The sequence below is a fragment of the Kribbella sp. NPDC050459 genome (assembly GCF_040655315.1).
In the GTDB taxonomy this organism is placed as follows: Bacteria; Actinomycetota; Actinomycetes; order Propionibacteriales; family Kribbellaceae; genus Kribbella.
This window is the reverse complement of the sequence record NZ_JBFAJQ010000007.1, coordinates 57,672-115,342: the sequence shown is the minus strand read 5'-3', so window position 1 is coordinate 115,342 and position 57,671 is coordinate 57,672. Positions and strand designations below refer to the sequence as shown.

The window sequence follows — 57,671 nt, the reverse complement described above, 5'->3', positions numbered from 1 at the left end:
CCTGGCGAGCCTGCTGAGCACCCGGTTCGGTGTGCTCAGTGGTGGCCAGAAGCAACGACTGTTCATCGCGCTCGCGCTGATCGGGAATCCGCGCGTCGTCGTGCTGGACGAGCTGACCACCGGGCTCGATCCGCGCGCCCGCCGGGAGACGTGGGAGATCGTCGAGGACGTCCGCGAGCGTGGCGTCACGGTCCTGCTGGTCACGCACTTCATGGAGGAGGCCCAGCGCCTCTGCGACCGGATCGCGCTGATCGACAAGGGCCGGATCACCGCGCTCGACACCCCGCAGGGACTGATCAGCCGGACGGCGGGGGCCACGATCATCTCGTTCACGCCGTCGGCGCCGCTCGACGACGAGGATCTCACCGCGCTGCCCGCGGTCGCGAGCATCGAGCACAAGGACGCCCGCATCACCCTCGCCGGCTCCGACGAGACCGTGACCGCGCTGCTGTCCCTGCTCGCCCGCCGCCGCATCACCGCCCACCAGCTCCGCGTCACCGACGCGACGCTCGACGACGCCTTCCTCGACCTGACAGGAGCCCCCCGGTGACCACTAGCACAATCGCCCCGGTCCGCCGTCCGTCGCCACGGACCGCCGTACTGCGGGCCGAGGCGCGGCTGTTCCGCCGGGAGGCCGGCGCGCTGTTCTGGACACTCGGCTTCCCGCCGCTGCTGCTGGTGATCCTCGGGTCGATCCGCAGCTTCCGGAGGTTCGACCCCGGTCTCGGGATGCGGGTCATCGACGTGTATGTGCCGACCCTCGTCCTGGTCGCGCTGATCGTCACCGGCCTGCAGGCGATGCCGCCGGTGCTCACCGGCTACCGCGAACGCGGCATCCTGCGCCGGATGTCCTTGACGCCGGTCCGCCCGTCCGAGCTGCTGATCGCGCAGATGGGGCTGAACGGCGCGGCGGGTGTGCTGTCGGCGTTGGTCTGCCTGACGATCGGCCGGCTGGCGTTCGACGTCCAGCTGCCGAAGCAGACCTTCGGGTATGCGCTGGCGTTCCTGCTCACCGTCACCACCGCGCTGGCGCTCGGCGCGTTGATCTCGGCGCTCGCTCCGACCGCGCGGCTCGCGACCGGTATCGGCACGTTGGTGTTCTTCCCGAGCCTCTTCTCCGCGGGTCTGTGGGCCCCGGTCCAGTCGATGCCACACACGTTGCGCGAGATCGTCGTCCTGCTGCCGTTCGGTGCCGCGTCCCAGGCGCTCGAGCAGGCCGCGGCCGGGCACTGGCCGGACTGGTCCCACCTGGGCGTGCTGATCGTGTGGGCGGCGGTCCTGTCCGCGGCGGCCGTCCGCTGGTTCCGCTGGGAGTAGGGCCCGGGTCGTGCACACTGGATCCGTGACAACGACGGACAGCGACCTCGACCGGCACGAGGCGGCGTTCCACCGTTGGGCTCCGTACTTCCTGCTCGGCCTCAGCTTCCTGCTGGCGCTGGCGACGGCGGGCGAGATCATGCCGTCGGGCCGGGACCAGATCGCGGCGTACGCGCTGGTCGGCGCCGCGCTGGTCCTGCAGTTGTGGTGGAGCTGGAGCCACCGCCTGCACCGCGGCCCGAATGCCGTGTCCGTGACGTACTACGTGCTCCGCTGGGCGATCGCCGCCGCGTTGACGACCCTGAGCGGCTTCTTCGCGTTCTACGTGGCGGCGGGCTACTACGACACGACGAAGTGATCCCGGGCCGGAGGCGGAAACGGCTCGCACTGTTCGTCACCACGATCCCGATCGCCAGTGCGCAGACCGGGCGCTTCCCGCCGGAAGGACGCACGGGCTGGCTCGCCTTCGCCGGCCTGCTGGTCGCGAACAACGCGCTGCTCACCGTCGTGAAGCACTTCGCCGACCGCCAGGAGGCGCGGTCCCGGGCCCGCGCCGACACGATCGAGCAGCTCCAGCAGGCGCATGAGGAGAACGCCGCGCTGCAGGCCCAGCTGCTCGTCCAGGCCCGCGAGGCGGGGATCGCCGACGAGCGCCGGCGGCTGGCCGCGGAGATCCACGACACCATCGCGCAGGGCCTGACCGGCATCATCGCCCAGCTCCAGGTGGTCGCGAACACCACCGATCCGGCCACCGTCACCGAGCACGTCGGCCGCGCGACCGAGCTGGCCCGGCACAGCCTCGGCGAGGCCCGTCGTTCGGTGCAGAACCTGGCGCCCGCCGGCCTGTCGTACGACGGTCTCCCCGAGGCGCTCCGCAAGGCGGTCGACCAGTGGGCCGAGCGGACCGGCGTACCTGCGGAGCTCACGGTGACCGGTGCGGCGCAGCATCTGCACGGGGAGGTCTCCGCGACCATCCTGCGCATCACCCAGGAAGCCCTCGCGAACGTGGCCAAGCACGCCGCCGCGCTCCGCGTCGGGGTCACGCTCAGTTTCATGGACAACGAGGTGACAGTGGACATTCGTGACGACGGCAACGGATTCGACCCGCTGGCGCTGACCCCCCGGACGGGCACCGGCGGCTTCGGCCTCGACGGCATGCGGGCCCGCGCTGAACGCATCGCGGGCTCGCTGACGGTCGAGTCCGAGCCCGGCTTCGGTACGGCGGTCTCGGCGCGTCTCCCGCTGGTGCTCCATGGCTGACATCTCGCTGCTCCTCGTCGACGACCACCCCGTCGTGCGAAACGGGCTGCGCGGCATGTTCGAGTCGGCGCCCGGCTTCACCGTGCTCGCCGAGGCCGCCAACGGCGTCGAGGCGGTCGACCTGGCCGCGGAGCTGGACCCGGACGTCGTCCTGATGGACCTGCGGATGCCGGGCGGCAGTGGGCTCGACGCGATCACCGAGCTGACCCGCCGCGGCATCCGCGCCAAGGTGCTCGTCCTGACGACCTGGGACACCGACACCGACACGCTGCCCGCGATCGAGGCCGGCGCGACCGGGTACCTGCTCAAGGACGCGCCGCAGGACGAGCTGTTCAACGCCGTGCGACAGGCCGCGGCCGGTCGCACGGTGCTCTCCCCCGCCGTCGCCTCCCGGCTGGTCTCGGCCGTCCGGTCGCCGGCGCCGAGCCCGCTGGCCGCCCGTGAACGGCAGGTCCTGGAGCTGGTCGCGAAGGGCACGTCGAACCGCGACATCGCGCGCGAACTGTTCATCAGCGAGGCCACGGTCAAGACCCACCTCAGCCACGTCTTCACCAAACTCGGGGTCGCCGACCGCGCCGCGGCCGTGGCCAAGGGCTACGAACAAGGCATTCTCGGTCGCGACTGAGAATGCGCCGAAGTCTGGCCCGGGAAGGAATCTGGGCTTAACCTCGGGCACAGGCAGGCGCCGCGGGGGTGCCGGCCGTACGCCGGTCCCGGGGGGGTTCGGTCACAGGGGTGAGGGCCTGATTCGTTCGTCGGGGGTCTCCTGACGCTGCCTCCTGCCGTGACGGCGTTCTTCCGTCTCACTGGAGGCCCACGTATGAGGTCACCGTTCCACCGACGAAGTCCGCGAACTGTCATGGCCGGAGTGTCCGCCGGTCTGCTCGTCGCCGCCTTGCTGCCCGCGATGACCGCGGCGGCCGACCCGTCCCCGACCGCGCCGAACGGCCGGCCCTGGAAGGCCACGCCGCTGACCGTCGCGAGCATCGTCAACGGCGCGAAGTCGCCCAGCGGGCAGCTCGCGAAGAGCGATCCCGCGCTGGTGAACAGCACGTCCGCCAAGCAGGTCCGCGTGGTCGTCAAGCTCGACTACGACTCGCTGGCGGCGTACCGCGGCGGGATCAAGGGCCTGCCCGGCACCAGCCCGTCGGTCACCGGCAAGCGCCTCGACGTGAAGAGCGCGAACGCGACCAAGTACCTGAAGCACGTGTCCACGATGGAGAACGACTTCCTCGCCGCGATGCAGACACGGGTGCCGACCGCGAAGGCCGGCCAGCGGCTGCGCACGGTGTACGGCGGGATGTCGGTCAGCGTGCCGGCGAACCGGGCCCGCGACCTGCTGAAGCTGCCCGGCGTGGCCGCGGTCCAGCAGGACAACCCGCAGGAGATGCTCACCGACTCCAGCGGCTCGTTCATCGGCGCCCCGACGATCTACAACCAGCTCGGCGGCTCGGCCAACTCCGGCAAGGGCATCATCGTCGGCGTCCTGGACAGTGGCGCCTGGCCGGAACACCCGTCGTTCGCCGACCCGGGCACCCTGCCCGCGCCGCCGCCGAAGGCCGACGGCACGCCCCGCACCTGCAACTTCGGGGACAACCCGCTGACGCCCGCGACCGACGTGTTCGTCTGCAACAACAAGCTGATCGGCGGCCGGCCGTTCCTCGACACCTACAACGCGGTGATCGGCGGGGACGTCTATCCCAGCAGCGCGCGTGACTCCAACGGCCACGGCACGCACACGGCCTCGACGTCGGCCGGCGGCCCCGTCGCGAACGCCAACCCGCTTGGGATCGACCGCGGCGCACTCGCCGGCATCGCACCGGCCGCGGCCGTGTCGGTCTACAAGGTCTGCGGCGCCGAGGGCTGCTTCCCGTCCGACTCCGTGCAGGCCGTCGCCCAGGCGATCCTGGACGGCGTCCGGGTGATCAACTTCTCGATCTCCGGCGGCAGCGACCCGTACAGCGACCCGGTCGAACTCGCGTTCCTGGACGCGTACGCGGCCGGCGTCTTCGTCTCCGCATCAGCCGGCAACTCCGGTCCGGGCGCGAACACCACCGACCACCGCGGCCCGTGGGTCACCACGGTCGCGGCGTCGACGCAAAGCCGCACGTTCCGCTCGACCGTCACGCTGACGGGCGGCGGCGCGACCGCCACGGTGTCCGGCGCGTCGATCACGTCCGGCGTCAGCACGCCGGCACCGGTCGTCCTCGCGTCCGCTCCGCCGTACAACGACGCGCTGTGCACCACTCCGGCTCCGCCGGGCCTGTTCTCCGGCAAGATCGTTGTCTGCGAGCGCGGCCCGAACCGGGTCCTCAAGGGCTTCAACGTCAGGCAAGGCGGCGCCGTCGGCATGCTGCTGTACAACTCGTTCCCGTTCGATGTGTTCACCGACAACCACTGGCTGCCGACCGTCGCGCTCGAGAAGCCGGACGGCGACGCGCTGCTGGCGTTCCTCGGGGCGCACCCGGGCAGCACGGCGTCGTTCACCCAAGGCGCCAAGACCGCCTGGCAGGGCGACGTGATGACGTACTTCTCGTCGCGCGGCCCCGGCGGCGACTTCCTCAAGCCCGACGTCACCGCGCCGGGTCTGCACATCATGGCCGGCCAGACACCGACTCCCGAGTCCCCGGCCGAAGGCCCGCCCGGCAACCTGTACCAGGTGATCGCCGGTACGTCGATGTCGTCACCGCACGTCGCCGGTTCCGCCGCACTGGTCCTCGCCCTGCACCCGTCGTGGACGCCCGGCCAGGTCAAGTCGGCGCTGGAGACCACGGCGAAGACGTCGGTCACCAAGCCGGACCGCACCACCCCGGCCGACCCGTTCGACTACGGCGGCGGGCGGATCGACCTCACCAAGGCCGGCGACCCCGGTCTGACGCTGAACGAGACCGCGGCGAACTATGCGCTCTCGGCCACCGACCCGCTGAACCGGATCGATCTCAACCTGCCGTCGGTGAACGCGCCGACGATGCCGGGGCTGATCACCGCCACGCGGACGGTCACCAACGTGACCAACCAGACGCTGACCTTCTCCGCCGGTGGTACGACGGTCAACGGTGCGAACATCAGCGTCCTGCCGCCGGCGTTCCAGGTGAAGCCGGGCAAGTCGCAGAAGCTGACGATCGCCATCACCGCGCCCGACGTACCCGACGGGCAGTACTTCGGTCAGGTCAACCTGAAGCAGGTCGGCGGCAGCCGTCAGCTGCACCTGCCGGTGGCGTTCTTCCGCCAGGAGGGCATCGTGCCGGTCGACCAGACCTGTACGCCGTCCACCATCGCGCGGAACACCGGGCGGTCGACGTGCACGGTCACCGTGCAGAACAACAGCCTGAAGAGCACCGACGTGACGGCGGTCAGCACGCTGAGTTCGCAACTGCGGCTGAACAGCGTCACCGGCGCGACCCAGGTCGGCACGCAGATCGCGACGAAGACCGCGACCCTGGCCGGGCGCCAGCCCGACAGTCCGGCCATCGCGCCCGGGTCCTTGTTCGGTTACATCCCACTCGACGCGTTCGGAACCGCGCCGACTCCGATCGGCGACGAACAGGCAGTGAACTTCAACGTCCCGGCGTTCGTGTACGCCGGCCAGACGTACACGAAGATCGGCGTCACCTCGAACGGCTATTCGGTCGTCGGCGGTACGTCGACCGGTGACGACGTCCAGTTCGTCCCGCAGACGCTGCCCGACCCGGCCCGGCCGAACAACGTGCTCGCGTCGTTCTGGACCGACCTCGACGGCACCGGAGCGCCAGGCGTCTACGCCACCGTCCTGACCGACGGGGTGAGCAGCTGGATCGTCCTCGAATGGCGGGTCAACCTGTTCGGCACCTCGAGTACCAAGGTGTTCCAGCAGTGGATCGGCATCAACGGCACCGAGGACATCACGTACGCCTACGACCCGGGCAACCTGCCGGGTGATCCCGGTCCGGCGTACGGGCTGACGGTCGGTGCGGAGAACTTCGAGGGCACGGCCGGCGGCCAGATCTCCGGTCCGCCGGTGACCGACTACCGGATCACGAGTACGCCGGGTGCGCCCGGCGGGTCGATGACGTACTCGATGAACATCAAGGGTGTGCAGAAGGGGACCGGCACGGTGACGACCGGCACCTCGACGCCACTCGTCAAGGGCGTCACGATCGAGGTCGACAAGATCATCGTCAACTGATCGTGAAGCGTCCGGGCCGGGCCGCACAGGTCCGGCCCGGGCGCTCCCGCCCGCGCGGGTTAGCCGTCGGGTACCGGTACGCATGAACAAACCCCGCGCGATCAGGTCCGCTCGCCGCCCGGCAGAGGTGAGCGGACCGTTTGTCTGCAGCTGGAGCTCTGTCGGCGACTGTGCGGTGGTCCGGGTGGCGGGCAGGGTCGACGTCTGCACCGTGACCACGTTCGCCGACGAGCTGCGGCACGTGATCACCACCAAGCTGCCGCGGCTCGTGGTCGACCTGCGGCGCGTCACCGCGATGGAGGCGAGCGCCCTCGAGGTCCTCGCCGACGCCCACGAACTGGCGGTCCGGCACGGCGGCTGGCTCCGGACGTCCGGCGCCGGCCAGTGGTTCGCCGACCTGACCCGGGCCGCCACCGCGGCCCGTCCCCTCGAGCACTTCCCGACCCTCGCGGACGCGCTGCCGTCGTACCGCCCGGCGATCGGCGGGATCACTTCCCGCCCGTGAACGTGATGCCGTTCGTGATCTGTTTCTGAGCGACGAAGAAGATCAGCAGGCAGGGCGCCGTGATCAGCACGGATGTTGCCATTAGCAACGGGGTGTCGGTGCCGTTGACGGACTGGAATCCGGCCAGGGCCAGCGGCAGGGTCTTCCAGTGGTCGGAGTTGATGTAGATCGCCGGGCCGAGGAAGTTGTTCCAGTAGCCCATGAACAGCAGGATCGACACCGCGACGACGGCCGGCCGCGCGAGCGGCAGGTAGACGAGCAGGAACATCTTGAACCAGCCGCAGCCGTCGACGACCGCGGCGTCGGCCAGTTCGGCCGGCATCCGGGCGAAGAACTGCCGGAACAGGAAGATGTAGAACGGCGACCCGAAGAACGCCGGCAGGATCAGCGGGTAGAGCGTGTCGACCATGCCGAAGTTGTTGAACAGCATGAACTGCGGCACCATCGTCACCTCCCCCGGCAGCAGCATGGTCGCCAGGACGACGGCGAACAGCACCCCGGCGAACCGCACCCGCAGCCGCGCGAACGCGAACCCGGCGAGCGAGCAGGAGAACACCGTGCCCACGATCGGGATCAGCGTGGTCAGCACCGAGTTCAGCGTGTACCGCCAGAACGGGAACGACGTGACCGCCCGCCGGTAGTTGTCCCACAGGAACTCGTGCGGTACGACGCTCGCGCCCGAGCTGCCGACGCCGGCGAGCGATCGCAACGAGGTCGCGATCATCCACAGGAACGGGTACACGAACACGAGCGAGCCGAGCACGAGGACGATGTACAGGGCGATCGTCGTGCCCAGGTTGCGGCGCCAGAACGGCCGGTCCGCGCGCAGTGCCAGAGTTTCTGCCATGGCGGTCATCCGCGCCTCCGCTTGCGCCGGTTCAGTTCGGTCTCGTAGTACACGGCGAACGCGCTGCCGCGCAGGGTGACCGCGGTCAGGGCGAGGATCACCGCGAACAGGATCCAGGCCAGCGCGGATGCGTACCCCATCCGGAAGTTCTGGAACGCGTTGTCGTACAGGTAGTAGACGAAGAACAGCAGCGAGTCCTTCGGGCCGCCGTTCGCGATGAAGCCCTGGGTGAAGATCTGCAGCGACCCGATGATCCCGGTCAGCGCGTTGAACAGGATGATCGGCGACATCTGCGGCAGCGTCACGTGCCAGAACTGCCGGACCGGTCCGGCGCCGTCGAGCGCGGCCGCCTCGTACAGGTTCGGCGGCACGTCCTTCAGGCCGGCCAGGTAGATCACCATCGCGCCGCCGACCGTCCACAGGCTCATCAGGATCACCGTCGGCAGCGCCCAGGACGCGTCGTTGAACCAGCCGGGTCCCTCGATCCCGAACCGCGCGAGGACGTCGTTCATCAGGCCGTACTGCGGGTTGAACACCCACAGGAACAGCACCATCTGAGCCACGCCGGACACCAGGCTCGGCAGGTACCAGACGGTCCGGAACACGCGCATCCCGGGCACGTCCGAGTTCAGCAGCAGCGCGACGAGGAACGCCAGCGCGGTCTGCAGCGGCACGCTGATCAGGGCGTACAGCAGGGTGACCTTCAGCGCCTGGCCGACCCGCGGGTCCTGAAGCGCCTCCGTGTAGTTGGCCAGGCCTACGAACTTCGGCGGGGTGATCAGGTCCCACGAGGTCAGGCTGACGTACACCGACGACGCCATCGGGCCGACCGTGAACAGGGCGAACCCGATCAGCCACGGCGAGACGAACAGCCAGAACGCGATCGTCCGGTCCGCCCGCGGCCAGCGCCGCCGGGCCCCGTACGCCGCCAGTCCGATGACGGCGTACAGGACGATCAGCAGCAGCAGGAACGGGACCAGCGGGACGAGTGCGGCGGGAACGCCCCAGGACGCCGCGAGGTCGCGGATCCAGCCGACGGTGGGATTCACTTGGTCAGGGCCTGCGTGCACTTGGACGCGAGCTGCGGCAGCACCTTCGCGACGTCGTCCTTACCGGTGCCGAGCGCGGTGTAGCTGGTCATGCCCTTCTCGGCGTCGCCGGACAGCTGCGCCTCCTTGGCGACCGAGACGCCGACCTCGCCGGTCTTCAGTGCGCCGGTGAAGGCGGCGAGGTTCCGCTCGGCCGGCAGCACCTTCTCCAGCGTCGGCGCGGACGCCGCGATGATCGGTACGCCGAGGGCGGTGTTGCCCTGGATCAGCTGGTCCTGGGCGACCTGCTGGGTGCTGGCGAACTCGACGAACTTCTTGGCGGTCTCGAGCTGCTTGCCGCTCGCGGTCTTCGCGATGCCGAGCCCGTCCACCTCCATCGGGAATCCCTTGCCGGGCACCGGGACGAGCGTCCAGTTCGGCTTGCTGATCTTGGCGAAGTCGGCGACCGTCCACGGCCCGAAGTCGCTGAACGTGGCGAGCCGCCCGGCCGCGAACCACTGCGCCTGGTCCTGCCCCTGGATATCGGTCGAGGTCGGCGCGTACCGGTTCTTCTGCATGTCGACGACGTACTGCGCGGTCTTCACACCGGTCTCGTCGCCGAAGGTGCACTCGGTCGCGTCGGCGTTGTAGTAGCCGCCGCCGGCCGCGGTCAGCCAGCCCCGGTACCAGAGGTTGCTCGAGCCGTAGACCCGTGCCTTGCCCTCGCCGTGGGACAGTTTGGCGGCGATCGTCCGGAACTCGTCGAGGCTCAACGGTGTCGTTGCGCTGGGCAACGGCACGCCGGCGGCCTTGAAGGCGTCGGTGTTGATCGCCATCACCTTCGGCTTGGCGGCGAACGGCATCGCGTAGTACTTGCCCTGCAACTGCAGTGCGGCCGAGATGTTCGGCTGTACGTAGGCGCTCGGGTCGACGGTCTGCTCGGCGAAGCTCGGCGCGAACCCGGCCAGGCTGGTGTTGCTGATCTCCATCACCGTCGACTGGGTGCCGGCCGCGATCGAGGTCTGCAGCTTCTGCTCGTAGTCGGACTGGATCCAGTTCGTGGTCACCTTGGCGCCGGGGTTGGCCTTCTCGAAGGCGGCGGCGATCGCCTTCAGCGACGCGGCCTCGGAGTTGGTGCCCCAGAACGAGAAGCTGATCTCGGCGGTGTCGGCCGCCTTGTCCGCGGCCTTGCTGGAGGCCGGTGCGTTGCCGGTCGCGCAGCCGGCGGCCAGCAGGACGGCGAGGGCGGCGGGGACGAGTTTCTTCATGCGTGGTCCTTGGGCTGAACGACCCGGGCGGTGCTGCCGGGTGCGGCGGAATGGGTCTCGGAGTCGGGGCCGACCGTCACGGTCAGCGGCCCGGGTCCGCTGTGCACGGTGACTTCGGTGGTGTGCTTGCCGATCTGATGGATGCGGAGATCCCACCCGCCGACCGGGAGATTGTCGACAATCAGCTCGCCGATCTCGGCGGGCAGGTGGGAGGTGATGGACAGAGCCGCGTTCGGGGCGTCCGGCCGGAGCCCGAGCAGCCCGGCGACCAGGTGCTCGACGACCGTGAACGAGATCTCCGGGTAGTCGTCGCGGCTGTCGATCAGGTGCTTGGTCCAGCGCCAGGCCGCCTCGTCGCGGCCGTGCCGGAACAGGAACTCGGGCCAGTAGCTGAACGACTCGATGTTGAGCGGCGGCTGCGACTCCAACTGTTTCTCGAGATAGTCGAGGAACAGTTCGTTGCGCTCCCCCGTCCCGCTCAACCCGAACAGCGGGACCAGCGTGTGCGACTCCAGTCCCCAGTCGAAGTCCAGGCCGTCCTTGGTCATGCCGCGGGCGAAATGGTCGCCGTTCCACCAGTCCTGGTACGTCGCCTGGATCCGGTCGGCCCGGTCGTGCAGACCGAGCTTGCGGAGGACGGCGTACTGCGTGGCGAGGCCGTCACCCGCGATCAGCAGGGGCGCCTCGCGCTCGTTGTACGTCGCGGTGCCGAGGAAGATGTCCGCGGTACCGCCGGCCTCGGGGATGCCGTCGCCGTCGGCGTCGTGTGCCGCGACGAAGTCGTCGACGCTGTGCCGGTAGTACGCCGCCAGGTCGGGATCGTCGATCCAGCGGCGGTCGCCGGTCCAGTCGTACTGTTCCAGCGCCCGGTAGGCGAGGTCGAACACCGCGGGGATCTCCCGGACGAAGTGCTCGTCGTCGTGGTAGTCGAGGGCCGCGATCCGCCCGTCGAAATGGAAGGCCCAGATCGGGAACCACTTGCGGGCCGGGGTGGCGGAGCGGGCGAAGTGCCGGAACATCGCGAAGTTCTCGGCGTCCAGGCCGAGCAGGTGCGCGCCGGCCGCCTGATGGCAGACGTCGCGGGAGTAGAACAGCGGCCGGGACGGGTAACCGGCCCAGTACGACGGCAGGTTGCCCGCGCCGGTGCACACCCAGGCGAGGGCCCGGTCGCGGGCCCAGGCGAAAGCCTCCCCGACGAAGGCCAGATCGGAGCTGACAGCCAGCACGGCGTCTCCTCGTGAATCGGATATTAGCGGTAAAACTAGAGACGCCCGGCAATTCCGTCAATACCTTCTGGGGATGCGATTTTACCGCTATAGTCCGGCATGTGACGACATTCGAGATCCGCTCCCCCGACGGTCGCACCGTGCGGACGGGCACCCTCGCCGGCCCCGGCAGCCTCACCTCGCGCCCGGCTGTCGAGCCGGGCGTCCTGCGGTACGACGTGCTCGCCGACGGGCCGGTGAAGCTCCGGTGGACGTGGCCGGCTGAGGACGCGGTGACGCTCTGGCAGGCGACCCAGGGCTCCCGGCGCAACCTGCCGACCGACTGGGGCTCGGCGCGCGACGTCCGCTCGGTCCGCTCGGCCCCGGTGGCATCGCTCGTCGACGCACAGGACAACGCCATCACCACGATCTCGCTGTCGTCCCACGTCCGTGGCTGTGACTTTGCCGTGGGGGTGAACGAGGAGACGGCGGAGCAGCTGATCGAGCTGACCGTGGCGGATGTGGAGGGCGACGGCTTCACGCTGCGGATCGATCTGCGGGCGCAGCACTTCTCCGATGCCTTGCGTGCCGTGACCGCGGAGTGGGCAGCCGAGTTGGGTGATCGGGTCGCCGCGGTGCCACCGGTTGCGCGTGCGGCGATGTACTCGACCTGGTACAGCGACCACCAGCACGTTTCCGCCGAGTCCGTCGAACGGCACGCTCGCGCGGGAGCGGCGTACGGGATGCAGGCGGTGATCGTCGACGACGGCTGGCAGACCGACGACACGCGGCGCGGGTACGCGTACTGCGGCGACTGGGAGCCGACCAGCAGCACGTTCCCCGACATGGCGGCGCACGTGCGGCGCGTGCACGAGCTCGGCCAGCGGTACGTGCTGTGGCTCGCGCCGCCGCTGATCGGCGTGCACTCGAAGGCCTGGGAGCGGTTGCGGGACCGGATCCTCGGCTTCGCGGACGCCGACGTCACCGCCGTGCTGGACCCGCGGTACCGCGAGGTCCGCGAGCACCTGCTCGAGTGCGCGATCCGCCCGGTCCGCGACTGGGGTGTCGACGGGCTGAAGATCGACTTCATCGACTCCTGGGCGTGGGACTCCCCGCCCGCGGCGCCGGACGCCGACTGCGAATCCGTCGACGAGGGTGTCGAGCTGCTGCTGCGGGCGATCACCGACGAGCTGCGGCGGTTGCGCCCGGACGTGCTGATCGAGTACCGGCAGGACTACGTGCACCCGCGGCTGTGGCAGTTCGGCACGTTCCTGCGCGCCGGCGACTGCGCGCTCGACCCGGTCGAGAACCGCGTGCGGACTGTCGATTGCCGACTGCTGGCAGGAGATCGCGCGGTGCACTCCGACATGCTGATGTGGAGCCCGTCGGCGTCGGTCGAGAACGTGGCGCGGCAGTTCATCGGCGCACTGTTCAGCACGCCGCAGGTCTCGATGGAACTGGACGCGTTGCCGCCCGATCACGAGCGCGTGGTCCGGCACTGGCTCGGGTTCATGCGCGACCACGCCGACGCCCTGCTGGGCGGCGTACTGCGGCCGTCGCGCCCCGATGCGCGCTACACGCAGGTGCGCGCGGTCGGGGCGACGGAAACGGTGATCGCCGTGTTCACGAACCCTGTGGTGCGGGTAGATGACCCGTGCACCGTCGTGGTCAACGGCAGCGCCGAGCCGCGGCTGTACGTCGAAGGTCCCGCCGGTCGACCGGTCGACCTCGTAGTGTCGGACTGTTCGGGGCACGAGCTGCACCGGGAGACGACGACCCCGCCCGCGGTCTGGGCGATCGACGTACCGGTCGGCGGAGCGGCCCGGATCGTGTACGAGTAAAGGGGGAACGACTTGGCTGCGGAGAAACCGCGCCGGACGACGGTCGCGGATGTCGCCCGGCTCGCCGGGGTGTCGGCGATGACGGTGTCGAACGTGCTGAACGCGCCGCACCGGGTCGCGCCGCCGACCGTGCAGACCGTCCGCGCGGCGATCCAGGAGCTCGGCTACATCCCGAACCACGCGGCGCGCGCGTTGTCGTCCGGGCGCAGCCAGGTGATCGGCCTGCCGCTGTACTTCGAGGAGGATCCCGAGGACGCCGAGAATCCGGGACTCGGCGGGTTCCTGCACGGCCTGCTCGGCGGCCTGGTGAAGGCGGCCGCGGCGTCCGGGTACGGCGTGCACGTCACGACACCGACCGAGGCCGGCAGCGAGATCGCCTTGTACGAGAAGCTGATCGCGGCCCGGCAGGTGGACGCGATCGTCGTCCTGGAGACGATGCCGCAGGACGCCCGCATCGAGTTCCTCAGCCGGCGGCGGTTCCCGTTCGTGGCCTTCGGCCGGACGGGACCGGAGCACCGGCAGTGCTGGGTGGACGTGGACAACGAGACGTCGATGGCCGGTATCGCGGCGCATCTGCGCTCGACCGGGCGGGAGCGCGCCGTGTACCTGGCGACCGACAGCCCGTTGCCGTGGGTGCATCAGCGGCAGGACGGCTTCGTCCGGGAGTTCCCGTCCGCGGTCGTGCGCTCGTTCGGTTCGCTCGACGCGGTGGCGGCGTACGTCGAGGAGACCGGGCCGCCGGACGCCTTCGTCGCGGACAACGACGCGTTCGCGGTGGTCGCGATGCGGACCCTGCAACAGCGCGGCATCACGGTCGGTCAGGACGTCGCGGTCACCGGCTTCAACGACTTCCCGTTCGCGAGCATGCTCGACACCCCGCTGACGACCGCACGGATCCCGCTGCGCGACATCGCCACTTCCCTGTTCGACCGCGCCCTGCGCGAGATCGCCGGCGAACCCGACGAGCCCGGCCGCCTGGTCACCGCACCCCTCGTGGTCCGCTCAAGCGCCTGACGCTACGGGCGGCCCGGCGGAGTACCTGACCGCCGCCTCGACGAACCGCGCCAACTCGGCCGACCGGCTGCCCGCCGGCCAGACGACGAACATCCGGTACGGCTCGATACCGGTCACCGGACGGTAGGTCACGTCCGGGCGGATGTTGCGCTCGGCCATGGACCGCGGCACCAGCGCGACCGCCTGCCCGAAGGCGACCACCTCGAGCAACTGCGACGAGTCCTGCACGACCGGCCCGTCCACCGCATCGTCCGGCCGCGCCGCCCAGTAGTTGCGCTCGGCAACATCAGCGCGGCTCCACCGCGGCGCCGGAATCCCGGCCAGGTCGTCGGCCGCCAGCACCTCCCGCCCGGCCAGCTCGTGCCCGGCAGGCAAGGCCGCCACCCGGGGCTCCTCGTACAACTCCTCGCACTCCAGTCCGAGGTCGTCGAACGGCCGACTGACCAGCGCCACATCGGCCCTCCCGTCCCGCACCATGCCGGCCTGCTCCCCGAACCCGCTCACCACCACCTCGATCCCCGGCAGTTCGGAGCGCAGCTCACCGACGAGCAGGTGCAGCAGCTCGGTGGCGACACCGGGTTTCGCTGTCACCACGAGCCCTTGCGAGGGCTGCCCGGCCCGCTGCGTCCGGCGTACGGCGGAGTCGAGGGCGTCGATGACCGGCCCGGACTCCTTGAACAACGTCTCCCCCGCGGCCGTCAGCGCAAGCCGCGGCCCGGAGCGGTCGAACAGGTCGACGCCGAGCCGGTGCTCGAGTTGGCGCATCGCGCGCGACAGCGGCGGCTGCGCGATGCCGAGCCGCTCGGCGGCGCGGGTGATGTTCAGGTCCTCGGCGACCGCGCGGAAGTACCGCAGCTCGCGGATCTCTGGCTCGGGCATACCTCCAGGGTATGGCGGGCCACCTGATCGGTGTTGGCCCGCGGAGGTGCGCCCGCGCTGCACTGGGGACATGAATCAGAACGAAGTCGCCCTGGTCACGGGCGGGAACAAAGGCATCGGCCGCGAGATCGTCAGGCAGCTCGCGCTGCGTGGGCTCACGGTGTACCTGGCGGCACGGAATCCCACGCTCGGGGAGAGCGCCGCAGAGCAGCTGGCCGGCGAGGGTCTCGACGTACGGTTCGTGCAGCTGGACGTCACCGACGGGGAATCGGTCGCGGCGGCCGCCAAGCATGTCGAGGCCGACTCCGGCCGGCTCGACGCGCTGGTCAACAACGCCGGCATCGTCTCCGAATGGGGTACGGCGGTCGCGGACATCACGGCCGAGCAGGTCCGCACGGCGTACGACGTGAACGTGTTCGGCGTGGTCGCGGTGATCAACGCGTTCGTACCGCTGCTGCGCCGGTCGCCGAACGCGCGGATCGTCAACATGTCGAGCGGGCTCGGCTCAACCACCCTGCTCTCCGAGCTGGACGGCCGCCTCGCGACGCAGGGCCTGCTCGCCTACAGCTCGTCGAAGGCCGCCCTCAACGCACTGACCCTGGTCTACGCGAGTGCGCTGCGCGCCGACAACATCAAGGTGAACGCGGCCACCCCAGGCCTCGTGCCGACCGACCTGAACACCCAAGCCTCGGTACCGCGCGGCGAGCGCACCGTGGCCGACGGTGCAGCCGTCCCGGTTGCCCTCGCGACACTGCCGGCGGAGGGCCCGACCGGCGCCTTCAGAGGACCTGAGTCGCTGTCCGACGTGGCTCCGTGGTGAGGGCCTGACGGGCGATCAGCAGGGTGATCGTCGTGCCGAGGACGCCGGCCAGCGCGATCGTGAGGCTGGGGGCGAGGAACGAACCGACGACGCCGCCGAGGGCGATGCTGACGCCCTGGATCGCCATCAGGCCGCTGGTCTGGACGGTGAACAACCGGCCGCGGTACGACGGGTCGGCGTGCTGCAGGATCAGCGGATCGACGCCCTGGTTGAAGGCGTACCCGGTGCCGGAGATCGCGAGCAGCAGCGCGGCGACCGGGATCGGCGGCACGGTGAGGAACGCGATCGCGGGCAGCTGGGTGACCAGCAGGAACGGGACGACGAGCCGTCGCCGCACGGAAGGGGTGAACCGTGCGACGACGAGCTCGCCGAGCACGCTGCCGACGGCGTACCCGGTGAACAGCGCACCGGCGGCCGCGGCGGCGACGCCGACCTGAGCGGTGTAGGCGACGGCAAGCCCGTCCGGGAGGGACGAGAACGCCGGCGCCACCCAGGTCAGCAGGATCAGGTTGCGGAGACTCCGGTTCGCGAACAACATCCGCAGCCCGGTCCACGAGTCGCGAACCGTGCCGCTCTTCCGCTCCCCCGGCGGCGTGGACGGCGTCCCGGTGCCGATCAGGATGGCCGACATGACGAACGCCGTCACTTCGACGACCAGCAACCACTTCGCGCCGATCGCCGCCACCGCGACGCCGCCGACCGCGAACCCGGTCAGGACGGCGGTCTGACCGATTGCCCGCAGCAACGACCTGCCGATCGGGAACAGGTCCTGCGGCAGCAGGTGCGCCAGGCTGGCGGCCCGCGCCCCGGCGAAGACGGGAGCGATCATCCCGGTGCCGACCAGCAGGCCGAGCAGCCCACCGACCGGCATCCCCGGCAGCAGCATGCAGGCCACGCAGGTCGCGCTCAGCAGGTCGCAGGCGACAAGCACCCGCCGCGCCGGGAAGCGGTCCGCGACCGAGGACAGGAGCAGGCCGCCCACGGCGTACGGAAGGAACGAACACACCAGTACGAGGGCCGACAGCAACGGGGAGCCGGTTCGCTCGAAGATCAGGATCGACAGCGCGACCTGCGCACCGACCGTGCCGAGCATGGTGACGGTGTGCGCGGCATAGACGGCACGCATGCCGGGCAGGCTGAGTACTGCTCCGTAGGACCTCACGCCGCGAGCGTGCCCGAGCCCGTGACGAGCGGCGTAGAGTTTTGGTTGTGGCCGAAAGTTCTGGTTCATGACCGTCCTGCGGTTCACGCAGGCGGACGCGCTGCGCTGCCGGTTCGGTGCGTCGCCGCTGTGGGAGACGATGTCGGCGGTGCGGGTCCTGAACGGATCGAAGCACCGGCCGCTGTACGGCGACTGGATCGCGGCGAAGCGGGACGCCGCACGCACCCTCGACCTGCGGCTGCTGAAGGCCGTGCAGCCACGCGTCGGGTTCACGCCGGACTTCCTGACTCCACCGCCCAAGGCGTCCCGCGCGAAGTTCGGCACCGAGATCGCCCGGGTGCGCAGCACGCCGCTCGACACGGTGCGGACCGAACTGATCCGGTCCCGCGACGAGTTGAAGAACCCTGCCGCGGCTGAGATCGACATGATGCTGGCGGACCTCAGCGGCAGCCGCGAACGTCTCGCCGACGAGATCGAAGCCGCGTGGGAGGCCCTGATCAGGCCGGACTGGCCGCTGATCAGCCGCGTCCTCGAGGACGACATCGCCTACCGCGGCCAGCAACTGACCGACGGCGGCCTGGCCGGCCTGTTCGACGACCTGCACCCGACCCTCGCCTGGGAGGACGACCGCCTGGTCGCCACCCGGTACCGCTCCGAGGACCGCGATCTCACCGGGCAGGGCCTGCTCCTGGTGCCCGGGGTCTTCGCCTGGCCGTATCTGGTGATCGTCGCCGACCCGGCCTACCACCCGACCCTCGTCTACCCCGCCCGCGGCGCCGCGCGACTCTGGTCCGATGCACCCGCTCCCCCGGATCCGCTGGCGCGCCTCCTCGGCCGCACGCGCGCCACGCTCCTCGTCGCGCTCGACCCGCCCGCCACGACCAGCGCCCTCGCCGCCCAGTACGGCCTGGCGCTCGCCACAGTCGCCGAACACCTGTCGGCGCTGTACGACGCGGGGCTCGCGACACGTCGCCGTACCGGGCACCAGGTGCACTACCGGCGTACCGAGGTGGGACAGGCCGTGGTCGACGCCTCCGTCGGCTGAGCGCTGATCGGCGTCAGAATGCTGGGGTGAAGAAGGCGTCGTATCCGCGCACCCGCCACACCCGGCGCTGGCCGGCCTCGCTGGCAGTGCTGGCCGTGCTCGTCCTGCAACTGCTGGTGCCGGCGCAGATCAACGCGTTGCCGCGCTGGCTGATGCCGGCTCTCGGCTTCCTCCTGCTGCTGCCGCTGGTCTGGATGAACCCGTTCCACCTGCGCCGGGACGAGCCCTGGCTGCGGTGGGTGGAGCTCACCCTGCTCGGCGTCCTGGTGGCCGTGAACGCGTTCTACCTGGCCGGGATGATCTTCTTCCTGAACAACGGCGACGCCAACGAGGGCAAGGTACTGGTGAAGAGCGCCGTCCTGATCTGGGTGACGAACGTGGTCGCGTTCGCGGTCTGGTACTGGGAGATCGACCGCGGCGGCCCGTTCGCGCGGGCGCCGGAGCACGAGCGCGAGACCGAGCGGGCGGATCTGCTGTTCCCGCAGATGACCGTCGACCTGCCCGGCTGGAAGGGCTGGCTGCCCGGCTTCACCGATTACCTGTTCGTCTCGTTCACCGCGGCGACCGCGTTCAGCCCGACCGACACGATGCCGCTGACGGCCCGGACCAAGATGCTGATGGGCGTCCAGTCGGCGATCTCCCTGCTGACCGTCGCCATCATCGCGGCCCGCGCCGTGAACGTCCTGTGAGATCCCACTCGACAGGCATGTAATGGGCGTGAGAGCGTTATGCCCATGTACAGCACGAAGTCGGTGGGGTTGGGGTTCGCGGTCTTCTCCGCGATCACGTTCGGCGGGTCGGGGCCGTTCGCCAAGGCCTTGATCGGGGCCGGCTTCACGCCGCAGCAGGCGGCCTGGTTACGGATCCTCGGCGCCGCCGCCGTACTCGTCCCGCTCGTGCTGATCTTCCGCGGCCGCGGCGGCCTGCGCGCCGCGCGGGCGTCCTGGAAGGCACTGGTGCTGTACGGCCTGACCGGGATCGCCGGATGCCAGACGCTGTTCTTCCTCGCCGCCAGCCGGCTGCCGGTGGGCGTGGCGCTGATGCTCGAGTTCTCCGGTCCGGTGCTGGTGGTCGCGTGGCTGAAGTTCGGCCAGAAGGTCGCCGTCCCGCGCTCGGCCGCGATCGGTGTCAGCATCGCGGTCGTCGGTCTCGCGACCGTGGCCGAGATCTGGTCCGGGTTGCGGATCGACCTGATCGGCCTGATCGCCGGTCTCGGCGCGGCCGCCTGTCAGGCGACGTACTTCATCCTGATCGACAAGCTCACCGGCGCCGCGGACCCGCTCGTGATGACGGCCGCGGGCAGCGTGGTCGGCGCCGTCGTCCTGACGCTGATCGCGGCGCCGTGGGCTACGCCGTGGCATGCGCTCGTGGACACGATCGCGATCGGCGACCGGCACGCGCCGGGCTGGGTGATGGCCGCCTGGCTGATCCTGGTCAGCACGGTCGTCGCCTACCTGGCCGGCGCGGCCGCGGTCCAGCGGCTGTCGGCGGCGATCGCGGGTGCGGTCGCGTACGTCGAGGTGGTCGCCGCCTGCATCTTCGCGCTGATCCTGCTCGGCGAGACGCTGCGGCCGAACCAGATCGCCGGCGGCGTGATCGTGCTGATCGGAGCGTTCGTGGCCCAGTCGTCGGTCGGGAAGGTCGCGTCTCCGGAGATTCCCGACGCTCCCCAGACCGACGTACTGGATCCGGCAGCCATCTAGCGCAACGAGTCGACGAGCTCACGGGGCAGCCCGTGGGTCTCGTGCAGGTACTCGTAGTCGGTGTCGTCGAGCGACTTGTGGAACCGCTCGTGGCTGAGGACCTTGCGGCCGCGGTCGAGCAGGTTGCTGAACCGGATCTCCTCGTCGATCAGGATCCGCCGGATCAGCGTCACCGTCTCGCCCTGGTGGAAGTGGTTCAGGGTGTGCTCGAACAGCTCGATCGGCAGGTCCGACAGCGAGCGCGACTCGTCGGTCTGCCAGAGGATGGTCAGCATCCGGCGGATCAGCCGGCGCAGCACGTACCCGCGGCCGGTGTTCGACGGGTGCACGCCGTCGCCGACGATCACGATGCTCGACCGCAGGTGGTCGATGACGATCCGCTGCGAGCGCTCGTCCAGCGTCCAGAGCTTCGGGACGATCCGCAGCCACGGCTCGAACAACGAGGTCTCGTACACCGAGGTCTTGCCCTCCAGCAGCATCGTCAGCCGCTCGAGCCCGAGGCCGGTGTCGATGTTCTGCTGCTTGAGCGGTTCGAGCGAACCGTCGTCGAGCCGGCGGTAGCGCATCATCACGTGGTTCCAGACCTCGACCCAGCGGTCGTCGGTGGTCGGCGTCCCCTCCGGCTCGCCCTCACCGGTCCAGACGAAGATCTCCGAGTCCGGGCCGCACGGACCGGTCGGGCCGTTCGACCACCAGTTGTCGTCCGTGGTCAGCTCGATCGGCAGGCCGAGCTGCTGCCAGGTGCGCAGCGATTCCTGGTCGAGCGGCACCTGGTCGTCGCCGCCGAAGACGGTCACGTACAGCTGCCGGGGGTCGAGCCCGTAGCCGGAGGTCAGCAGTTCGTACCCCCATTCCAGGGTCTGGCTGCTGCCGTAGTCGCCGAGCGACCACGAACCGAGCATCTCGAACACCGTCAGGTGGGTCGAATCCCCCACCTCGTCGAGATCGGTGGTGCGCAGGCATCGCTGGACGCCGGTGAGTCTGCGCCCCAGTGGATGTGGTTCGCCCTCCAGGTACGGCGTGAGCGGATGCATCCCCGAGGTCGTGAAGAGCACGGGATCGCCGAGCCGCGGGATGAGCGTGGACCCCGTCGTCGGGACGTGGTCGCGGTCGATGAAGAAGTCGATGAAGGTCCTGGTGATGCTCATGGTTCTCGTCCTTGTCGATTCAGGACCGGAACCGGACCACCGGGGCTACAGAAACAACAACACCGGCGAACCGTTTCCGGTCGCCGGTGGAAGTTTCAGGATGTCAGGCCGCGGCAGCCGGAGAGCGGAAAGCTCGTACGGCTGCGGCAAGTCGGAACATCCGGTGCATGCCGGCCAGAGTACACGACCCCCACCACACCCTGTCCACCGATTCCCCCGCCTCCGCGTGTCACACGGCCAGCAGCTCCCGCAGCACGGCGCCCGACCGCGACCACACCCACTCGTCCTCGACCCACTTCCGGCCCGCTGCGCCCAGAACCTCACAGTGCTGGGGGTTCGTCAGCAGTTCGCTCAGGCGCGCACCGACGGCGGCCGGGTTGTACGGATCGACCAAATACCCCGTCGTACCGTGCAGGACCGTGTCGGAAGCTCCACCGGAATCCCCCACCACCACCGGCTTGCCGGTCGCCGAAGCTTCCAGCGTGACGATCCCCAGCGCCTCCGGCTCCAGCCCGAACCGCCGTGTCCGGCACGGCATCGCGAACACGTCCGCCGCATCGACGTACGGCGGGACCTCGGCCCACGGAACCGGCCCCGTGAACACCACCGCGTCGGACACCCCGGTGCTCACCGCCAACTCCTCCAGATAATCCCGGTCCGGCCCACCGCCGACCAGCAGCAGCGTGGCCCCGGGCACCGACTCGCGAACACGCGGCCACGCCCGGATCAACGTGTCCTGGCCCTTGCGGCGAATCAACCGCGACACACACGCGACCACCGGAACGCCGTCAAGCCCGAGCCCCTTGCGGACCTGTTCGCCACCGCAGCCAGGAACGAACCGGGTGGAATCGACCCCCGGCGTCAGCCGTCGCACCCGCCGGGCGGCTGCCGGAGAAAGGGCAGGGACAATCTGCTCCTCACACCACGACGACACCGTCGTGACCGTGTCGGCGGCGTCCCCGATCCTGCGCAACGCCTGCCGGGTTCCTGGCACGCCGGCCCACCACGTCTCGTGCCCATGCGTCATCGCGACGATCTTCCGCGCGCCGGCCCGGCGCAGTGCCGTCCCCATCAACCCGAGCGGTGCGGCCGCCCCGAACAGAACCCGGTCGGCGCCGTACTCCCGCATCACCTGCACGGCCCGCTTCGTGACGCGGGCCGTCGGCAACAACATCGACGACCGGTCCCGAACGACCGGAAACGGCAGCGTGGAGTCGTACGCCGCGTCGCCCGGCTCGCGCGACGTGTAGACGACGACCTCGGGCAGCTCGTCGCACAGGGAGCGGACGAACGTCTCGATGCCGCCCTGCCGCGGCGGGAAGTCGTTGGTGACGACGAGAACCGTCATCGTTGCGCCAGCGGCGGGACCGTGCCGCCGTTCCCGGCCGCCCAGGCCCGGCCCATCGCGATCCGCTCCGGCGCGGTCGGATGGCTGGCGAACATCCAGTACCGCCAGCGGGCCGGGTCGAGCCCGGAGATGTTCCGCACCGCCAGGTCGTGCTGCATCGCGACGAAGTTCCGCGGGTCGTTCGTCAGCCGGAGCGAGTGGTAGTCGGCGCGCGCCTCGATCTTGCGGCTCACCAGGTTCTGCACCGGGCTCGCCAGCGTCGTAGCGGCCACGATCAGCGCGACCAGGACCGCCGTACGACGCGGGTCCGCCAGCCGGGGCCCGAGCAACAGGTACAGCAGCGTGATGCCGAACGCCGTACCGAGCACGCCGATCAGGGTGCCGTGCAGGACGTCGTCCTCCGCGGCGTGACCGAGCTCGTGCGCCACGACGAGCCGGACCTGCGCCGGCGGCGTGTCCTTCAGGAGCGTGTCGTAGACGACCAGCCGCCGGGTCGAACCGAAACCGGACACGTACGCGTTGAGCGCCGTGGTCCGCTTCGACGCGTCCGCGACCAGCACGTCCTTCACCGGTACGCCGTCCTCGGCCGCGAGCTTCAGGAAGTCGTTGCGCAGGGCACCGGCCGGCATCGACGTGAACGTGTTGAACCGCGGCTCGACCAGCACCGGATACGCGAACGACACGCCGAGCACGAGCAAGGCCGCGACGATTGCTCCGGGCAACCACCAGCCCTGCGGGCGGCGCTTCGCGAAGCCGATCAGGACGACCGCGAGCACCGCGACGCCGAGCGACGTGATCGCCCAGTTCACGCCGCGGTCCCACACCCACAGCCGCCAGTTCTCGACCGCCAGGCCGTACTTCAGGCTGACCCGCTGGCCGAGCACGTCGGTCGGAAGGGTGAGCAGGTTGGTGATGAGGGCGATCCCCGCGACCGTGACCGGTACGGCGAGGAACCACAGGCGGATCCGCAGCCCGTCGTACAGCCGGCGACCCAACGGACTGAAGCCGATCGCCAGCGGGACCACGACCGAGATGATCCAGGACGCCGTCGACCAGCGGAGGATCTCGTGGCGGAACGCGTTCTGGCGGGCGATCTCCGCGGACGTGAAGTCCAGCGCGGCGTCCGGTGCGGGCAGATCGATCAGGTGCCAGGGCGTGGTGACGGCGATCGTGAAGACCAGTGCGAGCGCGAGCAGACCGCCCGCGGCGCGAGGCGCCCACGGACGGGACGTTGCTCTAGGCACCGGCGAGCCGTTCGAGGTACTTCTGCCACTCGGCGACGAACTCGGCCTCGGTCATCCCCAGCACCGACTTGAACGCGTCCGCCAGCCCGGCCGACGTCTTCGACGCGTGCACGGCCCGGTAGAACCTGACCAGCTTGTCCTGCCCCTCACGCTCGGCGATCAGCCGACAGGCCAGCCACGCCGACTCGTACGCCTGCGGCAGCTCGGTCGCCGACGCTGCGAACGCCTCCGGGGACGGCAGCGAGGCCGGCACATGCCCCGCCCGCACCGCCTTGAACAGCTCCTTCGCCGCCGACTCGTCCTGCACCGGCACGGCGGTGAACGCGACGTAGTCGGCGAACCCCTCGGCCAGCCACAACGGCACCGGCGACGCCGTCGCGGTCGACGCGACGTGGGTGGTCTCGTGCGTGAGCACGATCCGCCGGCCCTGCTTGCCGAGCTCCACGAACAGCTTCGGATTCGCCACGATCCGCACCGGCGCGCCGATGGCCGGCGTGTCCAGCTCGGCCATCGTGACGGCCGCGATCTGGGTGTAGGTGTTCGGCTGCGCGCCGAGCACGTTCTCCATCTGGGCCTGTTTGGCCGGCAGGTAGACGACCACCTTCTGCCGCCAGCCCTTGCCCCACACCTTCGTCACCGACTCGACCGCCTTGTCGGCGACCGGCACGTAGCTGCGCGCCTCCGACTCCGAGTCGAGGCTGATCACCAGGCTGTGCTCGCCCTTGGCCAGCTCGATCGGGCCGAGCGCCCAGACCGGGCGGCGCTGTCCCGCTACGAACCGCTCCGAGAACGAGGCCGCGTACGTCTTGCCGTCGCGGGTCACGAAGGTCACCGGGAGCGTCTCGCGCGCGGGTTTGACGTCGTACCCGGCGAGTTGCCAGGAGACCTCGACCTGCGCGAGCCACGACTGCGTCCCGCCGAGCTCCGCCTGCCGGTCCGGCGTCAGCGCGGCCGCGTCGTCGCTCACGTAGCGCAACTGGAACGTGCCGAGCGGGAGCGTGGTGAGGTTGCTGTAGATCGTCCGCGCGCTGGTCCGGAACTGCGTAGCCTTGGGGTCGATCGTGTTCAGGAACTCGGTGCGGTCCTCGTTCTCGACCGCGTCGGTCATCTTCTGCAGGACCGCCTCGCCGGCGACCGCCCGCTGCACACCGGCCTGGGCCTGGTCGGGTGTGGTCGGCGTCGACTGCGGCGCCTGGCCCGCTCCCGGCGCGTTCGGATCGGCCGGGGCGTCGGCGATGTGCTGCAGGCCGGCATACCCGGCCCCGGCGACCAGGCAGACGGCGACGCCGAGCGCGACCTTCTTCAGGATCGGTGCGAACGGCGGCCGCTGCGGACCGTCGGCGCGCGACTCCGGCCGGTGGTCGATCGGCTCCCGAGGGTCACCGGACGACGGGATCACCGGCAGTGGAACCGTATCGCCCTGTTCGTCGATCACCTCGGCCCTTCGCTGTTCACCTGCCCCGACCAGGCGGAACACTACGTGCCTCCTCCGACACTACGGCACCGCCGTGAAATGCCGCGGCTCCGGGGGACCCCCGGAGCCGCAGAGTATGTCAAGGTCGCAGGTCAGCCCGGACGGACCGCGGTGTTGTACGGGTTCTCGTCGAGCGGGGCGATCTCCACGCTCTTGCCCGGGCGCGGAGCGTGCACGATCCGGCCGTTGCCGAGGTAGATGCCGACGTGGCTGATCGGGCTGAAGAAGAAGACCAGGTCGCCCGGCATCAGGTCGGACTTGCTGACCCGGCGGCCCTCGCTGGCCTGCGCCTTCGACGAGTGCGACAGCGAGACGCCGGCCTTGCCCCAGGCGTACATCGTGAGTCCCGAGCAGTCGAACGAGCTCGGGCCGTCGGCGCCCCACACATAGGGGTCGCCGAGCTGCTCGAGCGCGGCGCTGATCGCGATCTTCGCGCGGCCGCTGGCCGGGACGTTCGGCAGGTTCTTGTCGTCGCCGGTGCGCGAGCCGTCGCGGGTCGGGCGCTGCTTGCGCGCCTCCTCCGCCGCCTTGGCGTTCTCTTCCTCGATCCGCTTGCGCTCGGCGTCGCTGAGCTTGTCGAGCACCTTCTGCGCCGCGTCGAGCTTGCCCTGGAGCTGGTTCTTGAACGCGTCCTGCTTCGCCTGCACGGCCTGCAGCGCGGCCAGCTCGGTCTGCTCGCTGGCCTGCAGGTCGGTGAGCTTGCCCTGCGCGACCTGGTAACGACGCAGCGCCGAGTTCTGCTGGCCGGCGAAGGCCTGGGCGGTGGACGCCTGGCTGAGGAACTGGTCCGGGTTGCTCGACAGCAGCAGCTGCGCGGTCGTGGAGATGCCCGACGTCTGGTACCCGGCCACCGCGAGGGAGCCGATCTGCCGCTTCACCGCGTCCACCTGGCCCTGCTGCTTGGCGATACCCGCCTGCAGGGCCTTCACCCGGGCGCTCGAGGCGGTGATCTGCCCACGCAGGTCGTTCGCCGACTCGCCGGCCTCCTCGGCCTGGTGCTGCAGCGCCGCGATCTGCTTCTTCGCCTCGGCCAGAGTGGGCTTGGGGTCGGCGTCAGCCGCTCCCTGGATGAAGATCACTCCCGCGGCGACGGCGGTGCTGGTGATGGCGGCGAGGGCGATTCCCTTGGTGCGGTTGATGCGTCCGATGGACACAGCCCGGTCGGTCCCTTCCTCTGCTCGCGCCGTCCCCGTTGATCAGGCCCTCCGCACGGACTCTCGGTCCGCGGATCCGCCGGATCACTCCCTCGGCTTGCCGTTGCCCGGTCGGCCGGAGCGGCCGACGCCCTGAGGCAACGAGAGGTAACAGTAGTGACCGTTTCGTGACCAGTGCAATTCGCCCCTCGGGTTTGATCGAAAATTAACGAAGGCCGGGCCCGGCCAAACGATCGTTTCGCTTTGTCCCGTAAGGGTCCTGAGATCCGCGGCGGTCAGCCGGTCTGCTCCTTCGGCGCGTCGTTCGGGTCGACGCTGTTCACCGCGTGCACGAGGCGTAGCGGCGGGACCAGGCCGGACTCGGCGAGCGCGTCCAGGGCGGCCTTCTCGTCGTCGTCGATCCGCAGGCTGCCGGACCGTTCCTCCGAGAACCCCAGCACCACCGTGACGACGCAGTCCTGGCAGCCGGGACCCTTCATCACACAGGCGTCGCAGTCGATCAGCACAACATCCTCCAAGGGGGGAAGCACCCGGACTTGCATCCGGCTGAGAAGGACGCTAGAGACCCCCGCCGACAATTTCTGTGGTCAGGCGCGGGCGATGCGTGCTATCAGGCTGCTCGCGGTGAGCGCCCGGGCACCGAGTTTGACGATGCTGTCGGCAACTTCGCGGTCGGTGGAGACGACCACAACCGGGCGGCCGGGCGGTTCCGCGCGGACCAGTTGCCGGATCACCTCGTCGGCGATCACGCCGGCCGGACTGAACCGCACCCGCACACCGCGGGGCGGGTTCAGCTGGACCGGACCCGACAGCTCGGCGCCGTCGAACACCACGGTCACCTCGATGCGCCGCTGTGCGACCAGTGCGCCCAGTGCAGTGACGAGCCGCTGACGCTGCGAATGCAACGGCGAGTTCGGCCAGGCGGTCTTCGTCACGTTGTAGCCGTCGATGATCAGATGCACCTGTGGCAACGCCAGCAACTCGTCGAAGAGTGCCGGATCGTCCTCAGGCGCCGTACGTCCGACCGGGGCCGCATCGGGCTCGGACCCGGCCACCGTGTCCGCGGGACGGAGCTCTCCCCCGGGCGGCAGGGCCAGTTCACGGCGCAGGCCGCTCGCTGCCTCGAGCAACGTGTCCAGCAACAGCCGGGTACGCGTCGACGCGAGCTCCCGCTCCTGCCCCGCCGTACGACGGGCCGCGTGCTCGACCGCCTCCAGTTCGGTGATGCGGGCGCGGAGCTTGCGCAGCTCACGCTCGACCTCGGCCCGCGCCGCGTCGACGCGTTCGTCGGCGCTTTCGGCTTCCCTGGTGCGCTGCTCGACCTCCGATTGCAGGCCGGTGATCCGCTGGCGGGCTTCGTTCAGCTTGCGCCGGAGCGTGACGTTCTCGGCCTTCAGCTCGTTGACCTGTTCACGAAGCCGTTCGCGCACCTGGCGGGTCTCGGTGCGCGCCTGGTCGAGTTGGTCGGTGAGCCGGCTCACCGCATCGCTGCCGGCCTGCGGGTTCTCCACCGGGACCTGGGCGGCCGCGGCGATGTGCTGCTCCCAGTCGTCGGGGCGCAGCAGATAGGCGAGCGCGGCGACCTCGACCGGATCCGCGGCCGGGACCGGCACGCCGTCTGCCACCGCGTCGCCGAGCTCCGGGTGCTCCCGCCGTACCTCGAAGGCTGTCAGCCGGCGGAAGTGGTCGTCGGTCTCGAGGATCGGCCCGAGCACCGAGGCCGACAGCTTGGCCCGTTTCGCCGGCGCGAAGCTGGCGAACCGGCGCAGCGGCGCCGGGATGTCGGTCGCGGGCAGCTGACCGAGGGCGTGCGCGGCGAGGGTCAGGACGCGTTGCCGGACCGGTTCAGGCAAAGTCGTAGCGGCGGAGCTCGCGGCGGTGCCGGCCTCAGTCACCGGTCCGCAGTCCGGCTGGAACGACGACCTGGCAGCTGCTGCTCGACCAGTGACGCAGACCACAGCGAGCGGGCGCCGGGCCCGGTTCCGCGGTGATCGCCTGTGTACGCATACCGAGAGCCTAGTCGACTCTCCTGCGTGTCACCTGCGGAATTGTCGGTGGCGACTCCTAGCGTCGTGGCCATGACGAGCCCAGGGCATGCGCCGGCCCCGGATCCGCTGCTGCCGATCCGCGGTGTGCAGCACAGTTTCGACGACCTCGGCACGCCGCTGCACGCCATCACGTTCTGCGTCGTGGACCTGGAGACGACGGGCAACCCGCCGGGCGAGGGCGGCATCACCGAGATCGGCGCGGTCAAGGTGCGCGCGGGCGAGGTGGTCGGCGAGTTCCAGACGCTGGTCAACCCGTCGGAGTCGATCCCGCCGTTCATCGCCGTGCTGACCGGGATCACCAACGGGATGGTCGCCGCGTCGCCGCGGATCGAGTCGGTGCTGCCGGCGTTCCTGGAGTTCGCGCGCGGCTGCGTGATGGTGGCGCACAACGCGCCGTTCGACATGGGCTTCCTGAAACACGAGAGCCTCGTCCACGGGTACGACTGGCCCGACTTCACCGTCGTCGACACCGCGCTGCTGGCCCGCCGGGTGATCACCCCCGACGAGGCGCCGAACTGCAAGCTCGGCACGCTCGCGAAGCTGTTCCGCACGACGACCACGCCGAACCACCGCGCTTTGTCCGACGCCCGCGCGACCGTCGACGTGCTGCACGGACTGTTCGAGCGGGTCGGGTCGTTGGGCGTGCAAACGCTGGAGGACCTGCAGACGTTCTCGTCCCGGGTCGCGCCGGCCGTCCGGGCCAAACGCCACCTGGCCGAGTCGTTGCCGCACGCACCGGGTGTGTACCTGTTCACCGACGACCGCGGCGAGGTGCTGTATGTCGGGAAGTCCAAGGACCTGCGCACCCGCGTCCGCTCGTACTTCACCGCCTCCGAGACCAGGAACCGGATCGGCGAGATGGTCGGTATCGCCACCGGCGTCCGCGGGATCGAGTGCGGGACGCCGCTGGAGGCGGAGATCCGGGAGCTGCGGCTGATCGCGGAACACAAGCCGCGGTACAACCGGCGGTCGAAGTTCCCGGAGCGGCAGCATTGGCTGAAGGTCACGGTCGAACCGTTTCCGCGGTTGTCGCTGGTCAAACAGGTGCGTGACGACGACGCCGGGTATCTCGGGCCGTTCAGCTCCCGCAAGACCGCCGAGCGGGCGATGGCCGCGCTGCACGAGGCGTTCCCGATCCGGCAGTGCACCGCGCGGATGTCGAAGCACCCCTCGCTGTCGCCGTGCGTGCTGGCGGAGATGGGCCGGTGCGTGGCGCCGTGCGACGGCCGGATCTCGATGGACTCGTACGGCGAGTTCGTCGCGGCGCTCCGGTCGGCGCTGACGGCCGACCCGACGCCGGTCGTCGACGCGCTCGACCGGCGCATCGACGTACTGTCCGCGGACGAGCGGTTCGAGGACGCCGCCGTCCACCGGGACCGGTTGAGCGCGTTCGTGCGTAGCTCGGCGCGGATGCAGCGGATGGCGTCCATCACCGGCTGCGCCGAGATCTGTGCCGCCAGGCGGACCGACGACGGCGGCTGGGAGCTGCACGTGATCCGTCGCGGGCGACTCGCGGCGGCCGGGTTCAGCCCGCGCGGCGCCGACCCGCGGCCGCACCTGGAGATGCTGCGCGCCTCGGCCGAGACGGTGCTGCCCGGGATCGGGCCGGTCGCGGCGGCCTCGCCGGAGGAGATCGAGCTCATCCTGCGCTGGCTCGAGCTCCCCGGCATCCGCCTGGTCGAGATGGACGGCACCTGGACCTGCCCGGTGAGCGGCGCCGGCCGCCATCTCACCCGCCTCGACAACGCCCACTCCGACCACCACCAGCACCCCACCGAACGCCGCCGCCACCTCCGCCCGCTGGGCCCGGCTCGGGTTGGTTAGGCCTCGATGAACTGGTAGTCGGTGCCGATGCGGCCGTCCGGGGCGAGCTGGAGGAGATCGATGCCGATGGCAAGCGGCTCGCCGCCGCCGGCCGGGACCATCGCCCAGCGCAACTTCACCACGTCGCGGAGCGCGGCCGCCTCGCCGTGCTTCACGAACTCGTACTGCCCGGGCGCGACGAACTCGTCGTACGCGCGGGTCACGCGGCTGAGCAGCTCCGCGTGTCCACGCGCCTCCAGGGTCGCGGTGACGCCGATCTCGGCGGCCCGCTTGACGATCTCCTCGGGCGGCTCCAGCAGGTGCACGCCACCGTCGGTCCACAATGCTTCGACGGCCTCCTTGCGGGCGTCGGCGTCGGCTTCGTTCCAGATTGCTACATATCGCTTCGCGAGGTCTTCCGCTGCGTTGTTGTTCATGACCACGACTTTGCCGGGGGCACCCATCGACCGGCAATTCCCTGCTGGGTATGGATTGTCGGCGGCATGCGTTAGAACTGCGGCATGGCATCCGAACTGTCCGTAGGACTACGGTCGTGGCGCGCCCGCCGGCGGGTGAGTCAGCTCGAGCTGGCCGTCCGTGCGGGGACCACGCAGCGACACGTCAGCTTCATCGAGAGCGGCCGGTCGGTGCCGGGACGCGACATGGTCATCCGGCTCGCCGAGTCGCTCCAGGTGCCGTTGCGGGAGCGCAACCAGCTGCTCGTGTCCGGCGGCTACGCCCCGGCGTACGACGAAACGCCGTACGACTCCCCCAGCCTCACCGCGATCCGGACCGCGCTGGCCCGGATCCTCGACGGGCACCGGCCGAGCCCGGCCGTGGTGGTGGATCGGCGTGGTGACCTGGTGCTCGCGAACAGGTCGTTCGACGCGCTCGTCGCCGGAGTCTCGCCGTACCTGCTGGTTGCGCCGGTGTCGGTGCCGAGGCTGTTCCTGCACCCCGACGGGCTGGCACCGCGGATCGTCAATCTCGCCGAGTGGTCGTGGCACGTGATCGACGGGCTCAGCCGCGAGGCCGCCCTGGTGCCGAACCTCGAGGCCGACGCGCTGATCGCCGAGCTGGTTTCGCTGATCCCGCCGCGCCCGGAAACAGGGCCGGACCACCTCGGGTTCGCCGTACCGCTGCGGCTGCGGTCGCCGGGCGGGGAGCTGCGGTTGATCACGACGCTGACCAGGTTCGGGACCGCCGTCGACGTGACCGTGTCGGAGCTGCGGATGGAGGCGTTCCTGCCCGCGGACGAACCGACCGCGGCCGCGCTGCCGGGACTCGGCCGCGACTATGCTTCAGCAGGTTGAGAAGGTGAGTGTTCTGGAGGAGAGGACGGCATGGTCACCGCGATCGTGTTCATCAAGGCCGACGTCGCACGGATCCCGGAGGTCGCCGAGCAAGTGGCGGCGATCGACGGCGTCAGCGAGGTGTACTCCGTGACCGGCGGGCTCGACCTGATCGCCCTCGTCCGGGTCGCGCGGCACGACGACCTCGCCACCGTCATCCCCGAGCACGTCAACCGGGTGCCGGGTGTGCTCAGCACCGAGACCCACATCGCCTTCCGCGCGTACTCCAGCCACGACCTGGAGGCAGCCTTCAGCCTAGGCCAGGAGGACGGTGTCTGAGACGTGGTCCCACCGGATCCGACTGACACGAGCTGAAGTTACGGTGTGCACATGAACGTCCGGGGTCAGGTCCATGCCGAGCAGGTCCGCGCAGTCGCGCAGGCATCCCAGCGAGGACGCGGATGAGCAACCCACCCGTCGGCTGGTACCCCGACCCCACCGGCCAGCCCCACACCATCCGCTTCTGGGACGGCAAGAAGTGGACCAGCAAAACCAAACACGAGAACGAGGCGACCGAAGAGCCCACGGCGCCCGAGCCGACTCCGGCTGATCCCGATCAGGCAGCCTCCCACCCGGAAGCCACCACCGACCAGGTCGATCAGCACCCCCGGCCAGCCGAGCAGCAACAGCCTTGGCCAACCCAGCAGCAGGAGCCCGCTCAGCAACAAACCTGGCCGATCCCGCAGGACGAGCCCTCCCAGCAGCAGTCCTGGCCGGCTCAGCCGCAGGAGCCCGCTCAGCAGCAGTCCTGGCCAAGCCAGCACGCCGACGGCCAGCAACAGCCGTGGTCCGCCGACCAACAGCCGTGGTCAGCAGACGAGTTCAGCTCCTACGACCAGCCCAACGCCGAGCACTCCCAGCACCAGCCGGCGCCCGGCCAGCACCACCCCGCAGCGCAACAGCCCTGGCCTGCCCAGCAAGAGCCTGGAGCTCAGCACCAGGAACAGCCTTGGCCTGCCCAACAGCAGCCGGACCAGCAGTCGACGGCCCACGACACCACGCAACAACAGCCGTGGTCCGCAGACCAACAGCCCTGGTCCGCCGACCAGTTCAGCTCCTACGACCAGCCCAACGCCGACCAGCCCCAGCAGCAGCCGTGGCCCGGCCAGCAGCAACCTGGAGCTCACCACCAGGAACAGCCTTGGCCTGCCCAACAGCAGCCTGGAACTCAGCAGCAGAACCAGCCCTGGCCCGCCCAGCTACAGCCTGACCAGCAGTCCACACCCCACGACACCACGCAACAACAGCCGTGGTCCGCCGAGCAGCAGCCGTGGTCAGCTGACCAGTTCAGCTCCTACGACCAGCCCAACGCCGACCAGCCCCCGCAGCAGGCGGCACCCGGCCAGCAGCCTGCCGCTCACCACCAGGAACAGCCTTGGCCTGCCCAACAGCAGCCTGGAACTCAGCAGCAGAACCAGCCCTGGCCGGCCCAGCAACAGCCGGACCAGCAGTCCACGCCCCACGACACCACCCAACAACAACCCTGGTCCGCAGACCAACAGCCCTGGTCCGCCGACCAGTTCAGCTCCTACGACCAGCCCAACGCCGAGCAGAACCAGCAGCAGCCGTGGCCCGGCCAGCAGCAGCCCGCAGGGCACAACCAGCAACAGCCCTGGCCTGCGCATCAGGAGGGTCAGCAGCCGGACCAGCCCCAGCAGTCGTGGTCTGCGGATCAGCAGTCGTGGTCGGCTGATCAGTTCAGCAGCTATGACCAGCCGGATCCTGACTCCGAGCAGACCCAGCAGCAGCCGTGGTCTGCCCAGCAGGACTGGTCGCAGGAGCCGACCGTGCAAGGCTCAGGCACACCCGAGCAGACCCAGCAACAGTCGTGGTCGGCCAACCAGCAGCCGTGGACAGCAGACCAGTTCACCTCGTACGACCAGCCCGAGCAGACCCCCTCTGAACAAGGCACGTCCGGCAACTGGGACACGCGGCAGCAAGTTCCGGCGCAGCAACCGACGGACCACGCACCTGACGCCAACGAGCCGACGCGCCCAGTGCCCGTACAGCCTGCGGACGAACCACAGCCCACGCCTGGCCTCCGCGCGGTGCAGCACACCCCTGCCGAGACGACCGAACAAGCCGAAGGCGGCGGCTGGTGGCAACCGGCCGCCACACCGCAACTGTGGAGCACGACGCCGTCCACCAACGACGCAGCGACCGGCGGTACACGCCTGCGCGCAGTCGCGCCGGACGAAACCGCGCCCTCGCCCCAGTCAGCAGCTGCCCAGGCGACACAGACAGTAGAGCCGGCTCAGACCACCGAGGCGTCGCGAGCCGAGGCAGCCGCACGTGCGCGCGCGACCTGGGGCGCTCCGGAGCTAGCCCCCGCTCCGCCGGAGCACTGGACCCGACGTGAGATCTCCCCCGAGCTCGAAGAAGAGTCCGCCCCACCCACCGACGTACAGCCAGACGAACAAGCCACCGGTTGGACCCTCAAGCTCGCCCCAGCCCTCGCCGACGACGCGGCCGAGGCAAGGCCGACATCTGCAGCCGACACCGACACGCCAGCCGCGGACGAACAGGCCGCGAACCAGCGGACAACGGACCAGCACGCCGCGCACCCGCAGACAGCAGGTGAGCGCGCTGAGGACGAGCAGACCGCGGACCAGTCCGCCGCAGACCCGCAGGCAGCGAACCAGCCGGCAACCGACCCGCACGCAGTGAACCAGCAGACAGCGGACCAGCGGGCTGCAGACCAGCGGACAACGGACCAGCGGGCGGCGGACGAGCGGGCTGCTGAGCTGCTGGCGGCTGATGACGCTGAGGCGGCCGGTCAGCTGAGGCCCGACTGGGGTAGCCAGTCCGGTGACGGGCAGGACGAGCAGGCATCCGACGTACCAGCGTGGGGTGTCGAGGCGTCGGCCGAAGAGGACGAGCAGAAACCAGAGAAGGCCAGTCCTCTCTGGACTGTTCCGGAGACGTCAGACACCCCGCAGGAGCAGCCTGTCCAGCTCTGGGGCGATCAGCCGAGCCAGACCTCGAGTGCGGGGCAGACCGCTCAGGCCGGGCAGGTTTGGGGTTCACAGCAGAGTACGGCGGGAGTTGATGCGCCCAGCGACAACGGTTGGGGCGACTCGAACGGCGTACAGGGATCCTCGCCGTGGGGCCAGCAGCCAGCCGCCGCTCAGCAGAACGCTCAGCCGACCCAACAGCAGTGGGGTGCCGACAACCAGCAGGCCGGCCAGCAGCAGGGCCAGCAGGCTTGGGCTGGTCAACAGACGCAACGAGCCTGGGGCGACGACGCGAACGAGGCTTGGGGCGGTCAGACCGACCTGAGTGCCGGTGTCGGCAAGCGGGACGGCGGCAAGGGCAGCAAGAAGTCCAAGAGTTCCGGCGGAGGTGGTCCGTTCGGCGGGAAGATGCCGCTGATCATCGCCGGCGGGGTCGCAGTGGTCTTGCTGATCGTGGCTGCGGTGGTTCTGCTGACGAAGGGCGACAAGGAGACGGCGGACCCGGATCCGACCGGTACGCCGACGCAGAGCTCCTCCCCCACGCCGACGAACCAGTCCAGCACCAAACCCGGTCAGTCGAAGAACCCGTCGCTGCACGAAGGCGCCGGCCGGATCGCGTCGGACGCGATCTCGTTCCCGCGCCGGAATCCGCCGTGGTCGGACCGCAAGCGCCTGGTCGAGCAGCTGATCAACTCGAACGGGCAGCGCATCGTCCTCAAGGAGGACGTCGTCGAAGGCGACGACTGGAGCGCGGACATCTTCGTCGGCGGTCTTGGCACCGGATCCGGCTTCAACGGCGACCCGAGGGCGACCGCGGCGTCGCTGTCGCTGAAGGTGCGCGAACGCATGTACGGGAACATCCCGGTCACGTACAAGACGGTCGCGAACGGTCCCGTCAAGCGGAGCGGCAAGGCCGGCTGGGTGTTCCAGCAGTCCGTGACCGCGACAACGACTGCGGTGACCGATCGAGTACTTACCCTGACGGTGGCCGTTTTCGACCTCGGTGACGGGACGGCGGTCGCCTACATCAGCGGCATCCCGAACAACCGCCCGGACCTGAAGAAGGCCGCGGACCAGGCCTACCTAGGAATTCAAGTTGGCTGACAACAACCACACCCCGCCCCACGACACCCCCCAGGGCACGGACCCGCTCACCGGCACCCCCCAAGCACCGCCCTCCCCCACGCCCAGCAGCGAGGCACAGGGCACCGGCCAGGTACCAGGTCTCGGTGAACCACCGCGTGCTGACCACCCGGCAAGTGCCAGCGAGGCGCCGGACGCCGGGCAAACGCCGGGTATCGCCGAGTCGCTGGGCGCCGGCCAGCTACCAGGTCACGGTGAGATGCCGGGTGCGGGTCAGGCACCAGGTCTAGGTGAGGCGCTCGGCGCAGGCGAGGCATCAGTCGTCGGCCACGCACGTGGCACAGGCCAGGCATCAGGTCTCGGTCAGGCGCCGGGTGCGGGTCAGGCACCAGGTCTCGGCGGGGCGCTTGGCGCAGGCCAGGCATCAGGTCTTGGTCAGGCGCCGGGTGCGGGTCAGGTGCCAGGGCTTGGTGAGGTGCTTGGCGCAGGCGGGGCGTCAGGCGTCGGCGAGGCACGTGGCGCAGGCCAGGCATCAGGTCTCGGTCAGGGGCCGGGTTCGGGTCAGGCGCCAGGTCTAAGTGACGGACGTGGTGCTGGCCAAGCGCAGGGTCATGGTGCGGCGTCGGGTGGAGGTCAGGCGTCAGGTCACGGTACGGCGTGGGGCGCAGGTCAGGCGCCGGGTCTTGGGGAGGCATGGGGGCCAGGTCAGGCGCCCGGTTTGGGTGGAGCTCAGGGGGCGGGTCAGGCACCGGGTGCGGGGCAGGGTGGGTCTTCGGATGCTCTGTTCGGGCAGTCGCCTGCTCCGGCGCCGCCTCCTCCGCCGGTACGGCCGCAACATGCAGCCCCGCCGCAGCAGCACTGGACCGGCCAGCCCTCACAGCCTTCTCCCCACCAGCAACCGACCACTCAGCAACCACCTGCGCCGCCACGCCCCGGCACACAGGCACCAAGCGCACAGCAGTTGGGCGGCCTGCAGCCAGGCGGACCGCAGTCAGGCGGACAGCAGTCAGGCGGACAGCAGTCAGGCAGCCAGCAGTCAGGCAGCCAGCACTTGGGTTCCCCGCAGTCGGGCGGCCAGGCCGGCGGCCCGCATGCGGGGTCCCAGGCGGGCGGGCAGCACGCGGCGTCCCAGGCGGCGGGTTCTCAGCCGGCGGGGCCTCAACCAGCGGGGCCTCAGCCAGCGGGGTCTCAGGCGGCGGGCGGTCAGCAGCATGGCATGCAGCCGGGTGCGCCGATGTGGGGCGTGCAGCAGCCACAGCGGCCGGGTGGGCAGCAGGTGCGGCCTCAGCATGCGGCTCCGCCGGCGGGGGCGCAGTACGGCGGGCAGCGTCCGGTGCAGCAGTCGGGGCAGGCTGAAGCGGGCCGACCGGACGGTGGCTACGGGCAACCGCGTCAGCCCCAATCCCACCCTGGGCAGCAGACTCCTGCAGAGTCAGGCCAGGCCGGGCAGATGTGGGGTGTGCAGCAGAGCGGTCAGCGGGCGGGTGGCTGGCAGGCGCAGGCTGCTGGGCCTCAGGGCAGTGGGCCGCAGTTCGGCGAGCAGGCCGGGGCGCAGGGCGGGCAGGTCAGTTCGGCGCAGGGCGGGCCTGCTGGGGCTCAGGGCGGCCAGCAGGTCGGCGGGCAAGGCTCTCAGCACGCTGGACCGCAAGGCGGGCAGCTCGGTTCGGGACAGGGCGGTCAGGCTGCGCCGCAGGGCGGGCAGCATGCCGCGCCGCAAGCGGGAGTGCAGGGCTCAGCGCACGGCGGGCCGGTCGATTCGGCGCAAGGTGGGCAAGGCGGCCAGCAGGCCGGCGGGCAGGTCAATCAGCAGGCTGGGCCGCACGGGCAGATCAGTTCGGCACAAGGCGGGCAGGCAGGAGGACCGCAGGGCGGTCAGCACGCCGCGCCGCAGCCTGGGGTGCAGAGCTCAGCGCACGGCGGGCCGGGAGGATCTGCGCAAGGTGGGCCGGCTGGGCCGCAGGGCGGGCAGCAGGCCGGGGCGCAGGGTGGGCGGGCCTTGTTTACTGAGGTGGTTTCGCGGGCGGTTGGGCCCGGGGCTGCGGGGGGTTCTCACCCAGGTGCGCAGGGGGTTGGTTCGGGTGATGGGCGCTCGGGTGGGCCGGGTGCTGGGCAGGGTGCCGCGCACGGGGCCGGGCTCGGCGCTGGGCAGGATGCCGCGCATGGGGCTTGGGACGGCGCCGGGCACAGCGCCGCGTACGTGGCTGGGCAGGGTGCTGGGCAGGGTGCTGGGCAGGGTGCTGGGCAGGGTGCTGGGCAGGGTGCTGGGCAGGGTGCTGGGCAGGGTGCTGGGCAGGGTGCCACGCACGGGGCTGGGCACGGGACCGGGCAGGGCGCCGCGCACGGGGCCACACGCGGTGCCACGCAGGGGGCTGGGCGTGGGGCTGGTGGGTTTGTGGGGGGTCATGGGGTTGGTGGTGGGTCGCGGGGGGCGGCTCGGCATGGGGGTGGGGGGTCCGTCGGCGTAGGTGCCGGGGGCGGGCCTGGTGGGCGGGCTCGGGCGGTGGGGGCTGTGGTGTTGGTGGTGGCGGCTTTGGCTGCTACCGGGTTGAGTGTGGGGTGGGTGTGGAACAGGGCTGAGGCGATCAGTCCGGTTGCGTTGCCGACGGCGGCGGAGAAGCCGATCGAGACGGTCAGTCCGTCGGTGAAGCCGACGAAGACGCCGACGCCGTACGGCAAGGTGCTCGGGACCGAGATGCTGGCGGCCAACAACGACACGATGCCGGTGATGAGTTCGGCGTGGGGCAACAACTACGAGCGCACCGGGTTGTGGGGCGGCGCCGCGGTCTGGTTGACGGTGCACAGCAACTACAACGGCAAGGGCTCGTCGTGGGGCAACTACGTGTCGTTCGGCCAGCTCCCGCCGGACATCCCGTACCAGAACTCCGCGGCAGGTCGTAAGCAGGCCGCGATCCAGATCGGCGCCCGCGCACTCGTCAACTTGTACGACAAGAACGTGACGGTGGTGAAGGGCAGCAGCACCCACAAGGTCATCACGGTCAACGGCCACCCGGGCCACGAACTGACGGCCAGGGTCCCGGTCAGCGTGCCGAAGCTGACGGAGACGTACTCGACGATCATGATCGCGGTCATCGACCGCGGCGACGGCACCGCAGACGTGTCGATCGCCGACCTGGCTGGTTCAACCCCGGCGTGGCAGAACGTCTGGCGCTACAAGGTCAGCCAGATCAAGGTCAACAAGTAGGAAGATGCCGGCGGGGACAATCCCCGCCGGCATCAACAAGGACTAGCCGCGCACCTCGGCGCAGGCCGCGATCCAGCGGTCCAGCACGTCCTTCGCGGCCCCGGAGTCGATCGCCTCGGCCGCGCGGTCCATGCCGCTGCGGATCCGCTCCGTCACAGTGCCGGCCTCCGGCGTGTACGCCGCGAGCGCCGCGCCGGCGTTCAGCAGTACGACGTCCCGCACCGCCCCCGGCTCGCCGTCGACCAGAGCCCGCACGACCTTCGCGTTGTACGCCGCGTCCGCGCCCTTCAACGCGTCCGCGGCCACCGGCTCGATGCCCAGCTCCCGCGGGTCGAGCGTGACCGGTCCCTCGACCTGACCGCCGCCGACCGTCCACACCTGTGACGTCGTCCGCGTGGTCAGCTCGTCCAGGCCGTCGTCGCCGTGGAACACGAGCGCGTCGATGCCGCGCCGCGCGAGGACACCGGCCATCAGCCCGGCGATCCGGCCGTCGCCGACGCCGACCGCCTGCGCCGACGGGTTCCCGGGGTTCGCGAGCGGGCCGAGGAAGTTGAACGTGGTGGGCACCCCGAGCTCCCGCCGCGGTACGGCGGCATGCCGCAGCGCGGGGTGGAACGCCGGAGCGAAGCAGAACGTGATCCCGGCCCGCTCCCCCACCTCGGCCACCTGCGCCGCGGTCAGGTCGAGCGGAATGCCCAACTCCTCGAGGACGTCCGCCGCGCCGCAGGCCGACGAGGCCGCGCGGTTGCCGTGCTTCAGCACCTTCGCGCCCGCCCCGGCCGCGACGATCGCGGACATCGTGCTGATGTTCACCGTGTGGGCTTGGTCACCACCGGTACCGACGACGTCCAGCGTCCGGCCGGGCACCGAGATCCGGGTGGCGAAGTCGCGCATCGTGGCGACCAGGCCCTCGACCTCGGTGACGGTCTCGCCCTTGGAGCGCAGCGCGATCACGAACCCGGCGAGCTGCGCGGGTGAGGCGGCGCCGGACAGGATCTGCTCCATCGCCCACGCCGTGGCGGTGGCCTCCAGGTCCTCACGCCGCAGCAGCGGGTTCAGCACCTGCGGCCAGGTGTAAGCCCCCATGGTGCGTCAGGCGGTGGTGGCGGGGAGCTTGGCCAGCCGCTGCCGGAGCAGCTCCGCGGTGACCTCGGCCAGCTTGATGGGGTCGATCGGGTGCGAGACCGCGCCCTCGGCCCGCGACCAGGTCGCCAGCCAGGCGTCCTGCGGACGGCCGGTGATGACCAGGACCGGCGGGCACTGGAAGATCTCGTCCTTCAGCTGCCGCGCGATCCCCATGCCGCCGGCCGGGACGGCCTCGCCGTCGAGGACGGCCAGGTCGATGCCGCCCTTGTCCATGGTCTTGATGACGGCCGGCTCGGTGGCGCACTCGACGTACTCGAGCTCGGGCAGATCGGCCGCGGGCCGCTTGCCGAGGGCCAGCCGGACGGACTCCCGCGTCGTACGGTCGTCGCTGTAGACCAGGACCTTCAGCGGACGCTCTGAACTCATCGATCCATCCCAAGCTGTGTTCTGAGGAAGACTGGACATTCAAACAACACCGCGCATGCTACCGGGGCGCCTGTTCGGCCCGGCGCGCCTGTTCCTCCAGGCGGTCCAGGCGCCGGTCCTCACGACGCGCCTCACGCTGCGAGTCACGCACCCACTGGACGAACAGCACGGCGAAGAACACCACGCCGACGATGTCGCCAGAGCCCCACAGCAGGCCACCCGCGATGTACTGGTCGTGCAGCGGCGACGGTGGCCAGGACCGGCCGAAACTGGTGTACCAGTCCTCGGCGATCAGCGTGTTCGCCGACATGATGGTGATCCCTAGGAACGCGTGGAACGGCAACGTGAGGAACACCAGAATCAGCCGGAACGGGTAGATCACCCGACCGGGCACGGGGTCCAGCCCGAGCAGCGGCCAGAAGAACAGCGAGCCGACCAGGATGAAGTGCAGGTGCAGCAGGTCGTGCAGCACGGTCGAGTGCAGCGTCGCGTCGTACCAGCCGCTGAAATAGAGCGCCCACGGGCTCAGCACGAACAGCGTGAAGCCGATCAGTGGGAAGCAGAGCACCTTCGCGAACCGTGAGTGCAACACGGAGAGCAACCATTTCCGCGGCTGCTGCGGCAGGGTCCGCAGCGCCAGCGTGACCGGCGCGCCGAGCGCCAGCGCGAGCGGCGTCAGCATCGACAGGATCATGTGCTGCACCATGTGCACGCTGATCAGCACGGTGTCGTACGTGCCGAGCGCGGACTGGGTGGCGATCACGGCGCTTCCCAGCCCCACGCCGACGAACGAGAACGTCCGGCCGCGGGACCACTTGTCGCCGCGTTTGCGCAGCTTGTGGACGCCGTACAGGTACAGCGCGCCGAGCACGACGATCACGGCGAGTAACACCGGTTCGAAGGTCCATGCCGTCAGCAACCGGACCGGAGTCAGCGGCTCGATCCGGTCGCCGGGCGTGGCGTGAAGGGGAAGCACGGTTCCACAGTAGAAACAACGGTTCGGCGACATGCACGGGGGTGGTCGTGGCGCTGAACAGCGGGACCGACATAATGACCGCGTGGCCACTGCAACCGCGCTCCCAGCGTCTCGTGAACACGGACACCACGACCGTCCCAGCATGGTCAGTGTCGGCACGATCGTCTGGCTCTCGAGCGAACTGATGTTCTTCGCCGCCCTGTTCGCGGCGTACTTCACGATCCGGTCGGTGACGACCGCTGCCGCCGCTCCGGGGACGGAGACGCTGTGGCAGCTCTCGACCGAGCGCTTGGACGTGCCGTTCGCCTCGGTGAACACGCTCATCCTGGTGGCGTCGTCGTTCACCTGCCAGTTCGGCGTGTTCGCTGCCGAACACGGCCGGGTGGGCCGGACCGGCTCGCTGCTGAACCTCCGCTCCTGGGGCATGCGTGAGTGGTTCATCCTCACGTACATGATGGGCGCGGTCTTCGTCGCCGGTCAGGTGACCGAGTACACCGCACTGGTGCAGGAGGGCCTGACGATCTCGTCCAACGCGTACGGCTCGGTGTTCTACCTGGCCACCGGATTCCACGCGCTGCACGTGACCGGCGGCCTCATCGCTTTCGTGTTCGTCCTGGCCAGGACGTACATGGCTCGTAAGTTCACCCACGAACAGGCCGTCTCGGCGATCGTCGTGTCGTACTACTGGCACTTCGTCGACGTGGTCTGGATCGCCCTGTTCGCGACCATCTACCTGCTCAAATGAGTGAGAAGAGACCTTCCTTGTCACCGGCGCGCTTTCTCTCCGCGCGACGACGGCACCGGTCCGCCGGCCTCGTCGTGCTCCTGTTCGGCCTCCTGGCAGTGGGCTCGGCGTACGCCGCCTTCGCCCCTGACAACGCGGTGGCGGACAACTCGGCCCAGTCCCAGCAGATCGAGGAGGGCAAGAAGCTCTTCGCGGTCGGCTGTGCCAGCTGCCACGGCCTGAACGCCGAGGGCGGCGGGAACGGCGAGGGCAAGATGGCCGGCCCGTCACTGATCGGCGTCGGCGCCGCCGCGGTCGACTTCCAGGTCGGTACCGGCCGGATGCCGGCGATGCAGCCGGGCGCGCAGATCCCGCGCAAGGCCCCGGCGTACACGGAGGAGGAGATCGAGGCCCTGGCCGCGTACGTCGCCTCGCTCGCCCCCGGTCCCGCGGTGCCGGCGTCGGAGTCGTACGACGTGAGCAAGGCCACCGACGAGCAGGTCACCCGCGGTGGCGAGCTGTTCCGTACCAACTGCACGGCGTGCCACAACTTCGCCGGTCGCGGTGGCGCACTGCCGAACGGCAAGTACGCACCGTCGCTGATGGGTGTCAGTGAGAAGCACATCTACGAAGCCATGCTGACCGGCCCGCAGCAGATGCCGGTCTTCTCCGACCAGGTCATGCAGCCGGAGGACAAGCGCGACATCATCGCGTACCTGAAGGCCCTGCAGACGCAGAAGGACCCGGGCGGCTTCGGACTGGGCCGGCTCGGCCCGGTGTCCGAGGGCCTCTGGGGCTGGTTCGTCGGGATCGGTCTGCTGGTAGCGGTAGCGGTCTGGATCGGCGCCAAGGGCGTCAAGGCCAAGGGAGCGAAGGCCAAGTGAGCGACGACAAGAACCTCCCGGTCAAGCCGGAGGACGAGCACGGCAGCGCCGTAGAGGTGGCGGAGCCGATTCCGGACCCGGGTCTGGAGCCGCACGAGCCGCGGATCACCGACATCGACCCGAAGGCGGCCGACCGGGTCGAGCGCCAGGTGTCGGCGATGTTCGGCCTGGCGACGCTGCTGGTGCTGGGCTCCTGCGTGGCGTATTTCGCGATCCCGCGGGACTCGATCCTCGAGTTCGGCCCGCTGTCCGGCAACGCGAACAACATGGTCATCGGCCTGTGCATCGGGCTCGCGCTGTTCCTGATCGGGGCGGGCGCGATCCAGTGGGCCAAGAAGCTGATGGTCGACGAGGAGATCTCCGAGGACCGGCACCCGGCGCACTCGTCGCCGCAGCAGATCGCCGAGATCACCGAGGCGTTCCAGCAGGGCACGGCGGAGTCCGGCTTCACCCGGCGCAAGATGATCCGCAACTCGCTGATCGGCGCCCTGGCCGTCCTCGGCCTGCCGGCCGTCATCCTGCTCCGCGACCTCGGCCCGCTGCCGGGCCGGGCGCTGTACAACACGATCTGGGCGAAGGGCATCCGGGTCGTCAACGACGTCACCGACCGCCCGATCAAGCCGTCCGACATGGTCGTCGGCCAGCTGGTCAACGCGGCGCCGGCCAACCTGGCCCCGCTGCAGGAGGAGAACCCGGCCGAGTACCAGAACGCCAAGGCGAAGGCCGCGGTGATCGTGGTCCGGATCAAGCCCAGCGAGATCCGCACCCCACCGGGCCGGGAGAACTGGGGCGTCGACGGCATCCTGTGCTACTCGAAGATCTGCACCCACGTCGGCTGCCCGATCTCCCTGTACGAGCAGACCACGCACCATGTGCTCTGCCCGTGCCACCAGTCGACCTTCGACCTCGCGGACGGCGCCAAGGTCGTCTTCGGCCCTGCGGCCCGGCCGCTGCCTCAGCTACCGTTGGCAGTGGACAGTGAGGGCTACCTGGTTGCGCAGAGCGGCTTCACCGAGCCGGTCGGCCCGAGCTTCTTCGAACGAGGGTGACAACAGTGTCAACAAGCACAGAGTTCCCTGGACCGGTCAAGTGGGTCGACGATCGCCTCGGCATCGCGAAGATCGGCAAGAAGAACCTGCGGAAGATCTTCCCCGACCACTGGTCGTTCATGCTGGGCGAGATCGCGCTCTACAGCTTCATCATCCTGATCCTGACCGGCATCTTCCTGTCGTTCTGGTTCAAGCCCTCGATGGCCGAGGTCGAGTACCAGGGGTCGTACAGCCTGCTCAAGGGCCTGCACATGTCGGAGGCCTACGCCTCCACGCTGGACATCACCTTCGACGTCCGCGGCGGCCTGCTGGTCCGGCAGATCCACCACTGGGCGGCCGTGCTGTTCATCGCCGCGATGATGGTGCACCTGCTCCGGATGTTCTTCACCGGCGCGTTCCGCAAGCCGCGGGAGCTGAACTGGCTGATCGGCTTCGGGATGCTGTTCCTGGGCATCATCGAGGGCTTCATCGGCTACGGCCTCCCCGACGACCTGCTGTCCGGTACCGGTCTGCGGATCACCAACGGCATGATCCAGGCCTCACCCGTGGTCGGCACGTACATGAACTTCTTCATCTTCGGCGGTGAGTTCCCCGGCGACGACTTCGTCTCCCGGTTCTTCATCGTCCACGTGCTGCTGATCCCGGGCATCATCCTGGCGCTCGTCACGGTGCACCTGTTCCTGGTCGTGTACCACAAGCACACCCAGTACGCCGGCCCCGGCCGGACGCAGAAGAACGTGGTCGGCTACCCGCTGTTCCCGGTGTACACGGCCAAGGCCGGCGGCTTCTTCTTCGTGGTGTTCGGCATCACCGCGCTGATGGGCGCACTGATGCAGATCAACCCGGTCTGGCTGTACGGCCCGTACAACCCGGCCGAGGTGACCGCGGGCTCCCAGCCGGACTGGTACATGGGCTGGCTGGAAGGCTCGGTCCGCATCTTCCCGGGCTTCGAGTCGACGTTCTGGGGCATCACGATCAGCTGGAACCTGCTGATACCGGCCCTGATCATCCCACCGGCGTTCGTCACACTGGTCGCGCTGTATCCGTTCATCGAAGGCTGGATCACCGGTGACAAGCGCGAGCACCACCTGCTCGACCGCCCGCGGGACGTCCCGACCCGGACCGGTATCGGCGTCGCGTTCATCACCTTCTACGCCCTGCTGTGGATCGGTGGCGGTAACGACCTGATCGCCACCCACTTCGGCATCTCGCTGAACAACGTGACGTGGTTCCTGCGGTTCGCGGTGATCCTCGGCCCGATCCTGGGCTTCTGGATCGCCCGCCGCTGGGCGATCTCGCTGCAGCGGGCCGACCAGGAGCGGCTGCTGCACGGTCTGGAGACCGGCGTGATCATGCGCGACGCGGACGGCAAGTACACCGAGAAGCACCAGCCGATCTCGACGTACGAGGCGTACTCGCTGACCGCGCGGGACCGGGTCGTGCCGCACGAGCTCGGTCCGGAGACGGACGAGAACGGCGTCCGCGCCCCGCGCCGGGCGCTGCACAAGGCCCGCGCCGCGCTGTCCCGGTTCTACTACGCCGACGCCGTGCAGAAGCCGACGACCGCGGAACTCGAAGAGGCGCACGAGCACGCGCACGACGCCGACGAGATCCACGAGCTGACGGAGGACACGGAGACCTACCGCGAGGTCACCAGCGACCGCTCCTGACGTCGTACGCAGTGCGAAGGGCCCCGGCATCTGCCGGGGCCCTTTCGTTTACCCCAGCGCGTCCGAGACCGCGCTCAGGTACTCCTTGACCACGGTCTGCTCGTCAGGGCCGAGGCCCTGGGTGGTGACGATCAGCCGGTCCAGAAGCGGGCCGAAGAGCTGCCAACCGAGCGCCACCGCGCTGTCCGAGACCTGGAGACGGGCGCTGCGGCCGTCTCTACGGCTTCTGAGGCGTTCGACATGGCCGGCGGCCTCCAGGCGGTGGATGACCGCCGTCGTCGCCTGAGAGGTCATTCCAAGCTGTTGAGCGAGCCATCCTGGTGTGGCCTCCATTCCGGCGCGTTCGGCGTCCAGGAGGCGAACCAGGGCCCGGACGTCGGTGCCGTGCAGGCCGGTCGTCCGCGCGAACTCCCCCACCGCCAACTCGAGCCGTAGGGCGACCTCGCGCAGCAGGTGCACCACGTCCAGCGCGGCGGCCCGATCCGGGTCGGACGGTGTCACTCCTTCTCGCATACTCATCAAGTTACCTCACTGAGTGAGCTATTCTCGGCAGCATGAGCTTTCAGGACATGTACGACGGTCTGCTCGCGCGCTGGGGCGTGCCGGTCGAGCAGCTCGAGCTGACCGACGAGTTCGGTACGACGCACGTGAACGCGTGCGGTCCCGCCGACGGGCCGCCCGTCGTACTGCTTCCAGGTCATGGAGCCACCTCGCCGGTGTGGTTCACGGTCGCCCCGCGGCTCGCGGAGCAGTACCGGGTGTACGCGGTCGACCTGATCATGGACGCGGGCCGCAGTACTAACACCGGCCGGACGCCTAAGACACCAGACGACCTGCACATCTGGCTCTCCAACACGTTCGACGGCCTCGGCATCGAGCGGGCCGCGCTGTGCGGTCACTCGTATGGCGCCTGGATCGCGCTCACGTACGCAATCGCTCACCCGGAGCGGGTCGAGCGCCTGGCTCTCCTCGACCCGACGGACTGCTGGACCGGTCTGCGCCTTCTGTACATCCTCAGAGCGCTGCCGAGCCTGCTGCGCCCCTCCCGCGAGCGGACCGCCTCGTTCTTGCGCTGGGAGACCCAGGGCCTACCCCTCGACCCCCAAGTCCTGGAGCTGGCCGGTCTGGCCGCGGAGCAGCCGTCTACACCGTTCGTCCGCACCAAACGCCCCAGCGACGACCAACTGCGCGACCTCACTCCCCTGGTCTTCGTTGCCGGCCGCAGCAAGAGCCAGGACGCCGCCCACCTCACCCGCCGAGTCACAACGCTCTCCCCCGGCGCAACCGTCGTACAGCTCGCCACTGCGACCCACCATTCGCTCCCGTCGCTGCATGCCGATGAGGTCGCTCCGCCGCTGCTGGCGCATCTGGTCAGGAATCGATAAGCAGGCAGCTGACGTCGCGTCTAGCGTTGGGGCATGACTGAGGTATTGGCAGAGCTGCAGGATCGAACCTTTGAGCGTGCCACGGCAGCTACGGCGAGCACCTATCCGCCGGAGCGCCGGCTCACGGCCGAGCAGCTGACGAGCTATCTGGGGCGCCGTGAGTACGCGGTGGTCGGTACGAGCCGGCCGGACGGGCGGCCGCACGCGTCGATGTCGATGTACGTCCGCAGCGGCGGCGCTTTCTGGCTGCCTGCTGTGGCCGGCTCGATTCGCGCTCGCAACCTGCGGACCAACCCCTGGCTGACGCTGGTGGTCGCCGAGAACGACGACGAGAGCCACATCGCGGTCATCGCCGAGGGGCCTGCTGAGCTGGTCGCACTCGACGACCTGCCCGACGACCTGCGCGCGGCCGTCGATCGAAGCTGGCCCAATGTCTGGAAGTGGGTCGACGTCTGGATCGTGCTGAACACCGAGCGCGTCCTGTCGTACGCCGCGGAGGACGCCCAGCCCTAGTCCGCGGCGGGTGTGGGCTGTGTGGGCCCACGAATTGCCCACAAAACAAGGGGATTCTGGTTCGCTGATCGTCGGCGCCGGCGTCTAGTGTCGACTGCATGGAACTCCTGGGCGAGCGGCCGGCGTGGTCGATGGGTGGCGGCGAACTGCTGTCCACTCTCGACGCGCTGGACGCCGAGATCGCCCGCCTGGAGGCCTACCGGCTGACCGTGGTCGCGGCTGTGGAGACCACCGGGTACGCCGCTGAGCTCGGGGCGCGCGACACCGCGGAGCTGCTGCGTTTCCGGTACCGACTGGACGCCCCGGCCGCCCGCCGTACGCTCCGACTCGCGCAGGTGCTGGAGCACTACCCAGCCGTCTCTGCCGCCCTCGCCGAGACCGCCTCCTGCGAAGCTTCCCACATCCCCGAAGACAGCACGGCCGACGCCGAAGGCAGCATGGCAGACGCCGGTGCTGACAGTGGCTGGCTGCTTCGTCCGGCGCAGGCGGCCGCGATCGTGTTCGGACTCGACCGGGTCCGGTCACGGGTCCCAGTGGAGCATCTGGACGCGGCTGCGGATCAGCTGGTCGGGCTGGCCGGTCACCTGTCGCCCGGCGAACTGCGCACCGCCGCCAAGGAGATCGCCGACCTGCTGGACTCCGACGGCCCCGAACCCGAAGAACACAAGGCCTACGCCCGCGAGTCCCTGACGCTCGCCGCCGCCGACAACGGGGTGAAGTTCAAGGGCTTCCTGGCCAACGAGAACGCCGAACTCCTGCGCGCCGTCGTGCACGCCGGCGCCCGCCCACACAAGACCGTCGACGGCGAACACGACCCCCGCCTGCGCGACAAGCGCCAGGCCGACGCCCTGTCGGATGCCTTGAGCATCGCCGCCGCCGTGTGGGACACCACCGCCCCCACCGCCGGCCGCACAGCCGGCCCCGCCGCGAGCACCCCGGGTACAGGCGGTGCCGCGAGCACCGCGGGTACAGGGGACATGGCAGGCACCGCGGGTGCCGCGGCTTCGGCGGCTGAGGGCACCGAGGACACAGCCGGCGCCGCGGGCACCGCGGGCACAGCCGGCACAGCCGGCGCCGTGGGCACAGGTGGTCGCGCGGCCGGATACGGCGCGAAGGCGACCATCACGGTCACGATCGACCTGGACGACCTCAAAGCCGCGACCGCGGACGCGATCGGGCGCACCGTCTACAGCGGCGGGCTGTCGGCCGCCACGATCCGGCGACTGGCCTGCGACGCGAACATCATCCCGCTGGTGCTCGGCTCGAACTCCGAACCGCTCGACGTCGGGCGCCTCGAACGCCTGGTCACCAAGGCGATGCGCCGCGCCCTGAACGCCCGCGACCGCGGCTGCGTGGTCTGCGGAGCCCCGCCGATCATGTGCGACGCCCACCACCTGATCTCCTGGATCGACGGCGGCCATACCAAAGTCGACAACCTGGCGCTGCTGTGCCGCCGCCACCACACCGACCTGCACAGGGGCCACTGGACCATCACCATCCTCGACGGCGTCGTCCACGTCGCCCGCCCCAGCTGGGCCGAACCCGCACATCCCCACCGCTTCCGCCGACGGGCCGCCGCCCCTAGGCCGAACCATCCACCCACCGCACCACCGGGCGCACCGCTCGGCGCGCTGTTCGGTGGTGGTGAGGTGGTGGCCGTTGGCGTGCGTTCGAAGTGGCAGGCGGACGGCGCCGTCCTCCAGGAGGCTGCTGACTTCGCCCTGACCGGACCCCCGACCGGCTAGGTCAGAAACACGCCACGGCCTCCCAGGCGCGGGCATGCACGCGGAACGCCGGTGTGGTCGAAGGCCAGGAGAAAACGGAGCCTGCCTTGTCGGCGGGGCCAGGCGGCGCCCGCGAGACACCACTGCAGCCGACACCGAGATCAGATGCTGTGCGGGTTCCGCGCATGCCGGCAAGGCCGGTCGACAAACCAGTCGCCGCGCAGCGGTGTCCGTTGACCACTCCCACCACACAGAAGCTGCGGCCGCGGACACCGCTGACACGGCGCACCAGTGTCTGGCTCCTCCCGGATCCCGCACAGCCAGCCACGGCTGGCTGTGCCGAGACCACGGAGACAGCACTCGATGACTGGTTAGGGTCATCTGACCCGCTTCACGCCGAGGATCGCGGCAGCTCCCAGCGTGGCGGACAATCCTGCGGCTGTGTAGAGGACGGCGTAGCTGCCGTTGCCCAGGGCCAAGATTCCCGGCGCGAGGGCGGGGGCGACGAAGAACGGGAGGGCGCTCGCGATGTTGAAGACTCCCAGGTCCTTTGCGGCGGTGGCTCGGTCGGGGAGTACGTCGGCAACGAGGGCGAGATCGACTGCGACGTACAGGCCGAAGCCGAGGCCGCTGATCGCCATGCCGGTGAGGTAGCCGGTGAACGTGTCGGAGACGGCGATGACGAGCATCGCGACGCCGTACAGGATCGACGCCGTGACGACGAGGACCTTTCGCCGGCCGGTCCGGTCCGAGAGGTAGCCACCGACAAGGGATGCGGCGATCAGGACGACGGACTGGGCGAGGGTGCCCAGGAAGATCTGATGCGGTACGTCGGCCTCCGGGCTGCCGATCTGGTCCAGGAGGTAGTAGGCCTGGTAGGTGGCGAGGAAGGCGTAGGCCAGCACCAGCAGGAACCGGCTGGTGAACGCCCAGGCGAAGTCGGGGCTCGTGCGTGGGTTGAAGTAGAAGGTACTGAGCAGTTCCCGGACCGACCAGGGCGGCTTGTCCGCCGGGTCGAGCCGGCGATCCGTCAGAGTGACCGCGAAGAGCAGGACGAAGAACCCACCGATCGCGCACGGAGCCAGGAACATCAGGAGCCGGTTCCCGGTGAACAGCTGGACCAGATAGGTCGCGGTCACCGACGCGACGGGCAGACCGATGCCGAGGAATCCCGCGACCGAGCCGCGTTGGGTGACCGGGACCTGGTCCGGCAGGACGGCCACCAGAGCGGCGAGCAGAGCGTTCAGGGCGAGTTGCGCGAGGCACCATCCGACCAGGACGACGGCGACAGAGGGTGCCAGCGCGACGATCAGGATGCCGACGCACCCGCCGCCCAGGCCGGCGACCATCCACGGCCGGCGCATGCCGAGTCGTGAGGACGTGCGATCACTCAGCTTGCCGAAGAACGGGTTCGCGATCATCGACACGACGGATCCGGTCCCGGCGACGAGTGCCAGGCTGTTCGGAGCCTCCTCGATCCCGACGAGCGAGTTGACCTTCAGCGCCAGGGTGACCAGCAAGGGAGCGAGGAACACCAGCGACGTACCCATCGATGCCAGGGCATAGCGCGAGATGAAGCCCCACCCGACCCGGTCCGGTTCCCTCACATCAGCGATCATCCAGGCGAATGCGGCCCACCGCCATCGGCGGTGGACCGCACCGGGCACGTCAGTCGACCTTGGTGAGACCGGCGGTGACCGGCGCCGGCTTGAAGCCCTTGAAGGCCATCCAGCCGCCGACCGAGAGCTCCCAGCAGGCGATCGGGACGGTGGCGAGCATCGTGATGGCCGAGGTCTGCTCGTGGTGGCCGAACAGGGTCGCGATGTTGGCGGTGAACAGCAGCGGCGCTCCGATCAGTCCCAGGGTGGGGATGATCCGCGGGACCAGCCGCGACTGGTACATCAGGGTGCCGAGCAGTACGGCGTTGATGGAGGCCATGAACCCCGGACCGAACAGGAACGTCCAGTCGCGGACGGCCACGAGCGCCTGGCTGGTTCCCGTCGTGCCGGTGCCGTTCTGGTTCAGGGTGACGACCGCGAGCAGGCTGACGACGCCGGTCATGATGATGGCGGCCTCGAGCAGCCGCGACGTGACGAAGCCGAGGGCGAGGGCCTGGTTCTGACGCTTCAGGACCGGGAACAGGGCCACGGCGCTACCGATACAGGCGAGGGCGGTGACGAAGTCCAGGAAGCCGGCCGTCAGGAGCTGGGTGTCGTGCCCGGCGGCGACGGTGAGGTCCGGGTTGACCGCCGAGCCGATGACGGCGAAGGCGGGCAGGGACGCCGCGAACGTGAGCAGGTAGAAGATGCCTGCTGCGCGGGCGTGATTGCGGGTCGGGTCACTGGTCGCTGTGGTGGGTCGTGCGGTGGTGGTCATGGCTGTCTCCGGTCTTCGGGTCGTGCGGATCTTCGCGGTTGGCGTGCGGATCGGGCTCCACCTGGGCGACCGAGAGGAGGGGGAGGCCGAGGTCGCGGAGTCGTTGCAGCAGCCCGTGCAGGGCGGCCTGGTCCACGACGGGGCCCCTGATGGTGGTGGTGCCGTCAGCGGTGGCAGTGAGGGCGAGCCCGTCGAACCAGGCCGACCACCGCGGATCGAGGCGCCCCCGGAGGCGGATCTCGTACCACTGCGGCGTGCTGTTCACGGGATGCTCCTCTTGTTCGATACCCGCAAACTAGGAGCCGATGTGGTGAGAGGTCCTCACATCATCTGGTGAACTCGGTGATGATCTTCAGCGGCGCTGGGACAGCAGGTTGAGCTGGTGCGCCCGGCGGACCGCGGCACGGCGGTTGTTGACGCCGAGCTTCGCGTAGATGTTCTTGGTGTGGGTCCGCACCGTGTTGAGCGATACGACGAGCCGGCGGGCGATCGACGGCCCGTCGAGATCGCCGGCGAGCATCCGCAGGACATCCAGCTCACGCTCGGTCAGCGGCTCGATCAACCGGTCGCGAGGGGCGGGTACCCCCGCCGTACCCGGGCAGGCGTCCAGGAGTCGCTGTACGTACGACATGCCCGGGGCCAAGGCAGTGAGTAACTCGGCCATCGGCTGCCCTTGGCTGGAGAAGACCCGCACGTACCCTTCGGGCTCGGCCAGAGTCAGCGCGCGTTCCAGCACCGCCCGCGCCTCCTTGTCGTCCCCGGTCGCATGCTGGGCGAGCGCCATGAGCGCCAGGAGTTCGATGAGCGTGCCCTGCCGACCGCCGTCCTCGGCCGCGGCGATGAGTCGCTCGAGCAGCCCGATGGCGTCCCGCGGCCGCGATCCCTCCGCGAGCAGGACCCGGACCAGAGTCACGTGCTCGTACTCGCTCAGGTACGACGCCTGGTCGTGCGCGGATACGCCGTACTCGCGTGCCCACTCCAGGGCGGCGGCCACGTCTCCGTGCGCAGCCAGCATTCGTGCGCGCAGTGCTGGGATCGGTCGCACCTTCGGCGCGAAGTCGCCGACGTACACCCGTTCGGCCTCGGCGAGCAGCCCGAGCGCCACGTCGAGATCACCCTCGGCCTCGCGGACCTGTGCCATCGCCACCCGCCACCGGTACGGGTTCTGCGGCAGGCCGAACTGCTCCCCGAACTGATCTCCACGTCTCAGATGCTCGGTGGCACTGGTCAGATCGCCGCGCTCCATCGCCACCTGACTGAGACCGACGTACATGTCCCGGATGCCGCGCAGATCGGGGTCGTGGCCGGCCGCGAGCTCCATGGCGCGCTCATAGGTCCGCTGCGCCTGGCGCAGCCTGCCCTGCGTGATCTCGAGGTCGGCGAGCGTGATGGAGCATCCGAGGACGTCGGCGACGTACCCGACCCGGTGTAGCCCGTCGGCAGCGGCGGTGTAGCTGCGGTGTGCGGCCTCGAGGTCGCCCGCCGTCCAGGAGGCGATTCCGGCCAGCGCCTCGGCCGAAGCCCTGGTCAGGTGGTCGTGCTCGGGCGCACGGTCGACCGCCGAGCGGGCGTGCGCCAAGGTGCCGGTGAGGTCGCCTCCGATCAGTGCCAGCGCGGCCCGGTACAGCTCGATGCCGCCAGGCAGCCTGGCGAGTTCGAGCTCGTCGACGACCACGATCTCCTCGGGCCCGCTCGACAACTGCTCGATGTGGCGCAACCTGCGCTCGACGTCGCCGAACTCGTTGCCGGCCATCAGCGCACCGACGAACCCCATCGCGAGCACAGGCCGGCGCTCGACCACGTCATCGGGAAGCTCGTCGATCCACCGGCGCAAGGTGTGCTCCTGGCGGTTCTTGCGCAGCTCCGGTACGGCGCGCTCGACCATGTCGGCCGCCCGCGCAACGTCACCGGCCGCGAGTGCGTGCCGGACCGCCGGCTCCGGCCGGCCGGCACCGTCGTACCAGTCGGCAGCGCGTCGATGCAGCGCCGCGACGTCGATGCCCTCGTCGATCAGATGGGCGTGGAGGACGTCACGGAAGAGGTGGTGATACCGATACCAGCGGCGCTGGTCGTCGAGCGGGACCAGGAAGAGATTCGCGCGGTCGAGCCGCTCCAGCATCGCCTTGCCGTCGTGTTCGCCGGTCACTGCATCGCAGAGCGGTCCGGTGAGACGGTCGAGAATGCACGTCGCCAACAGAAACCGTCGTACCGCGTCGGGCTGGCGGTCCAGAACCTCTTCCACGAGGTAGTCGACGACGAAGCGATCGTCGCCGGCGAAGCCGGCAATGAAGTCGGCGGCGTCGCCGCGACTGCGAAGCGACAGCACCACGAGTTGCAGGGCCGCGACCCACCCCTCGGTGCGCTCCTCGAGTGACGCGATGTCCTCGGCGGTCAGACGCAGGTCGTTCACGTCGTTGAGGTAACTGACCGCCTCAGCGAGGGTGAAGCGAAGGTCGGCGGCGCGGATCTCCAGGAGCTCGCCGCGGGCGCGCAGGCGTGCCAGCGGCAGGCCGGGGTCTGCCCGGGTGCTGATGATCAGCCGGAGTTGCGGAGGCAGATGATCGAGGAGGAAGGTCATCGCCGGCCGGAGGCCGGGACTGTCGACGAGGTGGTAGTCGTCCAGGATCAGGATGACCTCGTCCGGTCGAACGCTCAGCTCGTTCAGAACCACGGTCAGCACTGCCTCGATCGGCGTCTGCCCAGCCTGAAGCAGCGGGAGGGCGCTGGCAGCCACGCCTGGAACGGCACGGTCCAGGGCGGTGACGACGTACGTCCAGAACGACGAGGCCTCGCGGTCGCCCTCGTCGAGGGCGACCCACGCGACTGTCGCTCCCGCCGAGGCGGCGTGGTTGTCGATCCACCGTCCCAGCAGGGTGGTCTTGCCGAATCCTGCCGGCGCCGAAACCAGAACCAGGCGACCGCCCCGAGCCAGGCCCTCGTCCAGCCGTGCCCGCGCGACGAGGCCGGCCCGTGGCGCGGGCGGGAAGAACTTGGTCTCGACGAGCGCGTCGGTCATCGCAACCCCGGGGGTGTTGACGCTATGTCCACGAGAGTAGGACACGCGCCATCAGAGCTGGTGGAAACACAACAGCCTCCCGGCCGCGGGCATGCGGGTGGGGAGGCTGTTGGCTCAGAGGGTCAGGAGAGGGCGGAGCCTGCCTTGTACGCCGCCCAGGTGGTGTTCCAGTCGGTCCAGCCGTTGCCGGGCTCCATGTGGCGGGTGGTGCCGGTGACGATGACCGGGTCGCCGCGGAGGGTCTGGTTGAAGAACCACTGGGCGTCCTTCAGGCTCATGCCGACGCAGCCGTGGCTGACGTTGGCGCTGCCCTGGCTGCCGGACGACCACGGTGCGCCGTGGATGAACTCGCCGGAGCTGGTGACGCGCTGGGCCCACTTCACGTCGGGGATGTTGTAGTACTCGGGGTCGCCGGGCTTGAGGCCGACGGTGGCGGCGTCCATGCGCTTCACCGTGAACTTCTCCATGATCACCTTCACGCCGCTGCGGGTGGTGAAGCCGTCCTTGCCGGCGGTGATCGGGATGGTGCGGGCGAGCTTGCCGTTGATCCTCACCGTCATCGTGTGGGTCTTGACGTTGACGTTGCTGACCACCGACTTGCCGATGCTGAACGCGATCGTCCGGCCGGAGGTGCCCCAGGTGTTGTTGCCGGCGTTGACGCCCTGGGTGTCGATGTTCACCGTCACCTTGGTGCCGGCCGGCCAGTAGTTCTTCGGGCGGTAGTTGACCTGGTTGCTGTTCACCCAGTGCCAGCTGCCGTCGACCGGGACCGACGTCTTCACCGACAGGCGCTTCTCGACCGCGGCGCGGTCCTTGACCGGGTTGTTCCAGAAGATCTGGATCGGCAGCGCGACGCCGACGGTCTCACCGTTCAGCGGGACGACCGAGGCCTTCAGGCTCTTCGACGCCTTCAGCGTCTTGAAGGTCGAGCTGATCGGCACGGTGGCGCCGTCGGTGCCCTCGGCCGAGCCGCTCACCGTGTACGACGCGCCGGGCTTGAGCTGCGGCTGCGACGTCCACTGGGTCTTGTCGGTGTTGAAGCTGCCCGTGACCTTGTCGCCGTCGTCGTCCTTCAGCGTGATCGCGGTCAGCTTGCCGGCCGTGGTGGTCACCGTCACCGGCTTGTCGGGCTGCACCGACGTCGCGCCCTTGGCGGGCACCACGGCGATGCTGGCCGCGGCGGACTCCGACGGGGTGCTCGAGGCATCCGGGGTGCTCGAGGCGCCTGGCGTGTTGCTCTGCGACGTCGACGCGCCGGGCGTCGACTGCCCACCGCCGCCGTCGGCCTTGGTGTCGCTACAGGCCGTCCCGGCCAGCAGCAGGACGCAGATACCCGCCACGGCAAGGCCGTGCTTCCTCACCGAACCGCTTACCATTCCCCAGCTCTCCCCTGTTTAGTCAAACCGCGGTAAGGGTAACCTGCCGCGGCGACATTTCCCTGCATCCGCAGTCCGCCTCACTGGTACGGACCACAACTCTCTGTACCCGGCGGCACTACTCAAGACGCACGAAAACGCCGTCCGGTTCGTTCCCGGACGGCGTTTTTCGTACGACTCTCAACTAGTGAGCGTGGTCACCGCGGTAGTACTCGAAGATGAACCCGCTCAGCGTCACGATGCCGATACCGCAGCCGGCGATGAACAGCCACCAGCCGAAGACGATGCCGAGGACGACCACCGACAGCGTCAGCGCGCACCACAGCGGCCACCAGGAGTACGGCGGGAAGAAGCCGAGCTCGCCGGCCCCTTCGACGATCTCCGCTTCCTTGCGGTCCTCCGGCCGGGCGTCCATCCGGCGTGCGGTGACGCTCAGGTAGAACGCCACCAGCAGCGACAGGAAGAACGTCATCACCAGCGCGGTGGTGCCGGTCGGGTCCTCCGACATCAGCCAGTAGATCGGCGTGACGACGAGCACGAACACACTCAGGATCCCGAAGACCCAGGCTTCGACCTTCACGCCTTGTCCTTCCCCTCGGTCCCGTCGGTCCCGTCGGCCTGCTCGATCAGGTGCTCGACGCGGCCCTGGTCCTCACCGGCGTCCAGCAGGTTGTCCTTGCCGGCCCGGTTGTCCGGGTACTCCGCCAGCGCCAGGTCGGCGTGGTGGAGGTCGAACGCCGGGGACTCCGAGCGGATCCGGGGCAGCTTGACGAAGTTGTGCCGCGGCGGCGGGGAGCTGGTTGCCCATTCCAGCGAGCGGCCCCAGCCCCATGGGTCGTCGACGCCGACCGGCGGCGTCTTGCGGGACTTGTAGATGTTGTAGAAGAACGGCAGCATCGACGCGCCCAGGATGAAGGCTCCGACGCTGGACACCTCGTTCAGCGTGGTGAAGCCCTCGTTGGCGCCGTACGACGCGTAGCGCCGCGGCATGCCCTCGACGCCGAGCCAGTGCTGCACCAGGAACGTGGTGTGGAAGCCGATGAACAGCAGCCAGAAGTGCAGCTTGCCCAGCCGCTCGTCGAGCATCCGCCCGGTGAACTTCGGCCACCAGAAGTAGAACCCGGCGAACATCGCGAACACCACGGTGCCGAAGACGACGTAGTGGAAGTGCGCGACCACGAAGTACGAGTCGGACAGCTGGTAGTCCAGCGCCGGCGAGGCCAGGATGACGCCGGTCAGACCGCCGAAGAGGAAGGTGGTCAGGAAGCCGATCGACCAGAGCATCGGCGTGTCGAAGGACACCGAGCCGCCCCAGATCGTGCCGATCCAGTTGAAGAACTTCACCCCGGTGGGTACCGCGATCAGGAACGTCATGAACGAGAAGAACGGCAGGTTCACTGCGCCGGTGACGAACATGTGGTGCGCCCACACCGCCACCGAGAGGACCGCGATACCGAGGGTCGCGCTGACCAGGCCGATGTAGCCGAAGACCGGCTTGCGGCTGAAGACCGGCAGGATCTCGGTCACGATGCCGAAGAACGGCAGGGCGATGATGTACACCTCTGGATGCCCGAAGAACCAGAACAGGTGTTGCCAG

General features: G+C 69.7%; 51 protein-coding genes (2 of these 51 cut by a window edge). 25 read left to right on the top strand and 26 right to left on the bottom strand.

All coding sequences use genetic code 11. From position 1 onward, the window contains the following. The 7 genes from AB0I12_RS23375 to AB0I12_RS23345 all read left to right on the top strand — a co-directional run. Nucleotides 1–550: the 3' portion of an ABC transporter ATP-binding protein gene (locus tag AB0I12_RS23375; RefSeq protein WP_359933310.1), read on the top strand. It extends 365 nt beyond the left edge of the window; only the last 550 of its 915 coding nucleotides appear in the window; the start codon falls outside the window, past its left edge; it ends in the stop codon at nt 548–550. Next, entirely contained in the window at nt 547–1,317 is a 771-nt protein-coding gene (locus AB0I12_RS23370) for an ABC transporter permease (protein WP_359933308.1), read from the top strand. Before AB0I12_RS23375 ends, AB0I12_RS23370 begins: the two co-directional genes overlap by 4 nt. Nucleotides 1,318–1,342: 25 nt before the next feature. Continuing rightward, nucleotides 1,343–1,675, top strand: a complete 333-nt coding sequence (locus AB0I12_RS23365) for a hypothetical protein (RefSeq protein ID WP_359933306.1) — start codon at nt 1,343–1,345, stop codon at nt 1,673–1,675. Then, nucleotides 1,672–2,577, top strand: coding sequence for a sensor histidine kinase (locus AB0I12_RS23360; RefSeq protein WP_359933304.1), 906 nt, complete (start codon nt 1,672–1,674; stop codon nt 2,575–2,577). Before AB0I12_RS23365 ends, AB0I12_RS23360 begins: the two co-directional genes overlap by 4 nt. Continuing rightward, entirely contained in the window at nt 2,570–3,202 is a 633-nt protein-coding gene (locus AB0I12_RS23355) for a response regulator transcription factor (protein ID WP_359933302.1), read from the top strand. The genes AB0I12_RS23360 and AB0I12_RS23355 overlap by 8 nt, the downstream gene beginning before the upstream one ends. Nucleotides 3,203–3,436: 234 nt before the next feature. Further along, a complete protein-coding gene (locus tag AB0I12_RS23350; RefSeq protein ID WP_359933300.1) occupies nt 3,437–6,742 on the top strand; it encodes a S8 family serine peptidase in 3,306 nt (1,101 codons plus the stop codon). A gap of 82 nt (nt 6,743–6,824) precedes the next feature. Beyond that, nucleotides 6,825–7,247, top strand: a complete 423-nt coding sequence (locus AB0I12_RS23345; RefSeq protein WP_359933298.1) for an STAS domain-containing protein — start codon at nt 6,825–6,827, stop codon at nt 7,245–7,247. Here AB0I12_RS23345 and AB0I12_RS23340 read toward each other — a convergent pair. Genes AB0I12_RS23340 through AB0I12_RS23325 form a run of 4 tightly spaced genes read right to left on the bottom strand, consistent with a single transcriptional unit; the run spans nt 7,231 to nt 11,616 of the window. Further along, nucleotides 7,231–8,094: a carbohydrate ABC transporter permease gene (locus AB0I12_RS23340; protein ID WP_359933296.1), complete on the bottom strand. Its 864-nt coding sequence runs from the start codon at nt 8,092–8,094 to the stop codon at nt 7,231–7,233. The two genes, AB0I12_RS23345 and AB0I12_RS23340, sit on opposite strands and share 17 nt — an antisense overlap. Nucleotides 8,095–8,099: 5 nt before the next feature. Then, nucleotides 8,100–9,143: a sugar ABC transporter permease gene (locus AB0I12_RS23335; protein ID WP_359933294.1), complete on the bottom strand. Its 1,044-nt coding sequence runs from the start codon at nt 9,141–9,143 to the stop codon at nt 8,100–8,102. Further along, nucleotides 9,140–10,390, bottom strand: coding sequence for an extracellular solute-binding protein (locus tag AB0I12_RS23330; protein WP_359933292.1), 1,251 nt, complete (start codon nt 10,388–10,390; stop codon nt 9,140–9,142). Before AB0I12_RS23330 ends, AB0I12_RS23335 begins: the two co-directional genes overlap by 4 nt. Further along, nucleotides 10,387–11,616, bottom strand: coding sequence for a hypothetical protein (locus tag AB0I12_RS23325; protein WP_359933290.1), 1,230 nt, complete (start codon nt 11,614–11,616; stop codon nt 10,387–10,389). Before AB0I12_RS23325 ends, AB0I12_RS23330 begins: the two co-directional genes overlap by 4 nt. A 101-nt stretch (nt 11,617–11,717) precedes the next feature. Here AB0I12_RS23325 and AB0I12_RS23320 point away from each other — a divergent pair, with 101 nt between their 5' ends. Then, nucleotides 11,718–13,436: a glycoside hydrolase family 36 protein gene (locus AB0I12_RS23320; protein WP_359933288.1), complete on the top strand. Its 1,719-nt coding sequence runs from the start codon at nt 11,718–11,720 to the stop codon at nt 13,434–13,436. A gap of 12 nt (nt 13,437–13,448) precedes the next feature. Then, entirely contained in the window at nt 13,449–14,450 is a 1,002-nt protein-coding gene (locus tag AB0I12_RS23315) for a LacI family DNA-binding transcriptional regulator (protein WP_359933286.1), read from the top strand. Here AB0I12_RS23315 and AB0I12_RS23310 read toward each other — a convergent pair. Next, a complete protein-coding gene (locus AB0I12_RS23310; protein WP_359933284.1) occupies nt 14,439–15,329 on the bottom strand; it encodes a LysR family transcriptional regulator in 891 nt (296 codons plus the stop codon). The two genes, AB0I12_RS23315 and AB0I12_RS23310, sit on opposite strands and share 12 nt — an antisense overlap. 70 nt (nt 15,330–15,399) lie before the next feature. On the opposite strand from AB0I12_RS23310, the gene AB0I12_RS23305 reads away from it, so the two are divergent. Continuing rightward, a complete protein-coding gene (locus tag AB0I12_RS23305; protein ID WP_359933282.1) occupies nt 15,400–16,149 on the top strand; it encodes an SDR family oxidoreductase in 750 nt (249 codons plus the stop codon). Here AB0I12_RS23305 and AB0I12_RS23300 read toward each other — a convergent pair. Then, complete coding sequence (locus AB0I12_RS23300; protein WP_359933280.1) at nt 16,109–17,311, bottom strand: MFS transporter; 1,203 nt, start codon at nt 17,309–17,311, stop codon at nt 16,109–16,111. The genes AB0I12_RS23305 and AB0I12_RS23300 overlap by 41 nt on opposite strands. Nucleotides 17,312–17,378: 67 nt before the next feature. Between AB0I12_RS23300 and AB0I12_RS23295 the strand changes: the two genes are divergently transcribed. From AB0I12_RS23295 to AB0I12_RS23285, 3 genes are read left to right on the top strand one after another with little or no spacing between them, the layout of a single operon-like run. Further along, nucleotides 17,379–18,356: a DUF5937 family protein gene (locus AB0I12_RS23295; RefSeq protein WP_359933278.1), complete on the top strand. Its 978-nt coding sequence runs from the start codon at nt 17,379–17,381 to the stop codon at nt 18,354–18,356. Nucleotides 18,357–18,382: 26 nt separating this feature from the next. Then, on the top strand, nt 18,383–19,045 hold the full coding sequence (locus AB0I12_RS23290; protein ID WP_359933276.1) for a hypothetical protein: 663 nt from the start codon (nt 18,383–18,385) through the stop codon (nt 19,043–19,045). 45 nt (nt 19,046–19,090) lie between these two features. Beyond that, nucleotides 19,091–20,059 (top strand): EamA family transporter, encoded by a 969-nt coding sequence (locus AB0I12_RS23285; RefSeq protein WP_359933274.1) that lies wholly within the window; start codon nt 19,091–19,093, stop codon nt 20,057–20,059. Here the strand turns inward: AB0I12_RS23285 and AB0I12_RS23280 are convergent. From AB0I12_RS23280 to AB0I12_RS23250, 7 genes are all read right to left on the bottom strand, one after another. Continuing rightward, nucleotides 20,056–21,207 carry an alanine--tRNA ligase-related protein gene (locus tag AB0I12_RS23280; RefSeq protein WP_359933272.1) on the bottom strand — a complete coding sequence of 384 codons (1,152 nt, stop codon included), beginning with the start codon at nt 21,205–21,207 and terminating at the stop codon, nt 20,056–20,058. The two genes, AB0I12_RS23285 and AB0I12_RS23280, sit on opposite strands and share 4 nt — an antisense overlap. A gap of 229 nt (nt 21,208–21,436) precedes the next feature. Then, nucleotides 21,437–22,555 (bottom strand): glycosyltransferase family 4 protein, encoded by a 1,119-nt coding sequence (locus tag AB0I12_RS23275; protein ID WP_359933270.1) that lies wholly within the window; start codon nt 22,553–22,555, stop codon nt 21,437–21,439. Next, entirely contained in the window at nt 22,552–23,799 is a 1,248-nt protein-coding gene (locus AB0I12_RS23270; protein WP_359933268.1) for a M48 family metallopeptidase, read from the bottom strand. Before AB0I12_RS23270 ends, AB0I12_RS23275 begins: the two co-directional genes overlap by 4 nt. After that, nucleotides 23,792–25,234, bottom strand: a complete 1,443-nt coding sequence (locus tag AB0I12_RS23265; RefSeq protein ID WP_359933266.1) for a hypothetical protein — start codon at nt 25,232–25,234, stop codon at nt 23,792–23,794. The genes AB0I12_RS23270 and AB0I12_RS23265 overlap by 8 nt, the downstream gene beginning before the upstream one ends. A 131-nt stretch (nt 25,235–25,365) precedes the next feature. Continuing rightward, nucleotides 25,366–26,427, bottom strand: a complete 1,062-nt coding sequence (locus AB0I12_RS23260) for an NlpC/P60 family protein (protein ID WP_359933264.1) — start codon at nt 26,425–26,427, stop codon at nt 25,366–25,368. Between the two features lie 275 nt (nt 26,428–26,702). Next, nucleotides 26,703–26,933, bottom strand: a complete 231-nt coding sequence (locus tag AB0I12_RS23255; protein ID WP_355689771.1) for a hypothetical protein — start codon at nt 26,931–26,933, stop codon at nt 26,703–26,705. Between the two features lie 81 nt (nt 26,934–27,014). Further along, entirely contained in the window at nt 27,015–28,280 is a 1,266-nt protein-coding gene (locus tag AB0I12_RS23250) for an NYN domain-containing protein (RefSeq protein ID WP_359933262.1), read from the bottom strand. A 225-nt stretch (nt 28,281–28,505) separates the two neighbouring features. Between AB0I12_RS23250 and AB0I12_RS23245 the strand changes: the two genes are divergently transcribed. Continuing rightward, entirely contained in the window at nt 28,506–30,299 is a 1,794-nt protein-coding gene (locus AB0I12_RS23245) for a DEDD exonuclease domain-containing protein (protein ID WP_359933260.1), read from the top strand. Here the strand turns inward: AB0I12_RS23245 and AB0I12_RS23240 are convergent. After that, a complete protein-coding gene (locus tag AB0I12_RS23240; protein WP_359933258.1) occupies nt 30,296–30,715 on the bottom strand; it encodes a hypothetical protein in 420 nt (139 codons plus the stop codon). The genes AB0I12_RS23245 and AB0I12_RS23240 overlap by 4 nt on opposite strands. An 84-nt stretch (nt 30,716–30,799) precedes the next feature. Between AB0I12_RS23240 and AB0I12_RS23235 the strand changes: the two genes are divergently transcribed. From AB0I12_RS23235 to AB0I12_RS23225, 3 genes are all read left to right on the top strand, one after another. Beyond that, entirely contained in the window at nt 30,800–31,591 is a 792-nt protein-coding gene (locus tag AB0I12_RS23235; RefSeq protein WP_359933256.1) for a helix-turn-helix transcriptional regulator, read from the top strand. A 30-nt stretch (nt 31,592–31,621) separates the two neighbouring features. Next, nucleotides 31,622–31,909, top strand: a complete 288-nt coding sequence (locus AB0I12_RS23230) for an Lrp/AsnC ligand binding domain-containing protein (RefSeq protein WP_355480274.1) — start codon at nt 31,622–31,624, stop codon at nt 31,907–31,909. A gap of 122 nt (nt 31,910–32,031) precedes the next feature. Further along, nucleotides 32,032–35,688, top strand: a complete 3,657-nt coding sequence (locus tag AB0I12_RS23225) for a hypothetical protein (RefSeq protein WP_359933254.1) — start codon at nt 32,032–32,034, stop codon at nt 35,686–35,688. 1,411 nt (nt 35,689–37,099) lie between these two features. On the opposite strand, the gene AB0I12_RS23220 is transcribed toward AB0I12_RS23225, so the two are convergent. Next, on the bottom strand, nt 37,100–37,303 hold the full coding sequence (locus tag AB0I12_RS23220; RefSeq protein WP_359933252.1) for a hypothetical protein: 204 nt from the start codon (nt 37,301–37,303) through the stop codon (nt 37,100–37,102). Between the two features lie 924 nt (nt 37,304–38,227). Here AB0I12_RS23220 and AB0I12_RS23215 point away from each other — a divergent pair. Continuing rightward, nucleotides 38,228–38,869, top strand: a complete 642-nt coding sequence (locus AB0I12_RS23215) for a hypothetical protein (protein WP_359933250.1) — start codon at nt 38,228–38,230, stop codon at nt 38,867–38,869. 42 nt (nt 38,870–38,911) lie between these two features. Here the strand turns inward: AB0I12_RS23215 and trpD are convergent, their stop codons facing one another. The 3 genes from trpD to AB0I12_RS23200 are packed head-to-tail and all read right to left on the bottom strand — an operon-like array spanning nt 38,912 to nt 41,357. Next, the gene (trpD, locus tag AB0I12_RS23210; RefSeq protein WP_359933248.1) at nt 38,912–39,955 is read right to left on the bottom strand and encodes an anthranilate phosphoribosyltransferase; all 1,044 of its coding nucleotides are present in this window, start codon (nt 39,953–39,955) and stop codon (nt 38,912–38,914) included. A gap of 6 nt (nt 39,956–39,961) precedes the next feature. Further along, nucleotides 39,962–40,381, bottom strand: coding sequence for a hypothetical protein (locus AB0I12_RS23205; RefSeq protein WP_359933246.1), 420 nt, complete (start codon nt 40,379–40,381; stop codon nt 39,962–39,964). 58 nt (nt 40,382–40,439) lie between these two features. Further along, nucleotides 40,440–41,357 carry a cytochrome c oxidase assembly protein gene (locus AB0I12_RS23200; protein ID WP_359933244.1) on the bottom strand — a complete coding sequence of 306 codons (918 nt, stop codon included), beginning with the start codon at nt 41,355–41,357 and terminating at the stop codon, nt 40,440–40,442. A gap of 82 nt (nt 41,358–41,439) precedes the next feature. On the opposite strand from AB0I12_RS23200, the gene AB0I12_RS23195 reads away from it, so the two are divergent. From AB0I12_RS23195 to AB0I12_RS23180, 4 genes are read left to right on the top strand one after another with little or no spacing between them, the layout of a single operon-like run. After that, the gene (locus AB0I12_RS23195; RefSeq protein WP_359933242.1) at nt 41,440–42,102 is read left to right on the top strand and encodes a heme-copper oxidase subunit III; all 663 of its coding nucleotides are present in this window, start codon (nt 41,440–41,442) and stop codon (nt 42,100–42,102) included. Further along, on the top strand, nt 42,099–42,965 hold the full coding sequence (locus AB0I12_RS23190) for a cytochrome c (protein ID WP_359933240.1): 867 nt from the start codon (nt 42,099–42,101) through the stop codon (nt 42,963–42,965). Before AB0I12_RS23195 ends, AB0I12_RS23190 begins: the two co-directional genes overlap by 4 nt. After that, entirely contained in the window at nt 42,962–44,014 is a 1,053-nt protein-coding gene (locus tag AB0I12_RS23185; protein WP_359933238.1) for a Rieske 2Fe-2S domain-containing protein, read from the top strand. The genes AB0I12_RS23190 and AB0I12_RS23185 overlap by 4 nt, the downstream gene beginning before the upstream one ends. Continuing rightward, nucleotides 44,011–45,684 (top strand): cytochrome bc complex cytochrome b subunit, encoded by a 1,674-nt coding sequence (locus AB0I12_RS23180; protein WP_359933236.1) that lies wholly within the window; start codon nt 44,011–44,013, stop codon nt 45,682–45,684. Before AB0I12_RS23185 ends, AB0I12_RS23180 begins: the two co-directional genes overlap by 4 nt. Before the next feature lie 48 nt (nt 45,685–45,732). On the opposite strand, the gene AB0I12_RS23175 is transcribed toward AB0I12_RS23180, so the two are convergent. Further along, on the bottom strand, nt 45,733–46,203 hold the full coding sequence (locus AB0I12_RS23175; protein ID WP_359933234.1) for a MarR family transcriptional regulator: 471 nt from the start codon (nt 46,201–46,203) through the stop codon (nt 45,733–45,735). 35 nt (nt 46,204–46,238) lie between these two features. On the opposite strand from AB0I12_RS23175, the gene AB0I12_RS23170 reads away from it, so the two are divergent. The 3 genes from AB0I12_RS23170 to AB0I12_RS23160 all read left to right on the top strand — a co-directional run bounded on the left by AB0I12_RS23170 (nt 46,239) and on the right by AB0I12_RS23160 (nt 49,327). Continuing rightward, nucleotides 46,239–47,069, top strand: a complete 831-nt coding sequence (locus tag AB0I12_RS23170; protein WP_359933232.1) for an alpha/beta fold hydrolase — start codon at nt 46,239–46,241, stop codon at nt 47,067–47,069. A gap of 33 nt (nt 47,070–47,102) precedes the next feature. Then, entirely contained in the window at nt 47,103–47,582 is a 480-nt protein-coding gene (locus tag AB0I12_RS23165; RefSeq protein WP_359933230.1) for a pyridoxamine 5'-phosphate oxidase family protein, read from the top strand. 98 nt (nt 47,583–47,680) lie between these two features. Continuing rightward, nucleotides 47,681–49,327, top strand: coding sequence for a DUF222 domain-containing protein (locus AB0I12_RS23160; RefSeq protein ID WP_359933228.1), 1,647 nt, complete (start codon nt 47,681–47,683; stop codon nt 49,325–49,327). A 356-nt stretch (nt 49,328–49,683) separates the two neighbouring features. Here AB0I12_RS23160 and AB0I12_RS23155 read toward each other — a convergent pair whose 3' ends face one another. The 7 genes from AB0I12_RS23155 to ctaD form a co-directional block, all read right to left on the bottom strand. Then, on the bottom strand, nt 49,684–50,913 hold the full coding sequence (locus AB0I12_RS23155) for an MFS transporter (protein WP_359933226.1): 1,230 nt from the start codon (nt 50,911–50,913) through the stop codon (nt 49,684–49,686). A gap of 61 nt (nt 50,914–50,974) precedes the next feature. Then, nucleotides 50,975–51,682 carry a DUF4386 domain-containing protein gene (locus tag AB0I12_RS23150; RefSeq protein ID WP_359933224.1) on the bottom strand — a complete coding sequence of 236 codons (708 nt, stop codon included), beginning with the start codon at nt 51,680–51,682 and terminating at the stop codon, nt 50,975–50,977. Further along, nucleotides 51,645–51,947, bottom strand: coding sequence for a hypothetical protein (locus AB0I12_RS23145; protein ID WP_359933222.1), 303 nt, complete (start codon nt 51,945–51,947; stop codon nt 51,645–51,647). Before AB0I12_RS23145 ends, AB0I12_RS23150 begins: the two co-directional genes overlap by 38 nt. A gap of 87 nt (nt 51,948–52,034) precedes the next feature. Beyond that, complete coding sequence (locus AB0I12_RS23140; protein ID WP_359933220.1) at nt 52,035–54,698, bottom strand: LuxR C-terminal-related transcriptional regulator; 2,664 nt, start codon at nt 54,696–54,698, stop codon at nt 52,035–52,037. A 122-nt stretch (nt 54,699–54,820) separates the two neighbouring features. After that, on the bottom strand, nt 54,821–56,059 hold the full coding sequence (locus AB0I12_RS23135; RefSeq protein ID WP_359933218.1) for an Ig-like domain-containing protein: 1,239 nt from the start codon (nt 56,057–56,059) through the stop codon (nt 54,821–54,823). 199 nt (nt 56,060–56,258) lie between these two features. Then, on the bottom strand, nt 56,259–56,654 hold the full coding sequence (locus AB0I12_RS23130) for a cytochrome c oxidase subunit 4 (RefSeq protein ID WP_359933216.1): 396 nt from the start codon (nt 56,652–56,654) through the stop codon (nt 56,259–56,261). Then, nucleotides 56,651–57,671 carry the 3' portion of a cytochrome c oxidase subunit I gene (gene ctaD / locus AB0I12_RS23125; RefSeq protein WP_359933214.1) on the bottom strand. 758 nt of this gene lie beyond the right edge of the window, so only the last 1,021 of its 1,779 coding nucleotides appear in the window; the start codon falls outside the window, past its right edge; its stop codon occupies nt 56,651–56,653. Before ctaD ends, AB0I12_RS23130 begins: the two co-directional genes overlap by 4 nt.

What these genes read in the sequence shown, in the direction of transcription:
- AB0I12_RS23230 (WP_355480274.1), top strand. Translation starts at nt 31,622, where the DNA reads ATGGTCACCGCGATCGTGTTCATCAAGGCCGACGTCGCACGGATCCCG.
- AB0I12_RS23205 (WP_359933246.1), bottom strand. Translation starts at nt 40,381, where the DNA reads ATGAGTTCAGAGCGTCCGCTGAAGGTCCTGGTCTACAGCGACGACCGT.
- AB0I12_RS23235 (WP_359933256.1), top strand. Translation starts at nt 30,800, where the DNA reads ATGGCATCCGAACTGTCCGTAGGACTACGGTCGTGGCGCGCCCGCCGG.
- AB0I12_RS23295 (WP_359933278.1), top strand. Translation starts at nt 17,379, where the DNA reads ATGACCGTCCTGCGGTTCACGCAGGCGGACGCGCTGCGCTGCCGGTTC.
- AB0I12_RS23310 (WP_359933284.1), bottom strand. Translation starts at nt 15,329, where the DNA reads ATGCCCGAGCCAGAGATCCGCGAGCTGCGGTACTTCCGCGCGGTCGCC.
- AB0I12_RS23350 (WP_359933300.1), top strand. Translation starts at nt 3,437, where the DNA reads ATGGCCGGAGTGTCCGCCGGTCTGCTCGTCGCCGCCTTGCTGCCCGCG.
- trpD (WP_359933248.1), bottom strand. Translation starts at nt 39,955, where the DNA reads ATGGGGGCTTACACCTGGCCGCAGGTGCTGAACCCGCTGCTGCGGCGT.
- AB0I12_RS23345 (WP_359933298.1), top strand. Translation starts at nt 6,825, where the DNA reads ATGAACAAACCCCGCGCGATCAGGTCCGCTCGCCGCCCGGCAGAGGTG.
- AB0I12_RS23355 (WP_359933302.1), top strand. Translation starts at nt 2,570, where the DNA reads ATGGCTGACATCTCGCTGCTCCTCGTCGACGACCACCCCGTCGTGCGA.
- AB0I12_RS23225 (WP_359933254.1), top strand. Translation starts at nt 32,032, where the DNA reads ATGAGCAACCCACCCGTCGGCTGGTACCCCGACCCCACCGGCCAGCCC.
- AB0I12_RS23285 (WP_359933274.1), top strand. Translation starts at nt 19,091, where the DNA reads ATGTACAGCACGAAGTCGGTGGGGTTGGGGTTCGCGGTCTTCTCCGCG.
- AB0I12_RS23160 (WP_359933228.1), top strand. Translation starts at nt 47,681, where the DNA reads ATGGAACTCCTGGGCGAGCGGCCGGCGTGGTCGATGGGTGGCGGCGAA.
- AB0I12_RS23330 (WP_359933292.1), bottom strand. Translation starts at nt 10,390, where the DNA reads ATGAAGAAACTCGTCCCCGCCGCCCTCGCCGTCCTGCTGGCCGCCGGC.
- AB0I12_RS23150 (WP_359933224.1), bottom strand. Translation starts at nt 51,682, where the DNA reads ATGACCACCACCGCACGACCCACCACAGCGACCAGTGACCCGACCCGC.
- AB0I12_RS23340 (WP_359933296.1), bottom strand. Translation starts at nt 8,094, where the DNA reads ATGGCAGAAACTCTGGCACTGCGCGCGGACCGGCCGTTCTGGCGCCGC.
- AB0I12_RS23165 (WP_359933230.1), top strand. Translation starts at nt 47,103, where the DNA reads ATGACTGAGGTATTGGCAGAGCTGCAGGATCGAACCTTTGAGCGTGCC.
- AB0I12_RS23190 (WP_359933240.1), top strand. Translation starts at nt 42,099, where the DNA reads ATGAGTGAGAAGAGACCTTCCTTGTCACCGGCGCGCTTTCTCTCCGCG.
- AB0I12_RS23305 (WP_359933282.1), top strand. Translation starts at nt 15,400, where the DNA reads ATGAATCAGAACGAAGTCGCCCTGGTCACGGGCGGGAACAAAGGCATC.
- AB0I12_RS23245 (WP_359933260.1), top strand. Translation starts at nt 28,506, where the DNA reads ATGACGAGCCCAGGGCATGCGCCGGCCCCGGATCCGCTGCTGCCGATC.
- AB0I12_RS23240 (WP_359933258.1), bottom strand. Translation starts at nt 30,715, where the DNA reads ATGAACAACAACGCAGCGGAAGACCTCGCGAAGCGATATGTAGCAATC.
- AB0I12_RS23280 (WP_359933272.1), bottom strand. Translation starts at nt 21,207, where the DNA reads ATGAGCATCACCAGGACCTTCATCGACTTCTTCATCGACCGCGACCAC.
- AB0I12_RS23275 (WP_359933270.1), bottom strand. Translation starts at nt 22,555, where the DNA reads ATGACGGTTCTCGTCGTCACCAACGACTTCCCGCCGCGGCAGGGCGGC.
- AB0I12_RS23175 (WP_359933234.1), bottom strand. Translation starts at nt 46,203, where the DNA reads ATGAGTATGCGAGAAGGAGTGACACCGTCCGACCCGGATCGGGCCGCC.
- AB0I12_RS23170 (WP_359933232.1), top strand. Translation starts at nt 46,239, where the DNA reads ATGAGCTTTCAGGACATGTACGACGGTCTGCTCGCGCGCTGGGGCGTG.
- AB0I12_RS23140 (WP_359933220.1), bottom strand. Translation starts at nt 54,698, where the DNA reads ATGACCGACGCGCTCGTCGAGACCAAGTTCTTCCCGCCCGCGCCACGG.